The following is a 54,837-nucleotide window of genomic DNA, read 5'->3' as shown; positions in this document are numbered from 1 at the left end:
CAGGTGCGATCGATGGTGGGGTCGCTGAGGCGTATTGGCGACGGCTCCTGGAGCGCTGCCGATCTCAAGGCGGCGCTGGAAGCGCGCGACCGCGCCGCTTGCGGCCAGGTTGCTCCGCCCGACGGGCTGTTTCTTGTCGGGGTGGATTATCTCCAGACGTCCGTTGGGCGGGTCGATTAGCCGAGGTCGTCCTCGGCGATGTCATCCGACCAGCTGGCTCCGCCGTAGAATAGACGTAGAATCACCACGCGTTCGGGCTCCACGGTGAAAGCAACGGCTACTCGGCGTTCAAATCCGACAACCCGAAGGTCCGGCCGCACGTCATCGCGGACGGTGCCGCGTTCCGAGCCGTATTCGAGGCGCTCGCAGAACGCTCGGATCCGACCTTCATAGCTGCTTGCCGTGGTCGCGCTGCTGGCCTCCGCAATGAGGTGGTAGATACGATCGAGATCGTCGCTGGCAGCAGGCGTGTAGACGACCGCCCGACGCTTCACGGCTTCTTCTGCGAACGGGTCTCACGACGCTTGCGCGCACGTTCGGCCATCTCCTCCGGAGAAATGCCCTTGCCGGGGTTTGCCTTCCAGGCATCGTAAGTCGGAGCGACTTCCTCGCGCAGCCAACGCTCGACGGCGGCGTCGCGCTCCTGCAGGGCTCGGAGTCCTGCGCGGATGACCTCACTGCTGGTTGCATATGCGCCGGATTGTACAAGCTTGTCGATGAAGGCAGATTGTTCGGCCGGTAGGCTGAACGTACGTTTCTCGGCAGCAGACATGTTTGCCTCCTCGGTAGATGGTATGATAATATCATACCCAGCACGGCTGCATCAACAGACCAGGCAGCGGCGGACCTGGAGCAATTCCAGGAAAGCGTAGCGGTCTCGCAATTGCGTGGAACCAACTGGTTGGAGCGGATAGCGATTCTGTGAAAAGCTGAACCGCTCTAAGTGCCGGGATCAGGTATGTCGATGCCGAGCAGCGCCTGCAGCCCGAACAGCACCAGCAGCGAGGCAACGAACATGCCGGCAAAGACGGCGGTGCCGACGGCAGCACCCTTGCCGATCGTCGCATTGGTCATGCGCCAGGTCAGCACCATCGACAGCGCAAACAGCACCAGCGCCACCAGCCCGGTTGCGTCATCCGTGGCGGGCAGGAACAGCCTGAGCAGCGCAGACGGCAGCATCAGCCAGGCAATGATCGCCGACGCCCAGTTGGAAGCGACGACATAGTGGACGAAGCGGCCGCCGATGCCGGCGCGCGGCGCGACAAGCGCAAGCGCCACGAGCGGCAGCACCCATGAACCGATATCCACGGCCGCCAGCCGGAGCAATATGCCCAAGCGCCCGGCGAAGGCGGTTGGATCGCCGATCTCGTTGGCGATTCCGACCCAGCCGACGATCAGTGCCGGGGCCGCGACGACGATAGCGAAGAACGAGTTCCAGAAACCATCAGCCGAAAGGTCGAGCATGCGCAGGCCGTCGGCCTTGCCGAACATCAGCCGCCAGGCGCCGGCCAGCGAGGCAAAGGTTTCTTCCGCCGAAAGCATGGTTACGCCAGGCCTTGTCCGAACCAGTCTTCGATGAAGCGCTCGTAGATCCGCGTCAGCGTCTCGAGGTCGGCCAGCGCCACGCGTTCGTCGACCATGTGCATGGTCTTGCCGACCAGCCCGAACTCGACCACCGGGCAATAATCCTTGATGAAGCGGGCATCGGAGGTGCCGCCGGAGGTGGACAGCGCCGGCGTCTTGCCGACCACGGCGGCAACCGACGCGCTCAGCGTGTCGATCAGCTTCTCGTCGCGGGTGAGAAAGACATGGCTCGGCCGGTCACGCCACACGAGCTCGTAGTCGATTGGGGCCGTCTTGCCCGGCCGGTATTTTTTGCGCCCGGCCGCCTGGTCCAGCCGGTTGTGGATTTCGGCCTGGATCGTCTCGGCAGTCCAACTGTCGTTGAAGCGGATGTTGAAGGCGGCCGTCGCCCTGGCTGGAATGACGTTGGTGGCCGGGTTGCCGACGTCGATCGAAGTCACTTCCAGATTGGTCGGCTGGAAATCCTTGGTCCCTTTGTCGAACACCGGATGGAGCAGCGCGTCGACCAGGCTCATCAGTCCGCGCACCGGGTTGTCGGCCAGCTGCGGATAGGCGGCGTGCCCTTGGCGGCCGTTGATGATGACGATTCCGGAAATCGAGCCGCGCCGGCCGATTTTGACCATGTCGCCGAGGGCGTCCGGATTGGTCGGCTCGCCGACGATCGAGGCATCCCATTTCTCGCCCTTGGCGGCCGCCCACTCCAGCAGCTTGGTGGTCCCGTTGATGGCGGGTCCTTCCTCGTCGCCGGTGATCAGCAGCGAGACCGAGCCTTTCGGCCCGCCGTTCTTTTCGACATGGCGCGCCACCGCGGCGACGAAGCAGGCGATGCCGCCCTTCATGTCGACGGCGCCGCGGCCATACATCTCGCCATGGGCGATCGCGGCGGCGAAGGGCGGATACGTCCACGCCGCCTCGTCGCCGACCGGCACGACGTCGGTATGGCCCGCAAACATCAGATGCGGCCCGTTGCCGGAGCGGCGGGCATAGAGATTTTCGATATCGGGCGTATCGCTTTCCGCGAACACCGGTCGCTCGACCGAGAAGCCGAGCGGCATCAGCATCGTCTCCAACGCCTGCAGCGCGCCGCCTTCGGCGGGGGTCACGGAAGGACAGCGGATCAAGGCGGCAAGATTCTGGGCGGGGTCTGTCGGCAAGCTCATGGGCAAAGCGATAATCGAAAGCGGCAGGACTGTCACGGTCGGACACGATGGCCGACCATGCCGCCGACAATATGGTTGTCATGCCGTATAATTGCGAGCCAGGACGGGGTGATCGCATGGCCAATGACGCAAAGACGATCGCGATTGCCGGCGCCGGCAGCATCGGTTGCTATGTCGGTGGCTGCCTGGCGCTGGCGGGCCGCAAGGTGAATTTCCTCGGGCGCGGCCGCATCGTCGCGGCCATGCGCAAGAGCGGGCTTCGCGTCAGCGATCTTGACGGCCTCGATCGCCGCCTCGACCCTGGCGCGCTTGCGGTGACCGACGATCCCGCGGCTGCGCTGTCCAATGCAGACATCGTTGTCGTCACGGTCAAGAGCGGCGCGACCGAGGAGATGGCGGCGCTTGTCGGGATGCACGCCCGCCCCGATGCAATTGTCCTCAGCCTGCAGAACGGCGTCTCCAACGCGGCCAGGCTGCGCGCGGGACTGCCAGGGCTGCGTGTGCTTGCCGGGATGGTGCCGTTCAACGTCGTCCTGTCGCCGGACGGCGGGACGCCGCTGCATGTTCATCGCGCCAGCGACGGCAAGGTGATGGTCGAGGACGCGCGCCTTTCCAGGCTGCTCGACGTCGCAGGGCTTGGCGTCGAAGCCCATTCCGACATCAAGGCCGTGCAGTGGAGCAAGCTACTGATGAACCTCAACAACGCGCTGGTGGCGCTCTCCGGCCTGCCATTGGCGACGGAACTTGCCGACCGCCGCTGGCGCCTCATCCTGGCCGCCCAGATCGAGGAGGCGCTCGCCGCGATGAAGGCAGCCGGCATCGGGACGGCGCGGATCGCCGGTCTGTCCCCGTCGCTGCTGCCGAAAGTGCTGAGGCTGCCGGATTGGCTGTTCGCAGTCCTGGCCCGGCGCATGCTGGCGATCGATCCTCGGGCGCGTTCTTCCATGTGGGACGACCTCGAGCGCCGCCGTTCGACCGAAATCGACGCGTTGCAGGGTGTGGTGCTCAGCCTCGCAAGCAAGACCCGCACGCCGGCGCCGACGATCGAGCGCGTCGCGGCGCTGGTGCGTCAGGCGGAGGCGGACAAACACGGACCGCCCGGTCTCACGCCGGAAGCCGTCAGGGCAATTCCATGAAAACTGCGCAGCGGTTTTCCGTCCGGAATTGCGTGATATCAAATGCGTTGAGCGGGTCAGCGATTTTGTGAGAAGCTGAACCGCTCTACCGGCGATCCTCGATCAGCGTGATCTTCTGCCAGATTTTGCGCGACAGGTTCGAGCTCAGATTCTCGATGTCGTTGACGCCGTTGATGACCACGTCGTCATTGACCGATTGCGCGAACAGCGCCGCGACCTTGCCGGTGATCGACAGCATCTCCGAACAATAGTCGAGATAGCGGGCAAGATCGGCGGCATTGGTGATGCGCGCCGGCGAATGGGCGGTTGGCGTGAAGTCGGCCGACAGCGTTGCCGGGTCCTTGGTCAGCTGGTGCATGTCGATGACATGGATCAGCGAGCGCAGCCCGTGCAACGCGCGAAACACGCGCTTGCGTTTGATGCGCTCCTCGGTGCGGATCAGCGCCAGGAAGCCGAGCACCGCCAGGATGACCGTATTGATCGTCGCCTCGATGCCCTGCACCGACTGCACGGCATCCTCGGTCCCCGAAATGCGGTCGAGCGGCAGAATGGTGCCGACGAAGAGGAACATCGCCGCGCCGGCAATGAAGGCCGCAGCGATCACGCCGCGCAGCCACCAGATCGGCGCTCCCAGTTCCCTGGCTGCCTCGGCGAGGTCCCGCGACAGCGACACCAGTTCGCCGGCGACGCCGCGCAGGCCGGCTTCCGGGAAGCGCTCGCCCACGCGCTCCGCCAGCCTTTCCGCGGTCTCGATGATCAGCTTGGGGTCGAGCGTGCGGTAGCGCATCGGCGTCCCGGCACTCAGCGATCGGCCGGCGCGTTCGTGCGGCTGCCGTAGCGGTTGGCCCCCGGCTGGCCCGGAAACAGGCAGAGCACCAGGAAGGCGATGATCGAAATGACGGGAACGAACAGCACCAGCGCCGCGATGCCGGGCTTGTCGAGATCATGCAGCCGCTTCACCGCCAGCACGATGTTCGACCACAAGGAGGCGAGAAAGGTGATGAAGAACACGAACGACCACATGTTGCTCTCGGCCGAGCCTTCCGGCACCAGCGTGAAGCGGTAGAGCGGGAAGGCTTGGACGAGCGCGACCAGCAGGCCGCCGAGAAAATAGGCCGCGCGGCTGACGCGGCCCGAGGTCTTGAAGAAGAGCCAGATGAGGTCCGATTTTTCAGGCAAGCGGGTCCGGTCCGTATTGATTAGCGCCTCGTGTGCCTTCGAGGATGCCGAGTTCGACCAGCAGCCAGATGCTGCCGATGATGGGAATGAGGCCGATCAGCGTCCACCAGCCCGACTTGTTCCGGTCGTGCCAGCGTTTGGCGTAGAGAGCAATCGCGAAGTAGATCGACGCCAGTGCCACGAGCACGCCGATGACGCCGACCTCGGCGCCGCTGGCGGTCGTGAAACGTGTGCCCAGGATCGAATCGAGAATGAAAGCAAGGATGGCGATGGCGATGAACACGCCGATGCCAGCCCAGAACTTGGCGCGGTTGATGCGACCGTCGAAACTTGTCAGCAGGTACTTCCAGTCCATGTCGCCCCTCCGTATTCAATCAGCGCGACGGAATGTCGCGCTGGCGGAAGGTGCGTCCGTTTCCGGAAAAGATCAATCGCGCAGCAATTCGTTGATCGAGGTCTTGGAGCGGGTCCTGGCGTCGACGCGCTTGACGATGACCGCGCAGTAGAGGCTGGGACCCGGCTCGCCATTGGGCAGCGGCTTGCCCGGCAGCGAGCCGGCGACCACGACCGAATTCGCCGGCACCTCGCCGTAAAAGACCTCGCCGGTGGCGCGGTCGACGATCTTGGTCGACTGGCCGATGAACACGCCCATGCCGAGCACCGAACCTTCGCGCACGATGCAGCCTTCGACCACCTCGGAACGCGCGCCGACGAAGCAATTGTCCTCGATGATGGTCGGGCCGGCTTGCATCGGCTCCAGCACGCCGCCGATGCCGACGCCGCCCGACAGATGCACGTTCTTGCCGATCTGGGCGCAGGAGCCGACCGAGGCCCAGGTGTCGACCATGGTGCCCGAGTCGACATAGGCGCCGACATTGACGAAGGACGGCATCAGCACCGCGCCCGGCGCCACATAGGCGGAGCGCCGCACCACCGACGACGGCACGGCGCGGAAGCCGGCCTTCTCGAAATCGACGGCGCCCCAGCCGTCGAACTTCGACGGCACCTTGTCCCACCATACCGCATGGCCCGGACCGCCCTTGATGATCTCCATCGGGTTCAAGCGGAAGGAGAGCAGCACCGCCTTCTTCAGCCATTGGTTGACGTGCCACTTGCCGTCTTCCTGCCGTTCGGCGACGCGCGCCTCACCCCGGTCGAGCAGATTGAGTGCCGACTGGATGGCGTCGCGCGTTTCGCCGCGGGTCGCAGTCGAGATCGTGTCGCGTTCCTCGAAGGCCTTTTCGATGGTCTTTTCGAGGCTCGCAAGATCTGGCTTCGACATGAATTCGCTCCATTACCAAGCTGTTAAGGGGCTGCCCCTTAACCTGTTCCGAAAGTCGCGCGGACCCTATGTGAAGGTGTGATGGGGGTCAATCGCGGTTGCGTCACGGGACGGCGCAAGCAAAGGATTAGGACGGGTGGATCGAATGACTCCCATGGAAAAGGCGGGCTGGACGCCGTTGCCGCATTCAGACGAGGATCTGGAGCGGGCAAAAAGCGTGCCGGACACCCCCCAGACGCGCGCCGACACCTATCGGCTGGCCTGGAACGATCCCGATTTCATGACGCGGCGCGAACTGCGCCCCGTGCGCCTGCAGCTCGAGCTGCTGAAGCCGGAGATGATCCTGGCCGAACGGGGCATCCGCTCGACGGTGATCCTGTTCGGCGGCGCGCGTCTGCCAGAGCCGGGCGGCGCCGCCTGGGCGGCCAAGAACGAGACGCAGAAGAAGAACCTCGAGTTCAACAGCAAATACTATGAGGAGGCGCGCAAATTCGCCCGCCTCTGCTCGCAGCAGTCGGCGGCGTCCTACTACCGCGAGTTCGTCGTCGTCACCGGTGGCGGGCCCGGCGTCATGGAGGCGGGCAACCGCGGCGCCGACGATGTCGGCGCGCCGTCGATAGGCCTCAACATCGTGCTGCCGCACGAGCAGGCGCCGAACGCCTATGTCACGCCCGAGCTCTGCTTCAACTTCCACTATTTCGCCATCCGCAAGATGCATTTCGTCATGCGCGCCAAGGCCGTCGCGGTGTTTCCCGGCGGCTTCGGCACGATGGACGAATTTTTCGAGACGCTGACGCTGATTCAGACCGGCCGCATGGAGCGCGTGCCGGTGATCCTGTTCGGCAAGGCCTTCTGGGGAAGGGCCATCGACCTCGATTTCCTCGCCGAGCAGGGCACCATCTCGCCCGGCGATCAGGACATCATCGACTTCGTCGACACCGCCGACGAGGCCTGGGAGATCGTGCGCCGCTTCTACGAGCTCTGACGGGGTCGGCCGCTCGCCTAGGCGGATGCTGAGGGCGTCCCGGTAACCTGACGTTGCCTCAAGCCGTGACTTCGACGATCGCGGTGAGGAAGCTGGCGAGGTCGTCGGTGACGAAATCGACGTCGTCCTCGTTTTCCGGGTCGCGCTCCCAGATTTCGGAGAATGTCGGCTCGAAGTTGCGCGGCACGACCAGCACTGTCGTCATGCCGAGCGATTTCGGCACCGAGAGATTGCGGGCCAGATCCTCGAACATCACCGCATTGTGACCGGTCACGGCATGCAGCTCGGCAAACCGCTCATAGGTCTGCCGCGCCGGCTTCGGATTGAGCCTCGCCGCGACGATGTCGAAGATGTCGTCGAAATGCTCGAGTATGCCGAGCTGCCGCGCCGTTCGCTCGGCGTGCCTACGGTCGCCGTTGGTAAAGATGAACTTGCGGCCGGGAAGCTGGCGGATCGCGGCCCCGAGCACGGGATCCGGCACCAGCCAGGAATAGTCGATGTCGTGCACTTTCTCGAGAAAGTCGTCTGGATCGATGCCGTGGCGCGTCATCAGGCCGTTCAGCGTCGTGCCATATTCCTGATAGAGCTCCTTCTGCAGCTTGCGCGCTTCTTCGCGCGGCAGCGTCAGCAACTCGCCGATATAGGCGGTCATCTTTACATCGATCTGCGCGAACAGGTTCGAATGATGCGGATAGAGCGTGTTGTCGAGGTCAAACACCCAGTCGGTGACATGGGCGAAACGGGCGGGATCGGGCAGGGTCGTCATGCCGTCCTTATGGCATGCCGACGCCGGCTTTATCCACAACTTCTGCGCGTCTGCCACCGCGAAAACGCGTCTCCCTTCAAATTTTAACCGTCTCCGAAAGGTCGCCTTCAGCGCTTGCTGGCACACAAGCAGTCCGGTGGGAGTCGGCGAATGAGTCGCATAGTTTTGAAGTCCGCAGCCGTGGCGTTCGCCTCGGTTGCAGCATCGCTTTTGTTGACATTGATCGTGGTTCCGGGAATGGGCTTTACGATCGGCCGCACCATCTGGCTAACCTCGACGGTTTGTCCCCTGGTGCTGGCCTGGATCGCCAGCTTCGGCGCCTTTTGGCAGAGCGACCGGTTGCAAAATGCGCATCGTGAACTCGCTCGCGCCCACGCGCAGCTCGCCGCCGCGCATCGCCGCCTGTCGGAAAAGGCCAGCCGCGACGACATGACCGGCATGCTCAATCGCGAGACCTTCTTTGCGGCGCTCGACGGCTCGCGGCGCAAGTCCGACCGCGGCGCGCTGCTCATCATCGATGCCGACCACTTCAAGACCATCAACGACAATTTCGGCCATCTGACCGGAGACGAGGCGCTGCTTCTGATCGCGGCGGCCATTCAGCGCGGCGTGCGCAGCGGCGATGTGCTCGGCCGAATCGGCGGCGAGGAATTCGCCGCCTTCCTGGCCGGCGCCTCCGAACAGGAGGCCAGGCGCGTCGCCGAGCGCATCCGCCGCGAGGTCGAGCTGGTCCGATTCCGTCCGATCGACGAGCGGACCGTGCCCCTCACCGTCTCCATCGGTGGCGTCACCTGCGGCGAGGGCGCTACCGTCTCCGAGCTGATGCGCGCAGCCGACCGCCGGCTCTACGAGGCCAAGCATCGCGGCCGCAATCTCTCGATCCTCGACCGCGACATCTCGGAGGCCGCCTGAGCGCCGACTCGCTCGGCCGTCCTAACCATTTCTATATTCGACCGCGCTAAACTTCTGCGTGTGACCCGGTTTGCACGCGGTTTGGCACGGAACTGGCTTCTGGGGCGGAACGTGTGCCGTTCAGGGAACGACATGCGTGGATAGAGGCCTTATCGAAAGATCTGTCATGACTGTCTTCATCAAGAAAATATCGCGCCGCGGCATCGTCCAGGCACTGATCGCGCTGCCCGCGCTGTCGCTGTTCCGCAACCAGCCGGTCATCGCCCGGATGAGATCGTCCCCGACGACATCATAGAGGTCAATGGCTGGATCCTGAAGCGGAGCGATCTTGCATGATCTTCGACAGCTATGAGGCGTTCAAGCAGGCGAGCTTCAAGCCAAGGGTCTGCATCCTCGGTTCCGGCCCGGCCGGCACCACCATCGCCAGAAAGCTCGGTGCCGCCGGCATTCCGGTGGTTGTGCTGGAGGCCGGATCGCGCGAGTTCAGCGAGGAATCGCAGGACTTCTACCGCGGCAACACGGTCGGCGACTACTATTTCGACCTCGACATCACGCGGCTGCGCTTCATGGGCGGCTCGTCCAACCACTGGGCCGGCTGGTGCCGCGTGCTCGACCGCCAGGATTTCGAGCCCAAGGCTTGGGCGCCGGACACGGGCTGGCCGATCAGCCGCGCCGACATCGAGCCTTATCTGTCCGAAGTCCACGATATACTGGAACTTCCCGAATTCCGGCCGGATGTGCCAATTTCGGACGACATCCGCTGGGTGCAGCTGATCAAGAGCCCGGCCGTGCGTTTCGCCGAGAAGTTCGCTGGCGAACTCGACCAGAGCAGCAACATCGCCGTCGTGCTCAACACCTATGCCACCGAGCTTGCCGGCGACGGCAAGCGCGTCACCGGCGCCAGGCTATGGTCGAACGGACAGGATGCCGGGACCTTTACGGCGGACTATTTCATCACCTGCACCGGCGGGCTGGAGAATTCCAGGCTGCTGCTGTGGTCCAACCAGCGCTCGAATGGAGCGGTGGTGCCGCATGCCACGGCACTTGGCCGCTACTGGATGGAGCACCCGACCTTCGAGGGCGGCAATGCCATTCTGGCCAATTACGACGAGTTCGAAGTCGATGCCTCGAACGAGGCGTTCTTCTCGCCGACCCTGCCCGCGATGGAGCGGCTGCAGATCCTGAACTTCGGCATCCGCCTGATCGAGACGCCCTATCCCAACATCAAGCGGCTGATCGCGGACCTTGCCTGCACGGCGCCGGACATGGCGGAATGGGCGGCCTACAAGCTAAGCCAGAACCTGCGTTGCGCCGCCCAGCTCTATGTCGCCTGGGAGCAGGCCCCGCTGGCCTCGAACCGGATCGAACTTTCAAGGACCGAAGTCGACCACGCCGGCGTGCCCCGCATCGAGCTCCATTGGCAGAAGTCGCCGCTCGAGCGGCGGACCTTGCTCGAAGGGCTGAGACTCTTCGGCGCCACCATGGCGCAGAAGAATCTCGGCCGCGTCCGCATCGCCGACTGGATCGGCAATGGCGGCGACTACCCGACCGACGAGGAAACGGCCGGTCACCACCACATGGGCGGTACCCGCATGGGGACCGATGTCGCCAAGAGTGTCGTCGATGCCAATTGCAAGGTGCACGGCATGGACAATCTCTATGTCGGCGGCTCCTCGGTTTTCTGCACCTCCGGCGAGTGCAATCCCACGACGACCATCACCGCGCTGGCCTGCCGCCTCGGCGATCATCTCAGCAAGCTGATCACCGTGTGAAGCAATCGGCACAGCCTGCAGCGACTTCCGTCCGCGGAAACAAGGCAGGCAGCGCCGGTGCCAGGAATGGCAGCCGGCGCCGCCTTGGCCGCCTTTGGAGAAATCCGTGGGGCATGAGCCCACAGCGGTTCAGCCGCTCAATGGCAGCTGAACCGCTCCGAAGGTCGGCCGGGCGAAGCCAACCTCAAACCGTCGCCGGGTCGAGCGCCGCCTGATCCTTGAATCGCGTGACGATGCCGGAGAGATCGCCGCTGGCGAAGGCATCGCGCAGAACGTCGAAGGACGGCAGCACGAAATAGGCGCGCTGGAACTTGTCGATCTCGTAGCCCGTGCGCATCACCGTCTCCAGGTCGAACGGCACGTGATGCGCGTCCTTGCTCTCGACGGCGAACTGCAACTCCGTGAACGAGGACATCAGCCCGGCGCCAAAGGCCTTCACCGGCTGGCCCGGTTCCTGGATGAGGCCGTATTCGGCGCTGTACCAGTAGAGCCGCGTGATCATCTCGTCACCGCCGAGCGCGATCACGTCCTCGGCCTTCTGCCCATACATCTGCATGAAATCGGCGAAGACCGGCTGCGTCAGGATCGGCACATGGCCGAAGAAATCGTGGAACATGTCCGGCTCGACGATGTAGTCGAGCTCCTTCTGTGTCCGCAGCCAGTTGGTCACCGGGAAGCGGCGGCTGGCGAGGTGATCAAAAAAGGGCCCGGCGGGAATGAGGCCCGGCACCGCGACGATCTCCCAGCCGGTCAGCTTGCGCAGCTTATCGCTGATCTCCTCGAAATCGGGAATCTTGTCGAGCAGCCCGAGCGCGTCCACGCCGTCAAGATAGGAGCGGTGCGCCAGTCTCCGCGTCAGTTTCGTCTGCCGGTCGCAGAGCGTGCGCCAGACCGCCTGCTCCTCGGCCGAATAATCATAGCCCTGCGCCACGGTGAAATCGGCGCGGCAGACCGAATAGTCGCCGCGAAGGCCCTGTGCAGCGCAGTCCCGGGCGTAGTCGGCAACGCTGATCGTCATGGCAGTTCCTCCTCAACATCGTGATCGGTGGATTGGGGATGACAGTAGCGGCGGCCCGCGAGGCAAATCAGCTTAGTTGATGGTATAACGGCGGCTTTTGAGGTAAAGTTCGCTCCGATTTGCGGAAATGGGAGCAGAAATGCCTCAGCTTGACGAGTTCGAGATAAAGATGCTCGACATCCTGCAGCGCGACGGCCGAAAACCGGTGTCCGAACTGGCGCAGGAAATCGGCCTGTCGACGACCCCGTGCGCGCGCCGCTTCGAGGCCCTGCAAGGCGCCGGCATCATCAAGGGCTTCGCCGCTATTCTCAGCCGCCGCTCGCTCGGCCTGATGGTCGAGGTTTTCGTCCAGGTCCGCCTGGTCAGCCACAGCGACGGCTCGCCGGAAAGCTTCATCGCCGCCGTGCAGCGCATGGATGAGGTCTCGTCCTGCTGGACGATGACCGGCGACTACGACTTCCTGCTGCATGTGATGGTGCCGTCGGTGGACGACCTCAACGCCTTCGTCATGCACCGGCTGATGCGTTTTCCCGGCGTGCGCGATGTCCACACACAGCTGGTGCTGCAGAACATCAAGGGGCCCGGCCACGTGCCGCTCGCGCATCTGCGGCGCTAGCGGCCTTCCAGCAAAGGTAAACAGCGTTTTCCGTCCGGACTTGCACGAAAACAAACTTTGGAGCGGGCAAGAAGCTGAACCGCTCGAGAGGCCAACCTCGCCAATTCTCTGCAAAAGCTGCTCGGAAACTGCTGAACCGCGCCAAGCCGGCTTCGCCATCGACCGCTAGGACCGGCGGACCAACCGCAATGGAGGTCCGCCATGAACATCGTGCTGGTCAATCCGCCGCACACCGCCATCGGCAGCCGGGTGCCCGATGATCACCTGCCGCCGCTCGGGCTCCTGGCGATCGGCGGCCCGCTGCTCGACGCCGCCCATCGGGTGCGCCTGGTCGATGCCGAGTTCGGCCCGATGCCGCTTGGGATGCTCGTCGATGAGGCGTTGCGCGACGATGCCGACGTCGTCCTCATCGGCCATTCCGGCTCGACCTCGGCGCATCCGACCGCCTTGCGGATCGCTGAGATGATCAAGCTCCGCGCGCCGGGAGCGATCATCATCTATGGCGGCGTGTTCCCGACCTATCACTGGCGCGACATATTGAGCCAGACACATGCCTTCGACTTCATCGTGCGCGGCGAGGGCGAGGCGACCATCGTCGCGCTGCTCGAGGCGCTGGAAAAGCACCGGCCGTTCTCGGGCGTTGCCGGCATCGCCTATCGCGACGATCTCGGCCGCCCCTTCGCCACGCCGCCGGCGACGACGATCGCCGGCCTCGATGCCTACCGCATCGGCTGGGAACTGATCGATCATGGCCGCTACAGCTATTGGGGCGGCAAGCGGGCCGTGGTCATGCAGTTCTCGCGCGGCTGCCCGCATCTTTGCAACTATTGCGGCCAGCGTGGCTTCTGGACCCGCTGGCGGCACCGCGACCCTGTCAAGTTCGCCAAGGAGATCGCCTGGCTGCACCGGCAGCATGGCGTCGAACTGGTCAACCTCGCCGACGAGAACCCGACATCCTCGAAGAAGGCCTGGCGCGCCTTCCTCGATGCCATGATCGCTGAAAACGTGCCGGTGCTGATCGTCGGCTCGACCCGCGCCGACGACATCGTGCGCGACGCCGACATCCTGCATCTCTATCGCAAGGCCGGCGTCATCCGCTGGCTGCTCGGCATGGAGAACACCGATGAGGAGACGCTGTCACTGATCCGCAAGGGCGGCAGCACCAGATCCGATCGTGAGGCGATCCGGCTGCTGCGCCGGCACGGCATCCTGTCGATGGCGACCTGGGTGGCCGGCTTCGAGGACGAAGGTTTTCGCGATCTCTGGCGCGGCTTCCGCCAGCTCATCGCCTATGACCCGGACCAGATCCAGGCCCTTTATGTCACGCCGCATCGCTGGACTCCGTTCTTCCGCATCGCCAAGGATCGCAAGGTGATCCAAAGGGACGCGCGCCTCTGGGACTACAAGCACCAGGTGCTGGCGATGACGCGGCTGAAACCGTGGATGCTGTTCTTCACCGTCAAGCTGATCGAGCTCGCCGTGCAGTCACGGCCGAAGGCGCTGGCGCGCATCCTTTTCCACCCCGATCCCGAGCAGCGGCATTCGATGCGCTGGTACACCAAGATGGGGCGCCGGGTCTGGCTCCGCGAGGTCTGGGGCTTTCTCGCCCGCGATCGTCGCGTGAAGGACGGCCCGACGCTAGCCGAATTCTGGGGCGCGCCGCAGGATGTCGAGGAGGAATCGATGATCTTTCGGCACCCGGCGCGAAAGCCGGCCGCGCCCGTCATCGAAGCTGGGCATGTGTCGGGTGAAAGAAGATTAGTCGGCTGAAGATTTGCTACGGCACGATCAGCGTGCCGGCGCCGTGCTCGGTGAACAGTTCGAGCAGCACCGAATGCGGCGTCTTGCCGTTGAGGATGACGACGCCTTCGACGCCGCGTTCGATCGCCTCGATGCAGGTCTCGACCTTCGGGATCATGCCGCCCGACACCGTGCCGTCCTTGATCAGCGCCCTGGCCTCGGCGACCGTCAGCTCGTCGATCAGCTTCTTGTTCTTGTCGAGCACGCCGGGCACGTCGGTGAGGAACAGCAGGCGCGAAGCGCGGCAGGCCCCGGCAATCGCGCCCGCAAACGTGTCGGCGTTGATGTTGTAGGTGTGGCCGTCGCGGCCCGGCGCCACCGGCGCCAGCACCGGGATCATCTCCGAGCGCGCCAGAAGGTCGAGCAGCGTGCGGTCGACCTCGACCGGCTCGCCGACGAAGCCGAGATCGAGCACCCGCTCGATGTTGGAGTCCGGATCGATCATCGTCTTGCGCGCCTTTTCGGCGAACACCATGTTGCCGTCCTTGCCGCACAAGCCGATCGCCCATTCGCCCTCGGCGTTGATCAGCGCCACGATCTCCTTGTTGATCGAGCCGGCCAGCACCATTTCGACGATCTCGACCGTCTTCTGGTCGGTGACGCGCAACCCGCCCTCGAACTTGGATTCGATGCCCATCTTGCTGAGCATGGCGCCGATCTGCGGCCCGCCGCCATGCACGACGATCGGATTGACGCCGGATTGTTTCAGAAGCGCGATGTCGCGGGCAAAGGCCTTGCCGAGCTCGTTGTCGCCCATGGCGTGGCCGCCATATTTCACCACCACGGTCTTGTTCTCGTAGCGCTGCATGTAGGGCAGCGCTCTGGAAAGCAGCGCGGCCTGCATTTCGGCGGTGGCGGCGATGTCCGTCATCGATACGGCTCCCAAAGTGGCTAGTGCATGTCGCCCAAAAGTGCGCAGCGGTTTTGGGAGAACGACATGCATCAAAACAAAGATCTAAAGCGCGTCGCGCGAATCTGTAGGTCGCGATGCGCTTTGGGATGGCGCGCGTCTTAACGGGAATTGCCGCAGGCCGCAAACGGCTTTGCGGTCACAATGACGAAATCGTGCTTGCAGTTCTAACCAGGCGTCTTCAATGGCGCGCGCCGCCCGAGCCAGCCCGACAGCTTCTCCATTTGCGCGGCAAGCGACAGCAGCGTCTCCTCGTCGCCCGGACGTCCGGCCGCCTGGATGCCGAGCGGCAGCCCGGCGGCCGTGACATGCACCGGCAGCGCGATCGACGGCTGGCCGCTGACATTCTGGATCGCCGGCCAGTGGGTGAACCAAGGCTCTTGTCCATCAATTGCCCGAACAGCGACTTGATGTTGAGGAGCCGGGTCAAATGCAGCTTGTCGAGCAGGTTCTCGATCAGTTCGTCGGCGCCTTTCGGGTCCATCGAGCCGCAGGCAAGCGGCGGGTGGGCAATGATCGGCATCAGCACCGCGTCGTAGCGCGCGGTTTCGGTGATCAGGCGGCGCGACGCGGCGCTGAGCCGCTGCAGCACCTGGTAGATCTCACCGGCCGGGATGATCTCGCCGAAGCGGGCGAGCACGCGCGTGGCGCGCTCGAGGTCGCCGATCACACTGCGGCCGACGCGCAGGGTCTCGGCGCGCATGGTGCCGGCCACCGCCGAGACGACCGACTTGCAGAAGTCGGCCATGAAGTCGCGGTCGATATAGGGCAGGTCGATCTCCTCGACCGTGTGGCCGCCCTCGCGTGCCAGCGCGACCGCCCGATCCAGCGCTTGCAACGTCTCGGCCGATACCGGCAGGCCGACCGGTGATTTCCTGTAGACGGCGAGGCTGAGCTTGCCCGGGTCGCGCGCCGCCGCCGCGGCGAAGGAGCCTTTCGGCGCCGGCGCCGCATAGGGCGAGAGCGGATCGGCGCCATGCGTCAGGTCGAGCAAGAGTGCCGTGTCGCGGACCGAGCGGCTGACGGCGTGGTCGACGACCATGCCGTACCAGCTCTCGCTGACCAGCGGCGTCAACGGCACCCGGCCGCGCGAGGTCTTGAGCCCGACGAGGCCGCTGCAGGCGGAAGGCACCCGGATCGAGCCGCCGCCGTCCGAGGCGTGCGCGGCCGGCACCACGCCCGCCGCCACCAGCGCCGCGGAGCCGCCGGATGAGCCGCCGGTGGTGTGTCCGGTGTTCCAGGGGTTGCGGGTGACGCCGAAACGGGCGGACTCCGTCATCAGCCGCAGCCCATGCTCCGGCGACGTGCTGGTGACGATCGGGATCAGGCCGGCAGTCAGATAGCGCTCCACCATCACGGAGTTGAAATCCGCCGTGAAAGCCGGGACGCGGCTGCCGCCATGGACCGGCACGCCCTTGATGCCGATGCCGAGATCCTTCAGCGCGAAGGGCACGCCGGCGAGCGGCAGCTTGCGGTCGACTGTTCGTGCGCGCGTCCGCGCGGCGTCGTAGAGCGGCTCGGCGATGGCGTTGATGTCGGGCCGTGTCGCCTCGGCCCGCGCAATCGCCGCATCGACTAGCTCCGGCGGCGAGATTTCCCCCTTGTGCACGAGCTCCGCGAGCCCGGTCGCATCCTGTTCCCAAAGCACGCGCTCGATCGACATCGCTGTTTTCCCGCCCCGGAAGGCCAAACCACTTTGCAATCATCACCGTAGGAAACGATCGCCGGCAAGGCTAGGTAGAAATCGCTCGCTCAGGCGCAGCGGAAATGTTCGATGAAGGCGCGAAGCGGCCCGAGATGCTGGAGCGACTTGGGGAAATAGACAAAGAATCCCGGCCGCGATGGTGTGAAACGAGACAGAACCTGGAGGAGCGCTCCATTGTCCAGATCCTGCTGGACCCCGCGCCTCAGCGACCAGCCGATGCCCAGGCCCAAGCGCGCGGCGTCGACCACGGCTCGCATGTCGTCCATGATGAGCGGGCCATCCACCTCGACCGATAGATCACCTTCGGGACCGTTGAACCGCCATTCCGACAGGCGGCCCGACGTGACCTGCCGATGGCGGATGCAGACGTGATCGAGTAGGTCCTGCGGGCGAGATGGAACGCCGTAGCGCTTCAGGTAGTCCGGCGCAGCAACGTATGCCGCCTCTTCGAAAGGCGACAGGCGAACGGCAATCATCTCGTCCTGCAGGTAATCGCCAAGACGGATGCCGGCATGAAAGCCGCGAGCGACGACGTCCGTCAAGGCCTCGTCGATCGTCAAGTCGAGCACGATCTCGGGATAAGCCTGCTGGAACGCGGCGATCCTCGGCGCCAGGATCACCTGCCAGGCTCGAAAGGGCAGCGTTATCCGCAGCCGGCCCGACCGCGCTCTCGCAGCGTTGCGGACCGAGCCCAGAGCCTCATCGAGGGCTGCCAGCAAATGGCTGCTGCTTTCATACAGGGCTCTCCCCGCGTCGGTCAGGGTGACCGACCTCGTGCTTCTCAGGAAAAGCGCCGTTCCAAGGCGCTCCTCGAAGGTCTTCAACTGATGCGAGATCGCTGGCGGATTTACGCCTAGAACCCGTGCCGCCGCACGCAACGAGCCTTGCCTGGCAATGACCACGAAGGCCTGAAGGGCGGGCAGGTCAGAGCGGTCCATTGTTCGATTTTCTCGATTAGTGAAGTTCAATTGAGGCGCCTACCCGCCATTATGCCATCCTGCGAAAACAGGGTCCATTGCATTGGAGGCCCGGATGCCAGGATCGAAAAGTCCCTCTCTAAGGATCGGGTCAGGTGTCATCACCATCCTGGTCACCGTCTTCGCCATGGCGCTTGCCGACGCATTCATCAAGTTCGTCAGCGCCGACATGACGCTATGGCAAATCTACGTGCTGAGGTCGCTCTTCGTTGTTCCAGTCCTGGCTTTGCTGGCCGGACGCCGCTCCTGGCCGTCGGGGCTGAGATGGATCCTGCTGCGCAGCCTCGCCCTCACGCTGATGTATCTGGCCATATACGGGGTGATCCCCTTCTTGAGCCTGCCGGTGCTGGCGGCATCGCTTTATACCGGACCGCTTTTCATCGTTGGGTTGTCGGCGGTCTTTCTGCATGAGCCGATTTCGGCGCGGCATTGGCTTGCCATTTCGACAGGCTTTGCCGGCGTGCTTCTCATCGTTCGGCCGGCGGCATCCGGGTTCACCCCTCTGGCTCTTGTCCCGATAGTCGCGGCTTTTCTCTACGCGCTTGCCGCGGTGCTCACGCGCGCAAAATGCAGCCACGTTCCGGCGCTGACGCTGACCCTTTGGCTGAACCTGGTGCTGCTTGCCTTTGGAAGCGTCGCGAGCTTGTCGATCGCATATGCGGGCATTGGCTCCGCGATGCATTATCCATTCCTGTCCGCAAGCTGGGCCACAATGGACGGCCACAACTGGCAAGTGATCTTCATTCTTGCCGGGCTCATGGTCGGGATCAGTGTCGGGTTGGCGAAGGCCTACCAGTCGCCGCGGCCGCAGGTCATCGCGACATTCGACTATGCCTACCTGCCGTTCGCCGCATTATGGGGCTTTGTCTTCTTCGGCGAGATCCCGGATCTCTGGACCGTACTTGGCATGGCGTTGATCGCGGCTGCAGGGTTGATCGTCCTGCGCGCAACGAGCCGAAGAACGCCATCCACCGTTGCGGTTTGACAGGTGCTTCGAATTCCCCGGCGAGCGCCACGGAGGCATCGAAAGTTCGGCAACCTCTGGTGGATAGCCCTGGGCGCCCGTTGCAAATAGATCGCAATCTTCTAATTTGCCCGCCATGGGGCCTCAGGATATCAGCAAGCTGATTGTCCGGACTTCGATGAAGGACCGGGCCGCGTTCGATCTGCTCTACCGGCAGACCAGCGCGAAACTCTTCGGCGTCTGCCTTCGTGTATTGAGGGACAGGGCAGATGCGGAAGAAGCGCTGCAGGAGGTCTTCGTCAAGATCTGGACGAAGGCGGACCGTTTCGCCGTTTCCGAGCTGAGCCCGATTTCCTGGCTGGTGGCCATTGCGCGCAACCATTCGATCGATCGCATCAGGGCGCGGCGCAGTCCTTCCGCCAGCATCGATAACGCACTTGACGTCGCCGATCCGACGCCGGGACCCGAGGCCGCAGCCGTGGCGGGCGGCGAGACCGAACGCATCCACCATTGCCTCGACGAACTGGAGAAAGACCGGGCGGCGGCCGTCCGGGGCGCCTATCTGAACGGCGAAAGCTATGCCGAGCTGGCGGAACGCCACAAGGTTCCGCTGAACACGATGCGGACTTGGCTGCGGCGAAGCCTGCTCAAACTGAGAGAATGTCTGGAAAGATGACCCTGGCGGAAGACAACGGACCGGAACGCGGAGGCGACGACCTGCTCGCCGCCGAATACGTTCTCGGCGTTCTGCCGGCCGACGAACGCCAGATCGTTTTGCGCCGCATCGACACCGATACGGCTTTCGCTCGCCTCGTCGAGGCCTGGGAGGCCCATTTTGCGCCGATGGCGGCGGCCTATGCCGCGGTCGAGCCACCGCCGGCAGTGAAGGCGGCGATCGACCGGCGGCTGTTTGCCTCGCCGGCCGCTTCCGCCGAACCGCGCGCCGGCCTGTGGTCGAGCCTCGCCTTCTGGCGCAGCCTGACCGCAGTAGCGATTGCTGCGCTCGCGCTTTATATCGCGCTGCCTTATCTCAGCCCCCCGGCGCCGCAGCCCGGGACCAGGCTGGTCGCCTCGCTCGCCGCCGACAACAGCCCAGTCAAATACCTCGCCGTCTACGATGCCGCCCGCCGTGAGGTCGGCCTGTCGCTGGTTTCCGGCGACCGGGGCACCGGCAAGGATTTCGAGTTGTGGATGATCGAGGGCAAGAACGCGCCTGTCTCGATGGGCGTCATCCCCGCCGGGCAGACCGCACGCATGGCCGTCTCGCCGATCGTTCAGCAGAAGCTCGCGCAAGGCGCCGTGCTCGCCGTCAGCCTCGAGCCGGCGGGCGGTTCGCCGACCGGTCAGCCGACCGGGCCCGTCGTCGCCGCAGGCGACCTCAAGGGCATCTGATCGATATCCTGCCAAGGGGAATTTCCGAGACTAGAGTAAGTCTATTCGGGGGCTCCTCGCGCAGAACCGCCAGTTTCAGGCGCCAACCGGCGATGGCCATTCAGCTTTCCTGGCTGAAAAAATCTTCATCACCACGTGAAACTAAGTTTTTCTTGCAGCGTATCTCCTCGCGTTCCCAAAGGACGGGAAAAACAACCCGAGGAGACTGACACCATGCGTAAACTCGCCACCCTTTTGCTTGCCTCCATCATCGGTTTTTCCACGCTCGGCGTGGCTGCCTATGCCGCCAATCCGATGGTCGGCGGCGCACCGATGTATGCCAAGAAGAACATCATCGAGAATGCCGTCAATTCGAAGGATCACACCACGCTGGTCGCCGCCGTCAAGGCCGCCGGGTTGGTCGACACGCTGGAGGGCGCCGGTCCGTTCACCGTCTTCGCGCCGACCAACGAAGCCTTCGCGGCGCTTCCCGCCGGTACGGTCGAGACGCTGCTCAAGCCCGAGAACAAGGACAAGCTGACCAAGATACTCACCTGCCATGTCATTGCCGCCAAGGCGATGGCCGCCGACGTCGCCAAGATGGCCAAGGCCGATGGCGGTGCGCATGAGGTCAAGACCGTCGGCGGCTGCGAGCTGACGCTCAAGTCGCAGAAGGGCAAGGTCACGGTGACCGACGAGAACGGCAATGTCGCCCATGTCACCATCGCCGATGTGCGCCAGTCGAATGGCGTCATCCACGTCATCGACAAGGTTCTTCTGCCGAAGATGTAACAAAGCGCGCGCGGCCGTCGAAGATAGATTGTCTCCGCCGGCCGCACGATCGTCCTCCCATGATCCGTGCTGTCGTCTAGCGCCGCTCCGCACCGCCAAGGGCTTGGGTCGATGCGGAGTGGCGCGCGGGCCGTCACCGGCTTTTGATTTTCCGGCGGCGCCATAGTTGCTAAGATGACGTCAGGAGGAAAGGCCATGAACCGTCGCGATTTTCTCTGGAGCGGTGCCGCCGCCATCGCCATCGGAACCGGAGCGACGCTGCGCATCGGCGGCGCAAAGCCGGCTCTGGCCACCGAGACTTTCGAGATCACCAAGACTGATGCCGAATGGCACGCCATCCTTTCCGATGCAGCCTTCGACGTGCTGCGCCGGGAAGGCACCGAATATCCAGGGACGAGTCCGCTGCTTAACGAGCACCGCAAGGGCATCTTCGCCTGTGCCGGCTGCGACCTGCCGGTCTACCCGTCGGAGACGAAATTCGATTCCGGCACCGGCTGGCCGAGCTTCTGGCAGGAGATCGCCAACGCGATCGGCAAGACCGAGGACCGCTCGCTGGGCATGACCCGCACCGAAGTCCATTGCCGCCGCTGCGGCGGCCATCTCGGCCATGTCTTCGATGACGGCCCACCGCCCACCGGCCTGCGCCACTGCATCAATGGCGTGGCGCTCAGCTTCAAGCCGGCCGCGGCCTGAGCGGCGCCTGAGCTGCAGGAATTTGAAGCTTTCAAAAACATAACCCCGGAAATCGTTGCCGATCTCCGGGGTCATGCACGAGGGCGCCGGGCGGGGGATCCGGCGCGCCTCAATGGCCTCCGCCGCCGCCGGCTTGTTCGGCGGGCTTGTTGATGAACAGCACGAAAAGCCCGAGCGTCGCGAACAGCACTGTCAGCATGAAGAACACATCCATGAAGGACAGCAGCGAGGCCTGCTGCTGCACCATGCCTGACAGTTTCGAGATCGCAGCGCTGGGGGCATCGAGCCCGGCGGTCTGTTGGAAATTCAGCGTCATGTTCTGCAGCTTGGCCTGAGCCTCGGCGCTTCCCCACTGCACATGCTCGGAAAGCCTGGCGTAGTGGAACGCGTTGCGGTCGATCAGCACCGTGTTGATGATGGCCAGGCCGACGGCGCCGCCGAGATTGCGGGTCAGGTTGAACAGGCCGGACGCGTTCTTCAGCCGCTCCGGCGGCAAGGTGCCGAGCGCGATGTTGTTGATCGGCACCATGCACAGCATCATCGAGCAGCCGCGCAGGATCTGCGGGATCAGCAGCTCGTAGAAATCCCAGTCTGCTGTCAGGTGGGTCATCCACCAGGTGCCGGTGGCGAAGCCGAAGAAGCCGATCATCATCATCAGCCGCAGATCCATCTTGCGCGACAGGATGCCGGAGATGGGCGCGGTGAAGAACATCGCCAGGCCGCTGACGAACAGCGCCTCGCCGATCATCATCGAATCATAACCGCGGATGCGGCCGAGATAGACCGGATAGAGGTAGGTAAGTCCGTAGAGCCCGATGCCGATGACGAAGGAGAATATCGAGCCGAAGGCGAAGTTGATGTTCCTGAACGCCTTGAGGTCGACGATCGGCTCCTCGGCGGTGAAGACGCGCCAGAAGAAGACGATCCCGCCGATGGTCATGACGATGGCGCTGATGAACACTGCCTGGTCCTGCAGCCAGTCATTGTTCGGCCCCTCCTCCAGCACATATTCCATGCAGCCGAGCAAGGCGGCCATGCCGGCCAGCCCCCACCAGTCGAACTTGCTGAACAGCTTGAGGTTCGGCTTGTCGAAATCGATCAGCGACCAGGCCGCCGTCGTCACCAGTATGCCCGGCACGACATTGACCAGGAACAGCCAGTGCCAGGACATGGCGTGGCTGATATAGCCGCCGACCGTCGGCCCGATGGTCGGCGCCAGCGTCGCCACCAGGCCGATCATCGGCGAGACGACGGCGCGACGCGACGGCGGGAAGATGGTGAACGCTGCCGCGAAGACGCTCGGGATCATGCCGCCGCCGATGAACCCCTGGATGGCGCGGTAAACGATCATCTGGTCGATGTTGGTCGCGGTCGCGGCGAGCGCGCTGGCCGCCGTGAAGCCGGCAGCGGCGATCGTGAACAGCACGCGCGTCGACAGCATCCGGCTGAGAAAGCCCGACAGCGGGATCATCACCACCTCGGCGATCAGATAGGCCGTCTGCACCCACGGGATCTCGTCGGAGCTGGCGCTCAAGCCGGCCTGGATTTCGGCCAGCGATGCCGAGACGATCTGGATGTCCAGGATCGCCATGAACATGCCGAACACCATCGCCAGGAAGGCGACGACGCGGCGAACCGGCATGTGGTCTGCGGGTGCGGCGGCGGCCGGCCGTGCTGGTAGTGATCCTGCGGTTATGGTTGCGGTTGCCATATCCTGGCCTCCTACAGCAATTCCAGGAAAGGAATTGCGTCCGAACAGATCGTTGGCAGGCTGGGCGGCTCAGCGCTCAATCGGCCGCTGAGCCGCCGCCAAAGCAGCTAGTTGGTCGTCGCGGCGGGCGCGGTGCGGCTGTCGGCGGCGACGACGACGCTCAGGCCGGCGCGCAGCTTGCCGGTCTTGAGCACGGCGGCCGGCACGTCGATGCGCACGGGCACGCGCTGCACGACCTTGGTGAAGTTGCCGGTGGCGTTTTCCGGCGGCAGCAGCGAGAAGACGGCACCGGAGGCCGGCGCCAGCGACGAGACCTTGCCCTCGAAGCTCTGGCCGTCGATCGCGTCGACCGTGATGCGGACCTTCTCGCCGGGCACCAGCCGGCCAAGCTGCGTCTCCTTGAAGTTGCCGACGATGTAGAGCTTGTCCATCGGCACCACCACGGCGAGCTTCTGGCCGGGGCTGACGAGATCGCCCTGCTCGACCGAGCGGTTGCCGACGACGCCGTCATAAGGCGCCTTCAGCACCGTGAAGGACAGGTCGCGCTGGGCCTTGTCGCGGGTGAGCTGCAGCGAAGCGAGCGTGCTCGCCGATTCGGCGCGCTGCGCCTCCAGCACGCCGATATTGGCCTGCGCGGCGGTGATCTGCGCATCGGCGCCGGCAAGTGCCGCCTTGGCCTGGTCGAGTGCCGTCTGCGCGTCGTCGAGCTGCGCCTGCGTGCCGACATGGGTCTTGAGCAGCTGCGCGGCGCGATCCTGCGCGCGCGCGGCGTTGTCGGCGGCGGCCTGATCGGCGCTCTTTTGCGCTTCTGCCTGCGCCAGCGAGGCCTGTGCGGCCTTGGTCTGGGCGTCGATGCGGTCGAGCGTCTTTGCCAGCGTGGCGATCTGCGCCTCGGCTTGGGCGACGGCTATCCGGTAGTCGCCGTCCTCGATGATGAACAGCGGATCGCCGGCCTTGACCTGCTGGTTCTCGCCCACCAGCACCTTGTCGACATAGCCGGAAATCTTCGGCGACACGAACGACATGTCGGCCTGGACATAGGCGTCGTCGGTGGAGATCATGAACCGGCCGTCGGTCCAGAAGTTGTAGCCATACCAGGAACCGGCGCCGAGCAGGCCGAGCCCGATGATCGGCAGGAGCAGCGAACGGAGCGAACGCTTCTTCTTCGGGGGAGCTTCGGCCGGCGCGACGGGAGCGGGCTGGATAGGGATTTCCGGCGCTTCGGTCGAGGGCTGGACCTTGGCGTTCGGGAACGTGCGGACTTCGGCTGTAGCGGGCGCATTCGAGGACATGATAATCTCTCTGGGCAAGTCAGTCATACTGAACCGTTCGGTTCGAATTGGAGATTGACATAGCGCGTAAAGAGGATCATATCAAGTGCAAATCGAACCGCTTGGTTCGAAATATTTCGTGAGGTGTGACTTTAATGGTCGAAACGACAGCCGATCGCGATCTGCTGGACACGCGCAAAGGCCGCCCGGCCGCCGGGCAGGATCCGATAAAGCGCGCCCAGATCATCGAAGGCGCACGCCGTGTCTTCATCGACAAGGGTTTCGAGGCCGCGTCGATGAACGACATCACGCGCGAGGCCGGCGTGTCGAAGGGCACGATCTATGTCTATTTCGCCAACAAGGAAGAGCTGTTCGAGGCGCTCATCGAGGAAGAGCGCGGCACCATCTTCAAGAACATGTACGAGGTGCTCGACCATTTCGACGACCTGCGCAAGACGCTGGTCAAGTTCGGCACGATTTTGTCGGTCAAGATCACTTCTGCCAAGGTCATCCAGGCGCAGCGCACCGTCGTTGGCGCCGCCGACCGGATTCCCGAGCTCGGCGCGCGCTTCTACGAGCGTGGCCCCAAGCGCGGCCATGACAAGGTCATGCTGTTCCTCAACGCGGCCATCGAACGCGGCCTGCTCAAGATCGACGACGTCGATCTTGCCGCCTATCAATTTACCGAACTCTGCCTTGCCGGCCTGTTCCGCCAGTGCATCTTTTCCTATCGCAGCAAGGCGCCGAGCCAGGCCGAGATCGAGCATGTGGTGAAGTCGGGAGTCGATGTCTTCCTGAAGGCCTACGGCACCGAGAAGCTTGCCGCCGAGGAGCAGGCACGGACCGCATGATCCAGGCGCCTTATGCCTGTCAGTTCTTCATCCTATGGTCTGCCCACGTCGCTTCGCTCCTTGCTTCGCCTAGGACGACGTCGACAGATCAAGCACGGTGTCCGGGCAATGGCACGCGCTCTCCTCGTTCGAAAATTGGCTCGTGGATCAGCCTGTTGGCCGAGCCGATCGGAAGAGCTTGTTAACCATCGCTTCCTATGTCTCGGGACCTGTTCCTTTGAAGAGTCCCGAGTATGACTTCCATGCGCTTTTCCCGTGCCAATCCTCCCGGTGTTTCCACGGACGGCAATGACGATTTCCGCCGTCCGCAAGAGGCGCGGCGCCACAGCGCGGCTTCGCCGCAGGGAGAGGTCGTCCCGCTGCGCACGGCGGTCGGAAGCGAATCGCATACCGCCTCGTCCGATTCGCCTGGCGGCGAGTTCGGCGGTGCCGCCTGGCAGCAATATTTCTTCCTCGCCCCCAATGTGCGGTTCACCCGCACGCCGGATTGCGACAAGCGGCCTGCGCCACAGCCGGACGATGAGGCGCCAGCCAAGGCGGCCGCCACCGCCGCTGATTCCCTCCGCCCCGCGACGCCGGCTCAGGCTACCAATCCAGTCAGTGCAACTCCCGCCGCGGCTTCCGCCGCTGCAGCCGGGCCGCCGTGCGCGGTCGCCGCGCCCGCGCAGAAGCCGCAGCCGAAAATGCGTTGGTCCTATCTTTCCGATCATGCGTTTTTCGAGTTCAGCATGCCTTTCCTCGCCGAGCGCCTGGCGCGGGCCCGCCTGAACGAACCGGCGCGGCCTGTCGCTGCCGCAACGGCGCATCCTTCGGCGCAGCCGGGCCCCGCGCGCTCCGTCTCCAGCGGAGAGGCAACCTCGCTCTACCGCGTCATCGAATGGCGTTCGAACGGGTCGGCCGCAAGCCCTGCTTCGGTGACGCCCCCGGCCGGCGCGCCCGCCGTTCTCCCGGCCGACCATGAGGAGGTTGCATCGCGCGCCCCCGCAGCGGCAGCCGTTGTGCCGGTTTCCGAGACAAAGCGCGCCCGGCCCGCGAAGCCGGCGCCCTCCCTGCCTGTCGCCGGCAAGGCGGTGCCGGCGGCCGTTTCGGAGGGCTATGCGCTTCCTTCCGAGGAATTGCTGCAGATGCCGCCGGAAGGCCAGGGCTTCTACATGTCGCAGGAGCGGATGGAACAGAATGCCGATCTGCTTGAAAGCGTGCTGGAGGATTTCGGCGTCAAGGGCGAGATCATCCACGTCCGGCCGGGTCCGGTCGTCACCCTCTACGAGTTCGAGCCGGCGCCAGGCGTGAAATCCAGCCGCGTCATCGGATTGGCCGACGACATCGCCCGTTCGATGTCGGCCGTCTCGGCCCGCGTTGCCGTGGTGCCGGGCCGCAACGTCATCGGCATCGAACTGCCCAATGAAACGCGTGAAACGGTGTATTTCCGCGAGCTGATCGAATCGCCCGGCTTCCGCAACACGTCCTGCAAGCTGGCGCTGGGCCTCGGCAAAACGATCGGCGGCGAGCCGGTGATCGCCGAACTGGCCAAGATGCCGCATCTGCTGGTCGCGGGCACCACCGGTTCGGGCAAGTCGGTCGCCATCAACACCATGATCCTGTCGCTGCTCTACCGGATGAAACCGGAGGAATGCCGCCTCATCATGGTCGATCCCAAGATGCTGGAACTGTCCGTCTATGACGGCATTCCGCATCTGCTCACGCCCGTCGTCACCGATTCCAAGAAGGCGGTCACCGCGCTCAAATGGGCGGTGCGCGAGATGGAGGACCGCTATCGCAAGATGGCGCGCCTCGGCGTGCGCAACATAGACGGATACAACCAGCGCGCCGCGACCGCCCGCGACAAGGGCGAGACCGTCGTCATGCAGGTGCAGGTCGGTTTCGAGAAGGGCACCGGCGAACCGCTGTTCGAGGATCAGGAGATCGACCTCGCGCCTATGCCCTACATCGTCATCATCGTCGATGAGATGGCCGACCTGATGATGGTGGCCGGCAAGGAGATCGAGGGCGCCATCCAGCGGCTGGCGCAGATGGCCCGTGCCGCCGGCATTCATCTGATCATGGCAACGCAGCGCCCCTCGGTCGATGTCATCACCGGCACGATCAAGGCCAATTTCCCCACCCGCATCTCTTTCCAGGTGACCTCCAAGATCGACAGCCGCACCATCCTGGGCGAGCAAGGGGCCGAGCAACTGCTCGGCCAGGGCGACATGCTGCACATGGCCGGCGGCGGGCGCATCGCGCGCGTGCATGGCCCCTTCGTCTCCGACCTCGAGGTCGAGCACGTCGTTGCGCATCTGAAGGCGCAAGGCCGTCCCGAATACCTTGATACGGTCACTGCCGAGGAGGAAACGGAGGAAGAGACGGCCGATACTGGCCCGGTCTTCGACAAGGGCTCGATCGACGCCGAGGATGGCGACGGCCTTTTCGAGGAGGCGGTCAAAGTGGTCAAGCGCGACAAGAAATGCTCGACCTCCTACATCCAGCGCCGCCTCGGCATCGGCTACAACCGCGCCGCCTCGCTGGTCGAGCGTATGGAGAAGGAAGGCTTGGTCGGCGCCCCCAACCATGTCGGCAAGCGTGAGATCCTGACCGGCCGGCGCGAGCCTGCGCCGGAACGCGACGAGACGGATTGAGCAGGGCGTGGATCGGGCGAGTGGAGTCCGATCCAAAGATGGCCGCAGGAAGGGTCTTCAGCCGCCGTTCGCCACCAGCGCGATCGCCGCGCGCAGCTCCTCGAGCCCTGCGGCTTTTTCCGAAGAGGTCGCCAGAACCGCCGGAAACGCCGCCGGCCGCTTCCTGATCTTGGCCAATGTCTCCTCGATCAGCTTCGGCACGCCCGCCGCCTTGATCTTGTCGGTCTTGGTCAGCACGATCTGGTAGGACACCGCTGCCTTGTCGAGCAGCGACAGCACTTCCTCGTCCTTGGCCTTGATGCCGTGGCGGGCGTCGATCAGCACATAGACGCGCTTCAGCGTCACGCGCCCCTGCAGATATTCGAAGATCAGCTTCGTCCAGGCGTCGACCTTGTCTTTCGGCGCGCTGGCATAGCCGTAGCCCGGCATGTCGACCAGCGCCATCGGCGGCAGGTCGGCGCCTTCGCCGGAGAATCCGTCCGGCACGAAATAGTTTAGCTCCTGCGTGCGACCCGGCGTGTTGGAGGTCCGGGCCAAGCCTTTGTGGCCGACCAGCGCATTGATCAGCGACGACTTGCCGACGTTGGAACGGCCGGCAAAGGCGATCTCCGGCGGCCCTTCCGGCGGCAGGAACTTCATCGAAGGCACGCCGCGGATGAAGATCCACGCGCGGCTGAACAGCTCCGGACTTATCGCAGTTTCGGTCGTGGTTTTATCCTGCGCGTTCAAACCGCGGCCTCCAGCATTGAAATGTCGGCGCCACGGATGGCGTCGAGGTTGCGGCCGATCTTGTCGACCGGCCAATCCCACCAGGCCGCCTTCAAAAGCCGTCGCACCGTAAAATCGTCGAAGCGCATCTTTACCACCTTGGCCGCGTTGCCGGCGACGATCGCATAGGGCGGCACGTCGTGCGTGACAACCGATTTCGCGGCGACGATGACGCCGTGGCCCACCTTTACGCCGGGCATGATCACCGCATCCATGCCGATCCATACGTCGTTGCCCACGATCGTGTCGCCGCGGATCTCCTTCGACCATGTCTGCGGGTCGAAACCTTGCTCCCAGCCATGGCCGAAGATGTTGAACGGATAGGTCGAGAAGCCTGACATCGCGTGGTTGGCGCCGTTCATGATGAAGCGTGCGCCCTCGGCGATGGCGCAGAATTTGCCGATGATCAGCCTGTCGCCGATGAAGGGGTAGTGATGCAGCACGCATTTTTCGGCGAATTTGTCGGGACCGTCGGGGTCGTCATAATAGGTGAAGTCGCCGACCTCGATGTTGGGCGCGCTCACCAGTCCTTTCAAAAAGCCGACGCGCGGATGCATCGGGATCGGATGCTTGATATTGGGATTGGGTCCGGTCATCGGCTGGCTCCGTCCACCCTTGCAGGGGATGGAGCTTATAGCGATGCGCGACCGGTGGTCTACCTGGCGCAGACAGGCGCGATGAGTCGGGATCCCGCGAAGCAGCGCGGGACCCCTGCCGCACGGCCTCCCAAACACCGGCGACGCTGCGCCGGAAGCCGTCGCGGCCTTAGTGGGGAGGACTGGAAAGCTACGAGAGATGGCGGGCCGGAGTTTCAGCCAAGGCTATTCCAGCATGAGTAATGTCGTCCGTGCGGGAATTGCCTCGAGGAAGCGACGACAGCAAAAACCCCGGTCGAGCCGGGGTTCTTGCAATCGAGGTTCTCGGGGGCCGGCTACTCCGCCGGCGATGGTTTCTTGCGAAAGATCGCCGCCAGATTGTCCCACAACTCGATCTTGGCGCCCTGGCGCTTCATGATCACGCCCTGCTGTAGGATCGAGAGCAGGTTGTTCCAGGCCCAGTAGATGACCAGGCCGGCCGGGAAGCTGCCCATCATGAAGGTGAAGACCACCGGCATCCAGGTGAAGATCATGGCCTGGGTCGGGTCCGGCGGCGCTGGGTTCATGCGCATCTGCAGGAACATGGTGATGCCCATCACCACCGCCCAGGCGCCCATATGCGGCAGGAAAGCCGGAGCCGCGAAGGGTAGCAAGCCGAACAGGTTGAAGACCGACGTCGGATCGGGCGCCGCAAGGTCATGGATCCAGCCGAAGAACGGCGCGTGCCGCATCTCTATGGTGATGTAGAGCACCTTGTAGAGCGAGAAGAAGACCGGGATCTGCAGCGCCACCGGCCAGCAGCCGGCCAGCGGATTGATCTTCTCCGTCTTGTAGAGCTCCATCATCGCCTGCTGCTGCTTCATCTTGTCGTCCGCGTATTTCTCGCGGATCTCGAGCATCTTCGGCTGCACCTTCTTCATGTTCGCCATCGACGCGTAGGACTTGTTGGCGAGCGGGAAGAAGATGGCCTTGACGATGACGGTGGTGGCCAGGATGGCCAGGCCGAAATTGCCGAAGAATTTGTACAGCGTGTCGATCAGCCAGAACATCGGCTTGGTGATGAAATAGAACCAGCCCCAGTCGATCAGCAGGTTGAACTGGCGAATGTGCCGGTCAGCCTCATAAGCGTTGATCTTGGCGACTTCCTTGGCGCCGGCGAAAATCTCCGTCTCGACAGTCGCGGACTGGCCGGCGTCGACATTGATCGCGTCGGTGAGGAAGTCGGACTGATAGCGGTGGCGCCCGTCCTCGAAAAACCCGTAGCGCGGCTGGAAGGGCTGCTTCTCGGTCGGCACCAGGGTGACGGCCCAGTATTTGTCGGTGATGCCCAGCCAGCCGTCGGTCGACTTGCCTGGCTTGACTTCCTTGTCCTTTTCGATCGCCGCGTATTTGTATTCCGTCAGCCCCTCCGTCCCCGTGACGCCGATCAGGCCTTCATGCAGCACATAGGTGCTGGCGACGGCAGGCTTGTCGTAGCGTGTGACGCGCCCATAGTTGAACAGGCTGACGGCAGCGGTTCCCGAGTTCTGCACCGTGTCGGACACGGTGAACATGTAATCATTGTCGACCGAGATGGTGCGCTTGAAGGTCAGGCCCTTGTCGTTGGTGAAGGTCAGCGTCACCGGCGACGATGCCGTCAGCGTCGGATTGCCGTCGACGCTCCACACCGTGTCGGCGCCCGGCACCGTGCCGGTCTTGTCGCTGCCGACGAAGCCGATCTCGGCGAAATAGCCGGTGGGCAGCGCCTGCGGGTTGAGCAACTGGATCTCGGGCGAGTTCTTGTCGACCGTCTCGGTGTAGTGCTTGAGCTTGATGTCGTCGAGGCGCGCGCCGGTCAGGTTGATCGAGCCCTCGAGGCTCGGCGTGTCGATCCTGATGCGCTTCGTCGCCGCAATAGCCTGGTCGCGGCTGGCCGCCGTGACGGCTTCGCCGCCCGGCGCGTTGGGGATGGCGCCCGGCGCCGGAGCCTGCGTCGAGGCGGCGCCGGAATTGGCGGTGCCCGCGTCCTTCTTCTGCGCCTCCACGCGCTGCTGCTCGATACGGGCCGCCTCGCGCTGCTGCTCCATTTTCGGGTTCATGTAGAACACCTGCCACAGCGTCAGGATCAGCACCGACAGCGCAATGGTGATGAAGAAATTGCGGTTGTTTTCCATCGAAAGCCTTGGCCTATCGTGTGCCGCGCAGCCGGCGGGAAAGTTCGGCCTTCAACTGGCCGAACGGAATGGCGAGCACGTCTTCGCGCCCGACGATGACATAGTCATTACCGGGCGCCATGTCATCGGCGGCATGGACGCGCACGGCTTCCCTGAGCCGCCGCCGGACGCGGTTGCGCACCACGGCGTTGCCGACCTTCTTGGTGACGGTGTAGCCGACGCGTGGCGCAAGCTGGTCGCCGCGGTCGAGAACCTCGACGAGAAAAAGCCGTCCGCGGCGCTTTTCGCCGCCGCGCACAGCTAGGAAATCCGCGCGTTTCAGAAGCCGCCCGGGAGTTTGTCCCTTTGGCTTGCCGGTTGCGGGCAACGATCTCGTCTTTCGTTCAGGCGCTGAGCCGCTTGCGGCCGCGGTTGCGGCGGGCAGCAACGACGCCGCGGCCACCCTTGGTAGCCATACGGGCACGGAAACCGTGCCGGCGCTTGCGGACGAGTTTGGACGGTTGGTAGGTACGCTTCATTTGTTTTAATACCGCGGCGTGCGGCCCTTCTTGATTCTGTCACTGTGTAACAGGAGCTTCGCCGGACCTTGGGCGCGATCGAAACCGCGCCGGACGAACGGCCCGAGCGTGAGCGGGCTTATAGAAAGAAGGTTTTTGGAAGTCAATCCGGCCCCGCGGCGGGGAATTTTTCATAACGCCAGGGACAAAATTGGAAAAAAGCCGCAAATCGCATAATCTTGGCGATCAAGCCTTCGTGAAGACCGCGTCATGACCAGCGAAGCTCTGCCCACGGATGAAAAGCAACGGCTGCCGGCGGCAAACGCGGCGCGCCGGGTGCCGCTGTCGCGCGGCCTGTCGACCAAGCTTCTGCTGCTCACCATCGTCTTCGTGCTGCTGGCCGAAATCCTGATCTTCCTGCCCTGGATCGCCAGCTACCGTGTGAGCTGGCTGAAGGAGCGGCTGAACACCGCCGCCGCGGTGTCGATCGTTTTGCTGCAGGGCGAGCCCAACTCGCTGTCGCATGCCGCCCAGAACGACGTGCTGATGGCCATCGGCGCCAGGGCGATCGCGGTGCGCGACGGCGGCGTCTCGCGGCTGTTGGTCGTGGCCGACATGCCCCCGCAGGTCGACGAGCATATCGACATCGCCAATGTCGGGCTGGTCAACGGCATGACCGGGGCGCTCGACACGCTGTTCTTCGGCGGCAATCGCATGCTGCGCGTCTTCGGTCCGGTCGGCGACAGCGACAAGGAATTCGAGCTGATCATGCCGGATTACAGCCTCCGCAATGCGATGCTGCGCTATTCGCGCAACGTCGCCGTCGTCTCGCTGCTGATATCGCTGTTCACCGCCATGCTGGTCTATGCCTCGATCGACCTCATCATGATCGGGCCGATCCGCACCATGACGCGCTCGATCCTGTCCTTTTCCGAAGCGCCCGACGATCCCGGGCGCATCATTCGTCCCGCTGCCCGCGCCGACGAGATCGGCGTCGCCGAGCGCGAGCTGTCGCAGATGCAGGAGCGGCTGCAGAAGATGCTGTCCGAGCAGAAGCATCTCGCCGACCTTGGGCTGGCGGTCTCGAAGATCAACCACGACATGCGCAACATTCTGGCCTCCGCCCAGCTGATGTCGGACCGCCTGCGCCAGGTGAAGGATCCGACCGTGCAGTCCTTCGCGCCGAAGCTCTTGCGCGCGCTCGATCGCGCCGTCGCCTATTCGGAGGGCGTGCTCGCCTATGGCCGCACCCAGGAGCCGGCGCCGTCGCGCCGCCGCCTGCGGCTGCGCCAGCTGGTCGATGATGTGCATGGCCTGCTCGACATCGAGGAAGGCATCGAGTTCATCAACGCCGTCGAGCTCGCCTTCGAGGTCGACGCCGATTCCGACCAGCTGTTCCGCGTGCTCACCAATCTTTGCCGCAACTCGGTGCAGGCGATGGCCGCCGACACCGAGAGCGCGGTGGTGCGCCGCTTGGCGGTCTCGGCCGAGCGCGTCGGCAGCGTCAGCCGCATCACTGTCACCGATACCGGCCCCGGCCTGCCGCCCAAGGCGCGCGAGAACCTGTTCGCGGCCTTCCGCGGCTCGGCGCGCAGCGGCGGCACCGGTCTCGGCCTGGCGATCGCCCATGAGCTGATCCGCGCCCATGGCGGCACGGTCGAGCTCGTCGAATCGATCGGCGGCCGCACCACCTTCGCCGTCACCATTCCGGATCAGCCGGTGCGGCTCGACCAAGCGCGAGGCAGTCTGCGCCGCCCGGCCTGAGGTGTGTCGACCTGATCCGCGCCGCCAAAACGCCTGCTACAAAACTTTTGCCGGATCGGCTTGCTTTTCCGGAATTCAGTCGTTAGGGAACACGTCTCGTCGCGTCCGGTCGTCACGATCGGATCGCGGGGCTTGTGTCATCCACGGCCTGTTGCGCGCCCGTAGCTCAGCTGGATAGAGCACCAGACTACGAATCTGGGGGTCAGGAGTTCGAATCTCTTCGGGCGCGCCATTTCGTTTCCAACTCGTCGAGTTTGTTGGCGGACGACCTTCTAGATTTGCTCTCATTGCGAACGCTGAACGCCGCCGATTGCGGCGCTAATTCCAGGTGAGGCGCCTCATCATTTGGCGATCTCCCTTATGAAGAGGTGAAGCGTGTGCCTCATTGCCTCCGAGGGAGGCTCGGCGACATGCCACTCCGGAAAATGGCCGTCGATCGCCATTCGTGCCAGACCATAGACCAGAGCCCGCGCGCCAAGCAGGAGGTGATCGAAATTCAGGCCGCTCGAAATCTGCCCCTGCACGCGCGCCTCGGTCAGCAGTTCGACCATCAGATGACGAATGGCATTGTTCTGCTCACGCAGGCTGTCGGATGAATCGAAATCGATCAGTGTTCGGGAGCTGAGGATCTCAAAATGCGTGGGATTGGCGAGCGCCCACCGCAAATAGCCGTGACCGATAGCCTCGAAAGCCGTCAGGGGGTCGCAGCCGCCGGCATTTGACTGAGCTTCTGTGACCGCTTCGGTCAGTCTGCCCATGGCCTGCTCCGCTACCGCAGTCATCAGAGCCGTCTTTGAACGGAAATGGCGAAACGGAGCTCCGGGCGAAACACCTGCCCGCTTGGCCGCTTCGCGAACGGAAACATGCTCGACGCCCCGTTCTTCGATGATCTCTACCGTCGCCGCGACGAGAGCCTCGACCAAGTTCCCGTGATGATAGCGTCTGGTGCTTTCCTTGCTCATCTGATGGTTCGCATCCATGCGGGGACGGCTATCACAGAATAGCGATGTAAGCACCGATTATTTTCCTTGCGCCCGGATGCGCACGAATGTAATCGATGATTACAACATAGGAGGTTCCCAATGCTTCGTTCCATCTCGATGGTCGGCTTTGCATTCACGGCGCTTTGCCTGGTGACCGCGCAAGCGCAGGAAGTTCCGACGCTGGAAATCGTCTGGCCTCAAGCCGAGACTGTGGTCCGGTTGAGCAGCGATCCGGAAGGCGTGATCGGTGTCGTCGTGAAAAGCAACTTCGCGCTTCTTCCTGCCGGGCAATGTGGAGCGAACCGTCAATGCGGCCACATACACATGAAGATCGATCCCGAGGGCAACACATGCAACATTCCTGGCCGTCCCTACAACAGCATGAACAGCGACTTCGGCGGTGATCTGATCAAGGCGCGCTTCGGCCATTGCCCCAGCCCGACCGGTAGGCACGTCATCGGCATTCTGCTTGCAGACGATCGTCACCAACCAATCCTTGCGGATGGCAAGCCGGTCACCGCTCTGGTCGAGGTGACAACCGAATAGATGCAGCGGCTTGAAGTCAGAGGCAGGGGTCTTCCTGTAAGCTGACGATCGCAGGCGACTGCGCTTGAGGCCGGGTTGAGCCGATCGGCCATCCCGCCGGTGGCCGTTCGGAACGGAGGCTGGCAGGGCCGTCGACAGCCAAAGCAACGAAAGGGCAGTCTGGGCGTTCTGATCAGCCGCTTAGCGGAGCATCCGAAGAATGACCACGCCGCAAATTCTGTCGTTCGCCGTCACCTTCGTGATGATGGCAGCGTTCGTGTGGGGTCGCTATCGATATGATCTCGTCGCGGCGGCGGCACTCCTGCTTGCTCTCGCCGTTGGCATTGTGCCCTTCGACGAAGCCTTCAGCGGCTTCAGCGACGATATCGTGATCATCGTCGGCAGCGCTCTGCTGGTGAGCGCAGGCATAGCGCGCTCGGGCATCATGGAAGTTGCCATCGAGCGCTTTGCTCCGAAATTGTCGGGTGTTCGGTCGCAACTGGCGCTGCTGGTGATCGTGGTGACCTTACTGTCTGCCTTCGTCAAGAATATCGGTGCGCTGGCCATCATGATCCCGATCGCCTTTCAGTTCGCGCGCCGATCCAGCATTTCACCGTCGATATTCCTGATGCCGATGGCGTTCGGATCACTGCTCGGCGGTCTCATGACGCAGGTGGGAACTTCCCCCAACATCGTTGTGTCCCGAGTGCGAGAGGAGTTGACCGGAACCGCGTTCACCATGTTCGACTTCGCACCCGTCGGAGCTGCTGTAGCCGTCGCAGGAATGATCTTCCTGCTGTTCTTCTATTGGCTGGTACCGGCGCGCGAAAAGCTCGGCGCGGCGCTGAATGAAGCCCTCGACATCAGGAATTACCTCACAGAGGCTCGCATTGTCAGCGATTCCACCGTGCTTGGGAAAACCGTCGCCGACCTCATAAAACTCGCCGGCGGCGATGCCGTCGTGACATCGATCTTGCGCAATCGAACTATGCGGATGACGCCGCTGCCCGATGCCGTCCTGAAGGAGAATGACATCCTGTTGCTCGAAGGCGACCCGGCGGCGCTCGATCGCCTTGTCTCGCAGGGTAAGCTAAGCGTCACCGGGGATCGGGTGGATGAGGACGCCACCACCGGCGAAAGGGTAGCTATCGAGGCCGTAATCGGCGAAAGCTCCTCGTTGATCGGCTGGACCGCGCAGCGCCTTGCCCTTTACGATCGCTTCAATGTCAATCTGCTGGCCGTCAGCCGCCGCGGCCAGCGCCTCGACCGCAGGCTCGCCAAAGTCGAACTCAGGCTCGGCGACGTCGTCGTGTTGCAGGGCAACGCAGCGACAATGCCCGAGATCCTGCGCGAATTCGGCTGCCTGCCACTGGCGGAAAGGCCGATCCTTCTTGGCAGCGTCCGCAAAGGCGTCGTGCCGGTAGCAATCCTTGCTCTGGCGATGGTGGCGACGGCCTTTGGTCTGCTGCCTGTTTCCGTCGCCTTCTTTGCGGCGGCGGTGGGGATCGTGCTTTTCCAGGTCATCCCGCTGCGGGACGTCTACCAATCGCTGGATGGTCCCATTCTCATCATGCTCGCCGTGCTCATTCCGGTGAGCGACTCGCTGCGCAGCACAGGGGCGACCGGACTGGTTGCCGGAGAACTAGCCCAGCTCGCGAGCATTCTTCCAGCGCCCGGCGCACTGATGCTCATCCTTGTCGCCGCCATGGCCGTCACGCCATTCCTCAACAATGCCGCCACCGTTCTTGTCATGGCGCCTGTCGCCTCAGAATTTGCCGGCGATCTGGGCTACAGGCCGGAAGCATTTCTGATGGCGGTCGCCATCGGCGCCGGCTGCGACTTCCTCACTCCGATCGGACACCAGTGCAACACCCTCGTCATGGGGCCGGGAGGTTACCGTTTCAGTGACTATCCGCGCCTGGGACTGCCGCTGTCGTTCCTGGTCATCATTGTCGCCGTGCCGATGCTGACGATCGTGTGGCCGATGAACTGATCAGCGAAAAAGCAGACGGCGAATCCCAGGGTCAGCGCCGCGGCGGCCATCAAATCCGCGACAAGATAGGGGATCGCATCCGCGGCGCGGCAATGGCTGTGAAAGCGGCCCGACTGTTCCGTTTCGAATACGCGCCGACCATCACGGCAAGTCTTGGGAGCAGATTCTCGTCGGGCTCGATGAGCGGCTTGCCAACGGTCGATAAGCGACTGAGAGATCGCAACGAGGGGCCTGTGCTTGTGGTTGGGAGATCGACGAGATCAAACGTCCGGACAGTTCAAGGTGGAGCTGGGATCTCCTGCTCTATCGAACCTGGTTGTTCCGCCGCGGCAGCGAATGGGTCGCCCGTCGCCAGCCCGTTATTGGTCACCGCTCGGCAACGTCATGGCTCCTCGGCTGCTCCGCCAAGCAGCTTGACGTTGAGCCGGCCGCCCGTGAACAGCATGTCGTCCAGGGCCTCGGCGAGGTCCTTGGAGGTGACGGCCTCGCCGTCGCCACGCATGATGCTCGTTTGCGCGGTACGGCGCATCAGCTCCTTGATGAACGCGGCGCTGACGCCCTTCGTGCGCATAACGGCTTCGTTCACGATCTTGTCGGACAGTTTCAGGCCGCCGCCGTAAAGGCGGACCAGCTTCTCCCGGCTGCCGTCGTCCGGCAGCGGCACCTCGATGGCCTGATCGATACGCCCCGGCCGCGCTGTAAGCGCAGCTTCCAGTTGTTCGGGCCGGTTGGTGGTCAGGATGAACAGGATGTCGGCGTTGTCCTTCAATCCGTCCATCTCGTTGAGCAGCGCGTTGAGGAGAGACTCTTCGCACGGGCTCCCCATAGTCTCGCGGTCGCGGGCAACGAGGTCCACGTCCTCGATCACCACCGTAGCCGGCTGCAGCAGCCGCGCAAGCGTCATATAGTGCGACAGCAAGCCCATCTGGCCGGCCGTTATGATGAGCGTCGTATGGCCGGGCAGGTTGGCGGCGAGATAGCGAATGGTGTGCGTTTTGCCGGTGCCCGGCGGCCCGTAAAGCAGGATGCCCTTGCGTGTCGATTGCCCAAGTCGCCTCAGGGCTTCCCGGCTCTCGATGAACCGGATCACGTTGCGGTCGAGAAGCTTCAGGGTGCGTTCCGGCAGGATGACCGCCTCGCGCGGAACTTGCGGCAAGCGATGCACCATCACGCCCTTGGAGCGGCCGCTATAGTCGCTTTCGGTCTCGAGCGAGAGAACCTTGCCGCGATAGGAGCGCGCGGCATTGATCGCGGCCTCCAGCTCCGAAAAGCAGCGGTTCACCAGCGCCACGCCGCCCTCGCCGGCCGGGATGGCGATCTCGACGCAGGTTCCGGCCTCGCGGCCGTACTCACGGTGAAAGGACAGCACCACCGCGTAGGGCAGGTCCTGGTCGCGATTGAGCCACAAGCCGTTGGTGAGACACCTTATCGGTTCGTCCTCGCCGATATCGACATCCTGGTATTGCGCCGCCGAGATGGTGACCGCGTACTGTCCGTCTTTTGTCAGCGCGGCATAGGTCAGCGTCTCGTAGCGGTGTTGCTCGTAGAGGCCGAAGAAGCGAATGGGCGAGGTCGAGAACAGTTTGTCGAGCGCGACCTGCACGTCGGCGCGCATATGGCCGGGAAACTGGCGGGACGTCGCGACGATCTCGTCCTGCGCCAGTCCCGCGAAATGCCAGGCGATGGCCTCATAGGCATATTTGAACTTTCTGTCGCGCAAAGTCTGTGCCGGAGGACCGTCCTTGGACGTGGTTTCGCTTCCGCCGGCAGCGGTCGTGATGCGAAGCGGGTGGCCGGCTGCCTTGATGCGCTGCTGCGCCGTATCCAGCATCGCCTTTGCGACGGCGACAGGATAGCTGCCGCACACCGCCTTTCCCTGCTGCGTCACTATTGCGGCAAAGGCTTCAGCCTCCGCCTCCGATCGGTCGAAGATCGAGCGGACGAGGTCGACGACGAACGGCCACGGAGTCTCATCGTCGTTGTGGATGACAAGCTGCAAATTGGTCGCTTCGGCAGGGCTGTCGCGCAAGGGAAGAGCTCATCTGTCAGACTTCTTCAGGCCGACAATACTGCGCCACGCTGCATGAATTGTTAATGACTTGGTGGCTGAACAGCCGGGTGCTTCGGCCTCGCTGGGAGGCAGCGGCTCCAAGCAAACTAGACAGGCAGAAGCATCACTTATGTCTTGAATTCAAACAGCTCGATCAGATTGCCCGAGGGATCTTCCAGGAGCCTGGCGCGCCCGGCTCCCGCCTCGCTGATTTCTCCTCTGAAGTCTGCCCCGCCGGTGTTCAGCCGGCCGACGAGGCCATCCAGGTCTTTCGTGACGATCATGAACCGGTTCCACCCGCCAGGCTCCGGATCGCCGCCCGCAGTTCCGCCACTGCCCGCACCCCGGGGCGCTCAAATAGAGCGTCAGATCGTCACGAACAAGCGCTGCGAACTTGCCGGGATTGTGCATGTTCACCGAGAAATCGAGCTTGTCGCGATAGAATGCGACGGATTTATCGACGTCCGTCGCAATGTATCGGATGGAGGCCATTGTGCGCGCACTCCGTCTTCACCGCCGCGGCTGATGTCCAAACGCACAGACCTGCGTCGCGTTCCAGGGGGAAAGAGCCGCGAAAATTCGATCGACTGCATGGCGTCAAGAGTGCCGCGCCTTGTCGTCGATCGGTAGCCTCCAGACGCGCCGAAGAAGTCTCGGTGCTACTAAAGCGCGCCGGCTGAAGCCGCTTCAGCGCGACGCGCTTTTGGACACAGTCTGGACGGTCTTTCATCCGGCTCTCCGCCGTGAGGTTTTGGGGGTCAGCAATTCCGACGCTATGAAGATCAGGTTCTCGCCGCTCACAAGGCTGTCGATGCTCCTTTCGGTCAGCGATGCGTAGACGAACGAGAGGCAGCCGCGGCCGGGAAACAGGAAGTCGTGCGGCTCCACAATGATGCACGGCGCATCCCTGAGCAGCTTGCCGCAGTCACGCGTGACCTCCCGCTCCGCACCTTCGATGTCCATTTTCAGGATCAGCAGTTTGGCCTTGGGCACCTTGGCAAGCAGGCTCTTCAGGGTGATCGAAGGCACACCTTGGCCTTCAGATACGGCGCGTGCCCATGAGGGGCGATCGGTGTTGACCAGTGCAACCTGGCCGTCGTGGCGCCACAGTGCGCCGTAGACCGACACGATCTGCTCCGATTCGGCGCAGTTCGAAATCAACGCTTCGAAGGCCCGGCGGTCCGGCTCGACAGCCATCACCAGGGCATCAGGATACTTGTCGCTGAAGAAGATTGACGAGTAGCCGACATTGGCGCCGGCGTCGACAATCACAGGGACGAAGCCTTTTCTTCGCCACTCCTTCGCGAGGCGGTTGAGCGCGTTCTGGCCCGCTTCGCCGATCTGGTATTCGCAGTGCCCGAAGACCTGCGAGATCACGAACAGGTCGCTGTCGGTGGGCCTGACCAGCAGGTCATGTCCACCGCAACGGACTTTCATGGGCGCTCCGATGCCCAACACACGGCGGAGCAGTACCGAGATCGATTTCTTCCACCCGATGGCCCGCGCGAGGCCCTCAATATGATAGAGCTTCGAGTAGTAGCTCACCTGAATTTTCAATCCTCCACCATGCCAAGGGCGGTCGGGCGCCCGATTGACCCAGCAGACGGCGCGTTAGATCGGCGGCACCGAACTCACGTTCGCAAACACTTATGCGCTTTTGCTAATGTTAGGAACACAGCCATATGGTGGAGCTTGGCGGCATCCATTCGGAATCTTCGCGGGTTCACGCCGCAGCGCGTGCCGCCGCCCGCCCGGCGCTGCGGCCGGAAAAGATGCAGCCGCCGAGGAAGGTGCCTTCCAGCGCCGCATAGCCATGCACCCCGCCGCCACCGAAGCCGGCGGCTTCGCCGACAGCATAGAGTCCCGGCACCGGCTCGCCCTCGGCATCGAGCACGCGGCTGTCGAGATCGGTCTGCAGGCCGCCAAGCGTCTTGCGGGTGAGGATATTGAGGCGCACCGCGATCAGCGGGCCGTTTGCCGGATCGAGCATCTTGTGCGGTTTGGCGGTGCGGATCAGTCTGTCGCCGAGATAGGCGCGCGCGCCGCGCAGCGCCGTCACCTGCATGTCCTTCGAGAACGGATTGTCGAGCTGTCGGTCGCGGGCGCGGATCTCACGCTCCACCTGCGTAACCTCGAGCAGCGGCTCGCCGCCGGCCAGCGCGTTCATCCGCGCCACCAGTTTCGGCAGCTCGGCCTCGACGATGAAATCCTCGCCTTTTTCCATGAACGCCCTGACCGGGCCGGGAATGCCCGACGTCGCGCGGCCGAGCACCTGTCGCCAGCTTTTTCCCGTAAGATCCGGGTTCTGCTCCGAGCCCGACAGCGCGAACTCTTTCTGGATGATCTTTTTCGTCAGGATGAACCAGGAATAGTCATGGCCGGTTCTCATGATGTGGCTGAGCGTGCCCAGCGTGTCGAAGCCCGGATAGAGCGGCACCGGCAAGCGCCTGCCGTGTGCGTCGAGCCAGAGCGACGACGGGCCTGGCAGAATGCGAATCGCGTGATCGGTCCAGATCGGCGCCCAGTTTTTGATGCCCTCGACGTAATGCCACATGCGGTCGCGATTGATGATCGAACCTCCGGCGGCTTCGGTGATCGCCAGCATGCGGCCGTCGACATGGTCGGGCACGCCGGTGATCATGCGCTTGGGCGCTGGGCCCAGCCGCTGCGGCCAGTTCTTGCGCACCAGCTCATGGTTGCCGCCTATGCCGCCGGAAGCGACGATCACCGCCTGGGCGCCGAGCTCGAAGTCGCCGGTCACTTCCCGCGAGCTCTTGCAGCCGCGCCCGACGCTGCTTGGTTCGAGCATGTCGCCGCGCACGCCGGTGACGACTTTGCCTGTCCGCGTGATCTCGCTGACCCGGTGGCGGAACCTGAACTGCACGAGCCCGCGCTTTTGTGTCTCGCGCACGCGCTGCACGAAGGGCTCCAACACACCGGGCCCGGTGCCCCAGGTGACGTGGAAGCGCGGCACCGAATTGCCATGCCCGACGGCATTGCCGCCGCCGCGCTCGGCCCAGCCGACGACGGGGAAGAATTTCAATCCCCTCTCGACCAGCCACGAGCGCTTCTCACCGGCGGCGAAGCCGACATAGGCCGCCGCCCATTGGCGCGGCCAGAAATCCTCAGGCCGGTCGAAGGCGGCGGTGCCCATCCAGTCCTCGAGCGCCAGATCGTGCGAATCGCGGATGCGCATGCGCCGCTGTTCCGGCGAATCGACGAGAAAGAGCCCGCCGAACGACCAGAACGCCTGGCCGCCCAGCGACTGCTCCGGCTCCTGGTCGACAATGATGATCTTCCTGCCGGCTTCGGCGAGCTCAACCGCGGCGACGAGCCCGGCCAGGCCTGCGCCGACAATGATGACGTCAGCGTCGTCAGCCATCTTCTCCTCCCCTCAAAGATGCCGGCAGATCGATTCCGAGTCAGACCGGCTCCCAGCCGTCCCTTTCGCCGGCGCGGAAGATGGCGTCGATGACCTTCTGGTTGAGCACCGATTCCTCCAGCGTGAAAACGCGGTCCTTGCCGCCCTGGGCTGCGCGCACGAAGGCCTCGCATTCCAGCCGGTATTGCTGCGTGCCGGGGAAGCGGAAGACCTGCGCCTCGGTGTGGTTCTGGTTGTGCAGTTCGATGCGGTGGTGGTCGTAGAGCCCGGCATTGAAGGGCGAGAGCACCTCGATGAACCCCTTCTCGCCGTGGAACACCATCACCTGCCGCGCTGCCAACTGCGTCGACAGATAGAAGGACAGCTCGAAGTCGCCGAAATCCGCGCGCACCGAGGAATAGATATCGGTGCCGAAGGTCTTGTCACGCTCGATGTTGGCCTGGATGCGCACCGGCTCCTTGCCGGTCGAAAAGCGTGTCGACACCGTCGGATAGACTCCGATGTCGGGCAGGGCGCCGCCGCCGAGGTCGAGCTTGTTGCGCATGTTGTTGGGGTCGACATTGTAGTAGGAGAACGCGCCCTGCACATGACGCAGCCGGCCGATGGCGCCGCTGGCGATGAGATCGCGAACCTTGATCCATTGCGGGTGGTAGACGACCATGAAGGCCTCGCAGACCAGCACCTTGTGTTGGTCACGCAGCTTGATCAGCGGCGCGATGTCCTTGGCATCGAGCGCCAGCGGCTTCTCGACCAGCACGTGTTTGCCGGCCTCGATGGCCTTCGCCGTCCATTCGACATGCTGCGAGGTCGGCAGCGGAATGTAGACCCCATCGACGACCTTGGATGCGAGCAGCTCTTCATAGGAGCCGAAGGCATGCGGCGCGCCGAAGCGGTCGGCCAATGCCCGCGCCTTCGCCAGGTCGCGGCTGGCGATCGCCGACAGCACGCCGTTTTCCGAGTCGACGATCGCCGGCAAAAGCTGCTCACGGCCGATCTTGGCCGTCGACAGAACACCCCATCGGAACATTGTGCTTCTCCATGTCGATTAACAGGCGACGAGGTTTGCCCGAAATCGCTGGAAAAGCCAATGCGGGACGCCGGTCACAAAGCACCTTCGTCATCCTCGGGCTTGACCCGAGGATCCATTCCGTGACTTCGGTAGCAGGGTGGAGCGGTGCAGAATTCTGTAATTGTTGCAACGCCTTAGCGTCACAGCATGGATCCTAGGGTCTACGCGCGTCGCTTCGCTCCTTGCTTCGCCCTAGGATGACGAACCCGAGGACGCGCGACCGGAACTAGCCCCTCTTCCCCATCAGCGTCATGTCGAAGTCGACGACATTTGAATAGATCGGCGTGCCGACATCCATGCCGTAACGTGACCGCAGCACCTTGCCGGTGACGTGGAACCTGATCGTGCCGCCCTTCAATCCATTGAGTTCAGCGGTGAATTTTTCCGAAAACGTCTTGCCGCGCGCCGTCAGCCGGCCGCTGACCACGGCCGTCGTCTCCCCGGTGCGGGTCACGCCTGTCGAGCGGAACTCGATCTCCGGATTGTTGGCGCTGTCGAACACCGCGTCGGAGCGCAGGAAGGCGTCGATGCGCGCCTGGCCGGTGCCGACGCTTTCCGGATAGATGGTGAGGTCGACCTTCGAGCGGCCGACATCGGCATTGTCGATGCGGATCGTGCCCTTGAAGCGGCCGAAGGCGCCGTCGAAGCCGCCACCGCCCGCCTTGCCGATGGTGAAGCGGATGCTGGAGCCCGCCGGGCTGATCGCGTAGCTGCCGGCCGCGTCGCTGAGCGCCGCCGCCGCGTAAACGGGCACGGCAAGGCAAGCGGCCAAAGCCGCCAATCCGAGGCTGCGCGCATGCATGGGATGGTCCTTTCCTGAGGCAGCTCATTGCTGTCGTCTCGCCACCAACGAACCATGGGGCCCTTCTATTCCCCGCCCGATGAAGGCGTGATCATGCGCGTCAGCACCGTATCGCGGAGCAGGAAATGATGGCGCAGTGCCGCCATTGCATGCAGCGCCACCAGCGCGATGCCGGCATAGGCGAGATACCAATGCGCGGCCGACCAGAAGCTTTCGGCGGCGTCGGATTCGGTGAGCGGCAGGTTTGGCATTACAAACAGGTTGAACGGCATGCTCGGGATCTCCAGCGTCGACACCGATACCAAGGCCCAGCCGGAAAGGGGGAGCGCGATCTGGAAGGCGTAGAGTGCGAAATGCGCCAGCGGCGCCGTGCGCCGCTCCAGGGTGCCGACCGAGGCCGGCAGCGCCGGCGCCGCATTGCCGAGCCGCCAGGCGATGCGCAGGATGATCAGCCCAAGCAGCAGGAAGCCGAAGGACTTGTGCAGCTGGATCAGCTCGAAGGCGGTGCGCTGGCTAGGCGTCCGCATCATGACGAAACCGAGCCCGAACTGGCCGATGAAGATCACCCCGATCAGCCAGTGCAGCACGATGCTTGGCCATCCGTAGCGGGTCGTGGTGTTGGTGATGGTTGGTCGCATGGCCCAAAAACGCTAACGGCTTCGGCTTTCTTCCAAGGCATCCCAGGCCTGGTTCTCAAAAAGACTCCAGACGCCAGCGCCGCGCCTCATCGCCCTGCCGGGCATTTCTCCCCGTGTAGTGACTGTATAGTGACGGGGAGAAAATAGCCTGCGCCCTGTCGCTGGTGTCTGAAGTCGCAACAAGGGCGCCGGCGTTGCGGTCAGCCCCTTCTCCCCGTTCAACGGGGAGAAGATGCCGGCAGGCAGATGAGGGGCAGCGCCGACGTGCGACAGGATTGCGAGCGACGCCGAAACGATTTGCCTGCTACCGGCCCGCCGCGCGCCTACCCGCTCACCCTGAAGAAATCCACGAAAGCCCTCAGCGCCGGCCGCATCTGGCGGCGGCTCGGATAGTAGACGAAGAAGCCTTCGAAGGACGGGCACCAGTCCTCAAGCACCCGGATCAGCCGGCCATCGGCGAGCGGGGCGCGGACATAAGGCTCGAAGACGAAGGCCAGTCCTGCGCCATCGATGGCGGCCTGGGCAATCAAATGGTCCTCGTCGAGGATCAGCGGCCCTTGCGCGGCGAACTCGATTTCCTCGCCGTCCTTCTCGAATTCCCAGCGATAGAGAATGCCGCTGGAGAAGCGGAACCGGATGCAGCGATGCTCGGCGAGCTCACGCGGGTGGCGAGGTCTGGGCATGGTCGCGAAATAGGACGGCGCGCCGACCACTGCTCCGCGCATATCCGGCCCGATGCGCACCGCGATCATGTCGCGCTGCAGGCTTTCGCCGAGCCGCACGCCGGCATCGAAACCGCCTTCGACCACGTCGGTGAAGCGGTCCTCGATGACGATCTCCAGCGCGATGTCGGGATAGGCGGCGGCGAAAGCGCCGAGACGCGGCGTCAGCACCAGATGTGCTGCCGTGCGTGGCACGCTGAGCCTGAGATTGCCGGCCGGCTGGTCGCGCGCCTCGACCGCCGTCTCCAGAGCGAGGTCGATCTCGGAAAGCGCCGGCCGCAGCCGCTCCAGCAACTGCGTGCCTGCCTCGGTCGGGGCGACGCTGCGTGTGCTGCGTGACAAAAGCCGCACGCCGAGCCGCGCCTCCAGGCTCGACACCGCGTGGCTCACGGCTGACGGCGCGATGCCGAGCTCGCGCGCTGCGCCGCGGAAGCTGGCGCATTGAGCCACGGTGGCGAGCACGGCAAGCTGCGAGAGGTTGGCGCGATTCATTGATCTATTCTTTAGAACAAGTCGTGCAACAGAACCATGGTTATCGAACGATACCCAAGCCGCTATTTCCTTCTCGTCGAAACAAGGAGATGCGCCATGCAAGCCCGCAAATTAGGAACTGAACTCGAAGTCTTTCCCGTCGGCCTCGGCTGCATGGGCATGAGCTTCGCTTATGGCGGCCAGCCGGAAGCCGAGGCGATCGCCACGCTGCGCCGCGCCGTCGAGATCGGCGTCACCTTCTTCGACACGGCCGAGGTCTACGGGCCCTACGAGAACGAAATCCTGGTCGGCAAGGCGCTGAAGCCGGTACGCGATCGTGTGACGATCGCCACCAAATTCGGCTTCAAGATCCTCGACGAAGGCACGGGCACCGAGCGCATGGCCGGGGTGGACAGCCGACCCGAGCATGTCAAGGCGGTGGCCGAAGCCTCGCTGAAGCGGCTGGATACCGATGTCATCGACCTCTACTACCAGCACCGCGTCGACCCGGACGTGCCGATCGAGGACACGGTCGGCGCCATGGCCGAGCTGGTGCGCGAGGGCAAGGTGCGCGCGCTCGGCCTCTCGGAGGCGAGCGCGGCGACCATTCGCCGGGCGCATGCCGTGCATCCGATCGCCGCCGTGCAGAGCGAATACTCGCTGTGGACCCGCGATGCCGAGGACGAGGTCTTCGCCGTCTGCCGTGAGCTCGGCATCGGCTTCGTGCCTTACAGCCCGCTCGGCCGCGGCCTGCTCACCGGCACGATCGCCAAGCCCGACACTCTCGGCGCGGGCGACTGGCGCCTCGGCCAGCCGCGTTTCCAGGCCGAGGCTATGGAAGCCAACAACGCCGTTATCGCGGTGCTGGAGAAGATGGCTGCCGCAAAGGGCGTGACATCCGCCCAGCTGGCGCTCGCCTGGGTGCTGCACCGGGGCGATTTCATCGTGCCGATCCCCGGCGCGAGGAAGATACGGCACCTGGAGCAGAACACCGCGGCTGCCGGGATCGAGCTGAGCGCCGCCGAGGTCGCGGCCATCGGTGATGCGCTGTCGCCCGACAAAGTGGTCGGCAAGCGCTATACCGAGGAACTGCTGGCGCTGGTGAATGGGTGAGCGACGGCAAGGGAAAGGGGCGCTTCGGCGTCCCCTTTCTAGCGCCGCGAGTGCAGCGATGTGAGACGTGGCGCGAGGCCTCGCACCGACATTTCCTATTTCGATGGTACTACCACGGCACCACGCGAATCTCCGGCCAGGTCTCCCTCGCCCTCTTCCCCTTCGCTTCGTGCGTCCGCTGGTTGTCCAGCACCCGGTTCGGGGTGATGCGGAACGAAAAAATATCGTCGAGCCCGAACGGCGCCACCAAATCCAACTCTCCGGCGTCGTTGAACCGCACCCCGACCGCATGCGTCTTAGAGGCAAAATAGCTGACGGATTCGCTGGCGCTCGTGTAGCGCGGACACTCCCGTCCGAACTTCGCCGGATACCACAGATGCACCCGCGCCTGGTTGCGCACCTCGACCGGCAGCGCCAATCCCTGGAGCTGCTTGGCCGCCCGGCGGATCACCGCATCCTCGGCTTCGTAAGAGAGGTCGGCATCGTCGAAATAGAACAGATCGACATCCTTGATGCCGTAGCCCGGCGGCTTTCCGGTCAGATGGTTCCACACGCTGTTGTAGAGCGCGCCGGAAACCACCAGCCAGTCGGGCAAGGCCAGCGCGCGTACCCGCGCCAGCGTCTCGCTAAGCAGGGGATCGGACGCGACGATGGCGAGGAACGCCGCGCGTTGCTCCTCGAAAGGCAGGCCGGAATAGCGCAGATGGTGCATCGCCCAATGGAGGGCGATTCGCCACCGCTCGGCAATGCCTTACGCGCGCAGAACGCCGCCCGTCTGCTTGTTGACGTTCTCGACGATGCGTTTTGCCAGCGCCTCGAAATCCTCGTCGGTCAGCGTCTTCTCGACCGGCTGGATCGAGACTTCGATAGCGATCGACTTCTTGGCGGCGCCGAGCGCGGCACCCTCGAAGACGTCGAACACCGACACGCCGGTGACCAGTTTCTTGTCGGCGGCTAACGCTGCCCGCACCAGCGTGCCGGCCTCGACCGCCTTGTCGACGACGAAGGCGAAGTCGCGCTTCACCGCCTGGAAGGGCGACAGCTCGAGCTTCGGCTTGGTGCGCGTCGGCTTGGCTTTCGGCTCCGGCACGGCGTCGACATAGATCTCGAAGCCGCAGATGGGGCCGGAGACATCGAGCGCCTCAAGCGTCTTCGGGTGGAATTCGCCAAAAGTGCCGAGCACCGTCTTCGGCCCGAGCTTGATCGTGCCCGAGCGGCCGGGATGATACCAGGCCGGGCCGCCGGGCTCGATCTGCAGCCGGTCGATCGGCGCGCCGCAGGCTTCGAGCGCCGCGATCGCGTCGGCCTTGGCGTCGAACACGCCGACCGCGCCGGCATTGCCGGCCCAGCTGCGGCCCGAGCCGTCGAGCTTGGCCGTGCCGCGCCGCACGCCGGCGGCGACACGCCGCTGCTGGTCGGCAGCGTCGCCCTCATAGGTGCCGGAGACCTCGAACAGGGCCACATCGCCGATGCCCTTGTCGGCATTGCGTTGCGCGGCACTGATCAGCCCGGACAGCAGCGACGGCCGCATGTCCGACATGTCGGCGGCGATAGGGTTGGCGAGCTTGAGCGCGGTCTGGCCGCCGCCGAACAGCTCGGCGTGCCTGGCCGGGATGAATGACCAGGTGACGGCCTCCATCATGCCGCGCACGGCCAGCGCGCGCTTGGCCGCTCGGGTGCGCACCTGCAGCGTGGTCAGGATCTTGCCGTTGACTGCGCCATGAGAGGTGAGCGGTTGCGGCGCGATGTTGTCGACGCCGTGAATACGCATCACTTCCTCGACCAGGTCGGCCTTGCCGTCGACATCCGGCCGCCAGGACGGCACCTTCACCTGGACGAGGTCGCCCGCGCCCTGCGGCTGGAAGCCGAGGCGGGTCAGGATGTCCAGCGCCTCTTCACGTGGCACTTCAATGCCGGTCAGCCGCTTCACTTCCGAGAGCGGGAAGGAGACGATCTTCGGCTTATGCCCGGCATAGCCGGCCACTTCCATTTCGCTCGGCGTGCCGCCGCAGAAATCGAGCACCAGCTTGGTTGCCAGCTCGACGCCGGGAACCATGAATTCGGGGTCGACGCCGCGCTCGAACCGGTAGCGCGCGTCGGTGATGATGCCGAGCGTGCGGCCGGTGCGGGCCGTGGTGATCGGGTCCCAGAGCGCCGATTCGATCAGCACATCGGTGGTGTTCTCGTCGCAGCCGGAATGCTCGCCGCCCATGATGCCAGCGATCGATTCGACGCCGTCCTCGTCGGCGATGACGCACATTTCCGGCGTTAGCGTGTATTCGCGGCCGTCGAGCGCCAGCACCTTTTCGCCGTCCTTGGCGCGGCGCACGGTAAGATTGCCGGCGACCTTCGCGGCATCGAAGACATGCAGCGGCCGGCCGCGGTCGAAGGTGACGTAGTTGGTGATGTCGACCAGCGCGCTGATCGGCCGAAGCCCGATGGCCATCAGCCGCTGCTGCAGCCATTTCGGCGACGGGCCGTTCTTGACGCCCTTGACCAGCCTGAGCGCGAAGCCCGGGCAGAGTTCAGGCGCCTCGATCTTCACCTTGACCGGGCATAAGCCCTCGCCGGCATGCGGCATGATCCCGCCGCCGGTCAGGCGGCCGAGCCCGCTCGCCGCGAGATCGCGGGCGATGCCGTAGACGCTGGTCGCGTCCGGCCGGTTCGGCGTCAAGTTGATCTCGATCACCGGATCGTCGAGATGGGCATAAGCGGCGAAGCTGGTGCCGACCGGCGCATCCGCGGGCAGATCGATGATGCCGTTGTGCTCGTCCGAGATTTCCAGCTCGCGCTCGGAGCACATCATGCCGTGGCTTTCGACGCCGCGGATCTTGCCGACCGACAGCGTCACGTCGATGCCGGGAACATAGCTGCCGGGTGCAGCGAAGGCCCCGATGAGGCCGGCGCGGGCGTTGGGTGCGCCGCACACGACCTGCACCGGCGGCTTGCCGTCGCCGGTGTCGACGGTGAGCACGCGCAGCCGGTCGGCATCGGGATGCTGCACCGCCGTCAGCACCTTGGCGATGACGAAGGGTTTCAGCCCCGCCTTGTCGTCGACACGTTCGACTTCGAGGCCGATCGCGGTCAGCCGCTCGACGATCTCGGCAAGCGAGGCGTCGGTCTCGAGATGGTCCTTGAGCCAGGAGAGGGTGAATTTCATGACTGTGTTTCCGAAGGTCTGGGCACGCTCGTCTTCAAATGACGCGGCAGTGAATCGGGCATATGCAGGAAGGGCAGCTGCTCGCGCACATGCGCATGCAGCGTCGGCCTGAAATAGGCTGGCATGTCCATGGCGCCGAGCGTGAAGTAGATGTGGCCGGCAAGCCGCTCGTCGGTATAGGCGATCGGCGAGCCGCAGATGCCGCAGAAGCTGCGCTCCACCGGGCCGTTCTGATAGCCCTTCAGCGACTTGCCTTCGAGCGCGATCTGGTCGGTCATGAAGCCGACGAAGGCTGACACCGGCGCCCCGCTGGCGCGCCGGCAGTCGCTGCAATGGCAATAGCTGATGTGGTGCGGCTCGGCCGAGGCCTCGAAGCGAACCGCCCCGCAGCGGCATCCGCCGGTGTGTGGGGCCGTCATGCGGAGAGCCCTCCGAACAGCGTCGGCAGGTCGAGCGGCCTGAAACCGTAATGCGACAGCCAGCGCACGTCGGCGTCGAAGAAGGCGCGCAGGTCCGGCATGCCGTATTTCAGCATGGCGATGCGGTCGATGCCCAGGCCCCAGGCAAATCCCTGGTATTCATCGGGGTCGAGGCCGCCGTGGCGCAGCACGTTGGGATGCACCATGCCGCAGCCCAGGATTTCCATCCAGTCGGAGCCTTCGCCGAAGCGCACTTCGCCGGGCCGCGAGCGGTCGCACTGGATGTCGACCTCGAGGCTGGGCTCGGTGAACGGAAAGAAGGACGGCCGGAAGCGCATTTTCACGCTCGGCACCTCGAAGAAGGCCTTGCAGAATTCCTCCAGCACCCACTTCATGTTGGCGATGTTGGCGGTTTTGTCGATCACCAGGCCCTCGACCTGATGGAACATCGGCGAGTGCGTGGCGTCGGAATCCTGCCGGTAGGTCTTGCCGGGGATGACGATGCGGATCGGCGGCTTCTGCCGCTCCATGGTGCGGATCTGCACCGGCGAGGTGTGCGTGCGCAACAGCTTGCGCTCGCCCTTCTCGTCCGGCTGGAAGAAGAAGGTGTCGTGCATCTCGCGCGCCGGATGTCCTTCCGGGAAGTTCAGCGCGGTGAAATTGTAATAGTCGGTCTCGATGTCCGGACCTTCGGCGATGGCGAAGCCGAGATCGCCGAAGATCGCGGCGATCTCGTCGATCACCTGGCTGATCGGATGGATGCGGCCGCGCTCGGCCGGCGATTGGCGCACCGGCAGCGTCACGTCGACCCTCTCGGCCGCGAGCCGGGCCGTGATCGCCACGTCCCTCAACTCCGCCTTGCGCGCCGCCAGCGCATCGCTGACGCGGTTCTTCAGGCCGTTGATGGCAGGGCCCTTCACTTGCCGTTCCTCTGCGCTCATCGCGCCGAGCGTCTTCAGCATCTCGGAGACCGATCCCTTCTTGCCCAGTGCCGAGACCCGCACCGCCTCGATCGCCGGCTCGTCGGCCGCCGCCGCGATCTCGGCAAGCAGGGAGGCTTCAAGGGTTTCAAGATTTCCAGCGGTGGCGTTCACGGCGAAACTCTCTTCGGTCGGGCAACCACCAGGAGCCGGTGCGTCGCCATTTTGGTTACATCGGGCATAAGAAAAACCCGCGCCAGCCGTGCCAGCGCGGGTTCCCCAAAGTCAGAATTGCGAATGCTTGGGAAGCGCTGGCTTAGGCGACAGCGCTCTCAAAGGCATTCGGCGTGGAGTTCTTCAGATATTCGAGCGCGACCTTGGCCTTGGCCACAAGCGCGGCGAAAGCCTGCGGCTCGTGGATGGCCATGTCGGAAAGGATTTTGCGGTCGATCTCGATGCCGGCCTTGTTGAGGCCGTCGATGAAGCGGCCATAGGTCAGGCCGTGCTCATGCACCGCCGCATTGATGCGCTGGATCCACAGCGCGCGGAACGAGCGCTTGCGGTTCTTGCGGTCGCGGTAGGCGTACTGCAGCGACTTCTCCACCGCCTGCTTGGCGATGCGGATGGTGTTCTTGCGGCGGCCGTAGAAACCCTTGGCGGCTTTCAGGACCTTCTTGTGCTTGGCGTGGGCGGTAACGCCTCTCTTTACGCGTGCCATGTCATGATCTCCTTAAAAGCAATTCCAGGAAAAGTGCTTAGCGGTTTTCCGTTCGGAATTGCGTAAAAACAAAAAGCTGTCCAGGCCGAGGGTTTAGAGGCCGTTCGGCAGAAAATTCTTGATGACCTTCTTGCCGTCCGGTTCAGCCAGAACCATCGTGCCGCGGGCATCGCGAATGAACTTGTTGGAACGCTTGATCATGCCATGGCGCTTGCCGGCGGCGGCCGACAGCACCTTGCCGGTGGCAGTAATCTTGAACCGCTTCTTGGCGGCCGATTTGGTCTTCATCTTGGGCATTTTGCTACTCCGTAATGTGGCGCACCATCGCGCTTCTTTCTCGCTTCGGGCCGACCAAAGCCCGAAAAGCAAATGAAACCGCCACGGCATGCCCTGCCGGGCGGTTTTCTTGGAACGGCGGTCCTATAGATCAAACAGGGCCGCTGCGCAACACCTCAAGCCATGCGACGCGGTGTCCTCGCGATGCACCGACAGGATCGTTTGGGATTCAGGTGAGGCCGCCATTTGCAGGCCGACGCCACCTGAAGATCATCCGTTCCTAAGGCAGCGTGAACCACACCGGCAGCATCCCCGACTGCTGCATGCCGTCGATCAGCTCGAAGGCCGGCAGCGCCACCAGGAACACCAGCCCGTCGAGCAGCGTGTTCAGAAGCAGGCGCGGCTTGAAGCTGCCGGTGTCGCCCTCGTCGTAGAGCGAGAGGTTCGGAAAAAAGCGCGGCACGCGCGCCAGATAGGCCTCGTAAGGGGCGCCGAGCACCTGCTTGAGAAATTTCTCCTCGCGCAGGATGACGATGTGGAAGGCGCCTGCGCACAGCAGCGCGAACAGGATGATCCCGGTGAACGAGCCGATCTGCGCGCCGACGCCGGCGGCGGCGACGGTCGAAAAGACATAGAGCGGGTTGCGGGTAACGGAGTAGGGCCCGCCGGTGACCACTTCGGAGGATTTGCGTCCGCCGATATAGAGCGTCGCCCACAGGCGTCCGACGACGCCGAGGAAGATCAGCAGCACGCCGAACATCTCGATCGACTCATGCACCCATGTATCGGGCGGGAAGGTCGACTGGCCGAACAGCAGCGCGGCGAACAGCACCGCGACCAGCACCGCCAGCACCAGCCTGCGCATCTGCTGGTAGCCGCCCAACCCATCCACCTGGCTGGCGGCGGAGACCTTCACCTCATCGACCATGATCCAATTCCGATCGTCCAGATTGCCGGCGATCGGATTGAAAACAGGCGCCCCGCCGATCGTCGGGACGCCGTGCCCGGCGATTCGGGCGGATATTAGAGCGCAAGCGCGGCGGTTACGGTCAATTCTGTTCCCGAAGCCGTGATCGGCGCAAGGATTGTGACGGTCACGCCGGCACGACTCCTGCCGCAGGCGCAGGCGCGGCGCGGTCAGCGCGGCGCCAGCACCATCATCATCTGCCGGCCTTCGAGCTTGGGCTCGGCTTCGACCTTGGCGATCTGCGCCACTTCCTCGCGGACCTTGTTCAGAAGCTGCATGCCCAGCTCCATATGCGCCATCTCGCGGCCGCGGAAACGCAGCGTCAGCTTGACCTTGTCGCCGTCCTCGAAGAAGCGCCGCACGGCCTTCATCTTGGTCTCGTAGTCATGGCTGTCGATGTTCGGGCGCATCTTGATCTCCTTGATCTCGATGACCTTCTGGTTCTTGCGCGCCTCGGCCGCCTTCTTCTGGTTGGCGTATTTCAGCTTGCCGAGATCGAGGATCTTGGCGACTGGCGGCTGCGCGTTGGGAGAAATCTCGACCAGATCGAGCCCGGCCTCCTCGGCCAGCAGCAATGCGTCGTTGATGGAAACTTCGCCACGGTTGTGGCCTTCTGCGTCGATGAGCTGGACCCGGGGCACCCGGATGTCTCGGTTGGAGCGCGGGCCGTCCTTGGTGGGCGCCGCTGCTTTGAAAGGTCTGCGAATGGTCGTGGTCTCCTCGGCCGTTTCGTTCTGGGTTGTCTAGATTCAAACAGGTG

56 protein-coding genes, 1 tRNA gene and 1 pseudogene (1 of these 58 running past the window's edge) are annotated in these 54,837 nt (G+C 64.0%); 20 read left to right on the top strand and 38 right to left on the bottom strand.

The features are described 5' to 3' along the window. Positions 1-180, top strand: the end of a protein-coding gene (gene truA / locus EJ074_RS15610) for a tRNA pseudouridine(38-40) synthase TruA (protein ID WP_129553563.1). It extends 591 nt beyond the left edge of the window; the window shows 180 of its 771 coding nt (coding positions 592-771); its start codon lies off the left edge, out of view; its stop codon occupies positions 178-180. Here truA and EJ074_RS15605 read toward each other — a convergent pair. From EJ074_RS15605 to dapE, 4 genes are all read right to left on the bottom strand, one after another. Beyond that, positions 177-494 carry a type II toxin-antitoxin system RelE/ParE family toxin gene (locus EJ074_RS15605; protein WP_095805206.1) on the bottom strand — a complete coding sequence of 106 codons (318 nt, stop codon included), beginning with the start codon at positions 492-494 and terminating at the stop codon, positions 177-179. The two genes, truA and EJ074_RS15605, sit on opposite strands and share 4 nt — an antisense overlap. Beyond that, positions 491-772, bottom strand: coding sequence for a type II toxin-antitoxin system ParD family antitoxin (locus tag EJ074_RS15600; protein WP_095805205.1), 282 nt, complete (start codon positions 770-772; stop codon positions 491-493). The genes EJ074_RS15605 and EJ074_RS15600 overlap by 4 nt, the downstream gene beginning before the upstream one ends. 167 nt (positions 773-939) lie before the next feature. Further along, positions 940-1,542 (bottom strand): transporter, encoded by a 603-nt coding sequence (locus EJ074_RS15595; protein WP_095805204.1) that lies wholly within the window; start codon positions 1,540-1,542, stop codon positions 940-942. Between the two features lie 2 nt (positions 1,543-1,544). Next, complete coding sequence (gene dapE, locus EJ074_RS15590) at positions 1,545-2,744, bottom strand: succinyl-diaminopimelate desuccinylase (RefSeq protein WP_095805203.1); 1,200 nt, start codon at positions 2,742-2,744, stop codon at positions 1,545-1,547. Between the two features lie 116 nt (positions 2,745-2,860). Here dapE and EJ074_RS15585 point away from each other — a divergent pair, with 116 nt between their 5' ends. Then, positions 2,861-3,880 carry a 2-dehydropantoate 2-reductase gene (locus EJ074_RS15585; protein WP_095805202.1) on the top strand — a complete coding sequence of 340 codons (1,020 nt, stop codon included), beginning with the start codon at positions 2,861-2,863 and terminating at the stop codon, positions 3,878-3,880. A gap of 85 nt (positions 3,881-3,965) precedes the next feature. Here the strand turns inward: EJ074_RS15585 and EJ074_RS15580 are convergent, their stop codons facing one another. The 4 genes from EJ074_RS15580 to dapD all read right to left on the bottom strand — a co-directional run bounded on the left by EJ074_RS15580 (position 3,966) and on the right by dapD (position 6,341). Then, a complete protein-coding gene (locus EJ074_RS15580) occupies positions 3,966-4,667 on the bottom strand; it encodes a hypothetical protein (protein ID WP_095805201.1) in 702 nt (233 codons plus the stop codon). 14 nt (positions 4,668-4,681) lie between these two features. Beyond that, on the bottom strand, positions 4,682-5,059 hold the full coding sequence (locus tag EJ074_RS15575) for a DUF805 domain-containing protein (RefSeq protein WP_165349944.1): 378 nt from the start codon (positions 5,057-5,059) through the stop codon (positions 4,682-4,684). Continuing rightward, on the bottom strand, positions 5,052-5,414 hold the full coding sequence (locus tag EJ074_RS15570; protein ID WP_095805199.1) for a DUF805 domain-containing protein: 363 nt from the start codon (positions 5,412-5,414) through the stop codon (positions 5,052-5,054). Before EJ074_RS15570 ends, EJ074_RS15575 begins: the two co-directional genes overlap by 8 nt. A gap of 72 nt (positions 5,415-5,486) precedes the next feature. Next, a complete protein-coding gene (gene dapD, locus EJ074_RS15565) occupies positions 5,487-6,341 on the bottom strand; it encodes a 2,3,4,5-tetrahydropyridine-2,6-dicarboxylate N-succinyltransferase (RefSeq protein ID WP_095805198.1) in 855 nt (284 codons plus the stop codon). 145 nt (positions 6,342-6,486) lie between these two features. On the opposite strand from dapD, the gene EJ074_RS15560 reads away from it, so the two are divergent. Further along, positions 6,487-7,326, top strand: a complete 840-nt coding sequence (locus EJ074_RS15560; RefSeq protein WP_095805197.1) for an LOG family protein — start codon at positions 6,487-6,489, stop codon at positions 7,324-7,326. A 58-nt stretch (positions 7,327-7,384) separates the two neighbouring features. Here the strand turns inward: EJ074_RS15560 and EJ074_RS15555 are convergent, their stop codons facing one another. Then, positions 7,385-8,092 carry a pyrimidine 5'-nucleotidase gene (locus EJ074_RS15555; RefSeq protein WP_095805443.1) on the bottom strand — a complete coding sequence of 236 codons (708 nt, stop codon included), beginning with the start codon at positions 8,090-8,092 and terminating at the stop codon, positions 7,385-7,387. Between the two features lie 150 nt (positions 8,093-8,242). On the opposite strand from EJ074_RS15555, the gene EJ074_RS15550 reads away from it, so the two are divergent. The 3 genes from EJ074_RS15550 to EJ074_RS15545 all read left to right on the top strand — a co-directional run bounded on the left by EJ074_RS15550 (position 8,243) and on the right by EJ074_RS15545 (position 10,776). Beyond that, on the top strand, positions 8,243-9,004 hold the full coding sequence (locus tag EJ074_RS15550; protein ID WP_095805196.1) for a GGDEF domain-containing protein: 762 nt from the start codon (positions 8,243-8,245) through the stop codon (positions 9,002-9,004). A gap of 166 nt (positions 9,005-9,170) precedes the next feature. After that, positions 9,171-9,299 carry a hypothetical protein gene (locus EJ074_RS30615; RefSeq protein ID WP_280952436.1) on the top strand — a complete coding sequence of 43 codons (129 nt, stop codon included), beginning with the start codon at positions 9,171-9,173 and terminating at the stop codon, positions 9,297-9,299. Positions 9,300-9,336: 37 nt separating this feature from the next. Continuing rightward, positions 9,337-10,776 carry a GMC family oxidoreductase gene (locus EJ074_RS15545; RefSeq protein ID WP_095805195.1) on the top strand — a complete coding sequence of 480 codons (1,440 nt, stop codon included), beginning with the start codon at positions 9,337-9,339 and terminating at the stop codon, positions 10,774-10,776. Positions 10,777-10,960: 184 nt separating this feature from the next. On the opposite strand, the gene phhA is transcribed toward EJ074_RS15545, so the two are convergent. Beyond that, positions 10,961-11,794: a phenylalanine 4-monooxygenase gene (gene phhA / locus EJ074_RS15540; protein WP_095805194.1), complete on the bottom strand. Its 834-nt coding sequence runs from the start codon at positions 11,792-11,794 to the stop codon at positions 10,961-10,963. 139 nt (positions 11,795-11,933) lie between these two features. On the opposite strand from phhA, the gene EJ074_RS15535 reads away from it, so the two are divergent. Further along, a complete protein-coding gene (locus tag EJ074_RS15535; protein ID WP_095805193.1) occupies positions 11,934-12,410 on the top strand; it encodes an Lrp/AsnC family transcriptional regulator in 477 nt (158 codons plus the stop codon). 201 nt (positions 12,411-12,611) lie between these two features. Beyond that, on the top strand, positions 12,612-14,180 hold the full coding sequence (gene bchE, locus EJ074_RS15530; RefSeq protein WP_095805192.1) for a magnesium-protoporphyrin IX monomethyl ester anaerobic oxidative cyclase: 1,569 nt from the start codon (positions 12,612-12,614) through the stop codon (positions 14,178-14,180). A gap of 7 nt (positions 14,181-14,187) precedes the next feature. On the opposite strand, the gene argB is transcribed toward bchE, so the two are convergent. From argB to EJ074_RS15515, 4 genes and pseudogenes are all read right to left on the bottom strand, one after another. Next, a complete protein-coding gene (gene argB, locus EJ074_RS15525; RefSeq protein WP_095805191.1) occupies positions 14,188-15,081 on the bottom strand; it encodes an acetylglutamate kinase in 894 nt (297 codons plus the stop codon). Between the two features lie 206 nt (positions 15,082-15,287). Further along, on the bottom strand, positions 15,288-15,434 hold the full coding sequence (locus tag EJ074_RS30610; protein ID WP_245518821.1) for a hypothetical protein: 147 nt from the start codon (positions 15,432-15,434) through the stop codon (positions 15,288-15,290). Between the two features lie 182 nt (positions 15,435-15,616). Next, positions 15,617-16,783: pseudogene (locus tag EJ074_RS15520) on the bottom strand (amidase); the annotation flags it as partial. Positions 16,784-16,872: 89 nt separating this feature from the next. Then, on the bottom strand, positions 16,873-17,763 hold the full coding sequence (locus tag EJ074_RS15515; protein WP_095805190.1) for a LysR family transcriptional regulator: 891 nt from the start codon (positions 17,761-17,763) through the stop codon (positions 16,873-16,875). Between the two features lie 94 nt (positions 17,764-17,857). Here EJ074_RS15515 and EJ074_RS15510 point away from each other — a divergent pair, with 94 nt between their 5' ends. The 5 genes from EJ074_RS15510 (at position 17,858) to msrB (ending at position 21,622) form a co-directional block, all read left to right on the top strand. Next, positions 17,858-18,787: a DMT family transporter gene (locus EJ074_RS15510; RefSeq protein ID WP_095805189.1), complete on the top strand. Its 930-nt coding sequence runs from the start codon at positions 17,858-17,860 to the stop codon at positions 18,785-18,787. Positions 18,788-18,902: 115 nt separating this feature from the next. Next, entirely contained in the window at positions 18,903-19,442 is a 540-nt protein-coding gene (locus tag EJ074_RS15505) for a sigma-70 family RNA polymerase sigma factor (protein ID WP_095805188.1), read from the top strand. Further along, a complete protein-coding gene (locus EJ074_RS15500) occupies positions 19,439-20,158 on the top strand; it encodes an anti-sigma factor (protein WP_095805187.1) in 720 nt (239 codons plus the stop codon). Before EJ074_RS15505 ends, EJ074_RS15500 begins: the two co-directional genes overlap by 4 nt. 213 nt (positions 20,159-20,371) lie before the next feature. Beyond that, positions 20,372-20,929 carry a fasciclin domain-containing protein gene (locus tag EJ074_RS15495; protein ID WP_095805186.1) on the top strand — a complete coding sequence of 186 codons (558 nt, stop codon included), beginning with the start codon at positions 20,372-20,374 and terminating at the stop codon, positions 20,927-20,929. Positions 20,930-21,124: 195 nt separating this feature from the next. Continuing rightward, entirely contained in the window at positions 21,125-21,622 is a 498-nt protein-coding gene (gene msrB, locus EJ074_RS15490) for a peptide-methionine (R)-S-oxide reductase MsrB (protein ID WP_095805442.1), read from the top strand. Positions 21,623-21,731: 109 nt separating this feature from the next. Here msrB and EJ074_RS15485 read toward each other — a convergent pair whose 3' ends face one another. Together EJ074_RS15485 and EJ074_RS15480 are read right to left on the bottom strand one after the other, a co-directional pair. Next, a complete protein-coding gene (locus EJ074_RS15485; RefSeq protein WP_095805185.1) occupies positions 21,732-23,333 on the bottom strand; it encodes a DHA2 family efflux MFS transporter permease subunit in 1,602 nt (533 codons plus the stop codon). Positions 23,334-23,440: 107 nt separating this feature from the next. Then, a complete protein-coding gene (locus EJ074_RS15480; protein WP_095805184.1) occupies positions 23,441-24,625 on the bottom strand; it encodes an HlyD family secretion protein in 1,185 nt (394 codons plus the stop codon). Positions 24,626-24,759: 134 nt separating this feature from the next. On the opposite strand from EJ074_RS15480, the gene EJ074_RS15475 reads away from it, so the two are divergent. Both EJ074_RS15475 and EJ074_RS15470 read left to right on the top strand, forming a co-directional pair. After that, positions 24,760-25,455, top strand: coding sequence for a TetR/AcrR family transcriptional regulator (locus tag EJ074_RS15475; protein WP_129553562.1), 696 nt, complete (start codon positions 24,760-24,762; stop codon positions 25,453-25,455). 233 nt (positions 25,456-25,688) lie between these two features. Further along, on the top strand, positions 25,689-28,091 hold the full coding sequence (locus tag EJ074_RS15470; protein ID WP_245454703.1) for a DNA translocase FtsK: 2,403 nt from the start codon (positions 25,689-25,691) through the stop codon (positions 28,089-28,091). Between the two features lie 57 nt (positions 28,092-28,148). Here EJ074_RS15470 and yihA read toward each other — a convergent pair whose 3' ends face one another. From yihA to rpmH, 5 genes are all read right to left on the bottom strand, one after another. Continuing rightward, positions 28,149-28,784, bottom strand: coding sequence for a ribosome biogenesis GTP-binding protein YihA/YsxC (gene yihA / locus EJ074_RS15465; RefSeq protein ID WP_280952434.1), 636 nt, complete (start codon positions 28,782-28,784; stop codon positions 28,149-28,151). Positions 28,785-28,816: 32 nt separating this feature from the next. Continuing rightward, positions 28,817-29,455: a CatB-related O-acetyltransferase gene (locus tag EJ074_RS15460; protein WP_095805181.1), complete on the bottom strand. Its 639-nt coding sequence runs from the start codon at positions 29,453-29,455 to the stop codon at positions 28,817-28,819. 335 nt (positions 29,456-29,790) lie between these two features. Next, positions 29,791-31,608 (bottom strand): membrane protein insertase YidC, encoded by a 1,818-nt coding sequence (gene yidC, locus EJ074_RS15455; RefSeq protein WP_095805180.1) that lies wholly within the window; start codon positions 31,606-31,608, stop codon positions 29,791-29,793. A gap of 13 nt (positions 31,609-31,621) precedes the next feature. Beyond that, positions 31,622-31,975: a ribonuclease P protein component gene (gene rnpA / locus EJ074_RS15450; protein WP_095805179.1), complete on the bottom strand. Its 354-nt coding sequence runs from the start codon at positions 31,973-31,975 to the stop codon at positions 31,622-31,624. Positions 31,976-31,991: 16 nt separating this feature from the next. Further along, the gene (gene rpmH / locus EJ074_RS15445; protein ID WP_008833937.1) at positions 31,992-32,126 is read right to left on the bottom strand and encodes a 50S ribosomal protein L34; all 135 of its coding nucleotides are present in this window, start codon (positions 32,124-32,126) and stop codon (positions 31,992-31,994) included. A 249-nt stretch (positions 32,127-32,375) separates the two neighbouring features. On the opposite strand from rpmH, the gene EJ074_RS15440 reads away from it, so the two are divergent. Then, the gene (locus EJ074_RS15440; RefSeq protein WP_095805178.1) at positions 32,376-33,869 is read left to right on the top strand and encodes a HAMP domain-containing sensor histidine kinase; all 1,494 of its coding nucleotides are present in this window, start codon (positions 32,376-32,378) and stop codon (positions 33,867-33,869) included. Between the two features lie 155 nt (positions 33,870-34,024). After that, a tRNA-Arg gene (locus EJ074_RS15435) sits at positions 34,025-34,101 on the top strand. A 109-nt stretch (positions 34,102-34,210) separates the two neighbouring features. Here the strand turns inward: EJ074_RS15435 and EJ074_RS15430 are convergent. Then, positions 34,211-34,831 carry a TetR/AcrR family transcriptional regulator gene (locus tag EJ074_RS15430; protein WP_245454702.1) on the bottom strand — a complete coding sequence of 207 codons (621 nt, stop codon included), beginning with the start codon at positions 34,829-34,831 and terminating at the stop codon, positions 34,211-34,213. 120 nt (positions 34,832-34,951) lie between these two features. On the opposite strand from EJ074_RS15430, the gene EJ074_RS15425 reads away from it, so the two are divergent. Then, positions 34,952-35,398, top strand: coding sequence for a hypothetical protein (locus EJ074_RS15425; protein WP_095805176.1), 447 nt, complete (start codon positions 34,952-34,954; stop codon positions 35,396-35,398). Positions 35,399-35,597: 199 nt separating this feature from the next. Continuing rightward, entirely contained in the window at positions 35,598-37,370 is a 1,773-nt protein-coding gene (locus EJ074_RS15420; RefSeq protein WP_095805175.1) for an SLC13 family permease, read from the top strand. A 382-nt stretch (positions 37,371-37,752) separates the two neighbouring features. On the opposite strand, the gene EJ074_RS15415 is transcribed toward EJ074_RS15420, so the two are convergent. The 8 genes from EJ074_RS15415 to EJ074_RS15380 all read right to left on the bottom strand — a co-directional run bounded on the left by EJ074_RS15415 (position 37,753) and on the right by EJ074_RS15380 (position 46,525). Next, positions 37,753-39,399, bottom strand: a complete 1,647-nt coding sequence (locus EJ074_RS15415; protein ID WP_129553560.1) for an ATP-dependent Clp protease adaptor ClpS — start codon at positions 39,397-39,399, stop codon at positions 37,753-37,755. A gap of 149 nt (positions 39,400-39,548) precedes the next feature. Further along, complete coding sequence (locus EJ074_RS30225) at positions 39,549-39,704, bottom strand: hypothetical protein (protein ID WP_245454701.1); 156 nt, start codon at positions 39,702-39,704, stop codon at positions 39,549-39,551. A gap of 442 nt (positions 39,705-40,146) precedes the next feature. Further along, positions 40,147-40,965, bottom strand: a complete 819-nt coding sequence (locus EJ074_RS15405; protein ID WP_095805172.1) for an FkbM family methyltransferase — start codon at positions 40,963-40,965, stop codon at positions 40,147-40,149. Positions 40,966-41,143: 178 nt separating this feature from the next. Next, on the bottom strand, positions 41,144-42,802 hold the full coding sequence (locus EJ074_RS15400) for an FAD-binding dehydrogenase (RefSeq protein WP_095805171.1): 1,659 nt from the start codon (positions 42,800-42,802) through the stop codon (positions 41,144-41,146). Positions 42,803-42,842: 40 nt separating this feature from the next. Next, positions 42,843-43,829 (bottom strand): Gfo/Idh/MocA family oxidoreductase, encoded by a 987-nt coding sequence (locus EJ074_RS15395; RefSeq protein ID WP_095805170.1) that lies wholly within the window; start codon positions 43,827-43,829, stop codon positions 42,843-42,845. Between the two features lie 268 nt (positions 43,830-44,097). Further along, positions 44,098-44,673, bottom strand: a complete 576-nt coding sequence (locus EJ074_RS15390; RefSeq protein ID WP_095805169.1) for a YceI family protein — start codon at positions 44,671-44,673, stop codon at positions 44,098-44,100. A gap of 65 nt (positions 44,674-44,738) precedes the next feature. Then, on the bottom strand, positions 44,739-45,311 hold the full coding sequence (locus EJ074_RS15385) for a cytochrome b (RefSeq protein WP_095805168.1): 573 nt from the start codon (positions 45,309-45,311) through the stop codon (positions 44,739-44,741). A 323-nt stretch (positions 45,312-45,634) separates the two neighbouring features. Then, the gene (locus EJ074_RS15380; protein WP_095805166.1) at positions 45,635-46,525 is read right to left on the bottom strand and encodes a LysR family transcriptional regulator; all 891 of its coding nucleotides are present in this window, start codon (positions 46,523-46,525) and stop codon (positions 45,635-45,637) included. A 96-nt stretch (positions 46,526-46,621) separates the two neighbouring features. Here EJ074_RS15380 and EJ074_RS15375 point away from each other — a divergent pair, with 96 nt between their 5' ends. Further along, the gene (locus tag EJ074_RS15375) at positions 46,622-47,617 is read left to right on the top strand and encodes an aldo/keto reductase (protein ID WP_095805165.1); all 996 of its coding nucleotides are present in this window, start codon (positions 46,622-46,624) and stop codon (positions 47,615-47,617) included. Between the two features lie 109 nt (positions 47,618-47,726). Here the strand turns inward: EJ074_RS15375 and EJ074_RS15370 are convergent, their stop codons facing one another. From EJ074_RS15370 to infC, 8 genes are all read right to left on the bottom strand, one after another. After that, a complete protein-coding gene (locus EJ074_RS15370) occupies positions 47,727-48,329 on the bottom strand; it encodes a nucleotidyltransferase family protein (RefSeq protein ID WP_095805164.1) in 603 nt (200 codons plus the stop codon). A 39-nt stretch (positions 48,330-48,368) separates the two neighbouring features. Continuing rightward, on the bottom strand, positions 48,369-50,777 hold the full coding sequence (gene pheT, locus EJ074_RS15365) for a phenylalanine--tRNA ligase subunit beta (RefSeq protein WP_095805163.1): 2,409 nt from the start codon (positions 50,775-50,777) through the stop codon (positions 48,369-48,371). Further along, the gene (locus tag EJ074_RS15360) at positions 50,774-51,196 is read right to left on the bottom strand and encodes a GFA family protein (protein ID WP_095805162.1); all 423 of its coding nucleotides are present in this window, start codon (positions 51,194-51,196) and stop codon (positions 50,774-50,776) included. The genes pheT and EJ074_RS15360 overlap by 4 nt, the downstream gene beginning before the upstream one ends. Beyond that, the gene (gene pheS / locus EJ074_RS15355; protein ID WP_129553558.1) at positions 51,193-52,290 is read right to left on the bottom strand and encodes a phenylalanine--tRNA ligase subunit alpha; all 1,098 of its coding nucleotides are present in this window, start codon (positions 52,288-52,290) and stop codon (positions 51,193-51,195) included. Before pheS ends, EJ074_RS15360 begins: the two co-directional genes overlap by 4 nt. A gap of 142 nt (positions 52,291-52,432) precedes the next feature. Next, the gene (rplT, locus tag EJ074_RS15350; protein WP_129553557.1) at positions 52,433-52,834 is read right to left on the bottom strand and encodes a 50S ribosomal protein L20; all 402 of its coding nucleotides are present in this window, start codon (positions 52,832-52,834) and stop codon (positions 52,433-52,435) included. A gap of 93 nt (positions 52,835-52,927) precedes the next feature. Then, a complete protein-coding gene (rpmI, locus tag EJ074_RS15345) occupies positions 52,928-53,131 on the bottom strand; it encodes a 50S ribosomal protein L35 (protein ID WP_027166935.1) in 204 nt (67 codons plus the stop codon). A 259-nt stretch (positions 53,132-53,390) separates the two neighbouring features. Beyond that, on the bottom strand, positions 53,391-54,038 hold the full coding sequence (locus EJ074_RS15340; protein ID WP_095805160.1) for an isoprenylcysteine carboxylmethyltransferase family protein: 648 nt from the start codon (positions 54,036-54,038) through the stop codon (positions 53,391-53,393). 209 nt (positions 54,039-54,247) lie between these two features. Beyond that, positions 54,248-54,784: a translation initiation factor IF-3 gene (gene infC / locus EJ074_RS15335; protein WP_095805159.1), complete on the bottom strand. Its 537-nt coding sequence runs from the start codon at positions 54,782-54,784 to the stop codon at positions 54,248-54,250. Between the last annotated feature and the right edge of the window lie 53 nt (positions 54,785-54,837).

Origin of the sequence: Mesorhizobium sp. M3A.F.Ca.ET.080.04.2.1 (assembly GCF_003952525.1) — a bacterium.
Lineage (GTDB): Bacteria > Pseudomonadota > Alphaproteobacteria > Rhizobiales > Rhizobiaceae > Mesorhizobium.
The sequence above is the reverse complement of the archived record's forward strand: the minus strand, read 5'-3'. Positions and strand labels throughout refer to the sequence as shown.

Bases quoted from the DNA above. Each gene is read 5' to 3' on its own strand.
- EJ074_RS15600 (WP_095805205.1), bottom strand. From the start codon at position 772: ATGTCTGCTGCCGAGAAACGTACGTTCAGCCTACCGGCCGAACAATCT.
- EJ074_RS15595 (WP_095805204.1), bottom strand. From the start codon at position 1,542: ATGCTTTCGGCGGAAGAAACCTTTGCCTCGCTGGCCGGCGCCTGGCGG.
- dapE (WP_095805203.1), bottom strand. From the start codon at position 2,744: ATGAGCTTGCCGACAGACCCCGCCCAGAATCTTGCCGCCTTGATCCGC.
- EJ074_RS15585 (WP_095805202.1), top strand. From the start codon at position 2,861: ATGGCCAATGACGCAAAGACGATCGCGATTGCCGGCGCCGGCAGCATC.
- EJ074_RS15580 (WP_095805201.1), bottom strand. From the start codon at position 4,667: ATGCGCTACCGCACGCTCGACCCCAAGCTGATCATCGAGACCGCGGAA.
- EJ074_RS15570 (WP_095805199.1), bottom strand. From the start codon at position 5,414: ATGGACTGGAAGTACCTGCTGACAAGTTTCGACGGTCGCATCAACCGC.
- dapD (WP_095805198.1), bottom strand. From the start codon at position 6,341: ATGTCGAAGCCAGATCTTGCGAGCCTCGAAAAGACCATCGAAAAGGCC.
- EJ074_RS15560 (WP_095805197.1), top strand. From the start codon at position 6,487: ATGACTCCCATGGAAAAGGCGGGCTGGACGCCGTTGCCGCATTCAGAC.
- EJ074_RS15555 (WP_095805443.1), bottom strand. From the start codon at position 8,092: ATGACGACCCTGCCCGATCCCGCCCGTTTCGCCCATGTCACCGACTGG.
- EJ074_RS15550 (WP_095805196.1), top strand. From the start codon at position 8,243: ATGAGTCGCATAGTTTTGAAGTCCGCAGCCGTGGCGTTCGCCTCGGTT.
- EJ074_RS30615 (WP_280952436.1), top strand. From the start codon at position 9,171: ATGACTGTCTTCATCAAGAAAATATCGCGCCGCGGCATCGTCCAGGCA.
- EJ074_RS15545 (WP_095805195.1), top strand. From the start codon at position 9,337: ATGATCTTCGACAGCTATGAGGCGTTCAAGCAGGCGAGCTTCAAGCCA.
- phhA (WP_095805194.1), bottom strand. From the start codon at position 11,794: ATGACGATCAGCGTTGCCGACTACGCCCGGGACTGCGCTGCACAGGGC.
- EJ074_RS15535 (WP_095805193.1), top strand. From the start codon at position 11,934: ATGCCTCAGCTTGACGAGTTCGAGATAAAGATGCTCGACATCCTGCAG.
- bchE (WP_095805192.1), top strand. From the start codon at position 12,612: ATGAACATCGTGCTGGTCAATCCGCCGCACACCGCCATCGGCAGCCGG.
- argB (WP_095805191.1), bottom strand. From the start codon at position 15,081: ATGACGGACATCGCCGCCACCGCCGAAATGCAGGCCGCGCTGCTTTCC.
- EJ074_RS15515 (WP_095805190.1), bottom strand. From the start codon at position 17,763: ATGGACCGCTCTGACCTGCCCGCCCTTCAGGCCTTCGTGGTCATTGCC.
- EJ074_RS15510 (WP_095805189.1), top strand. From the start codon at position 17,858: ATGCCAGGATCGAAAAGTCCCTCTCTAAGGATCGGGTCAGGTGTCATC.
- EJ074_RS15505 (WP_095805188.1), top strand. From the start codon at position 18,903: ATGGGGCCTCAGGATATCAGCAAGCTGATTGTCCGGACTTCGATGAAG.
- EJ074_RS15500 (WP_095805187.1), top strand. From the start codon at position 19,439: ATGACCCTGGCGGAAGACAACGGACCGGAACGCGGAGGCGACGACCTG.
- EJ074_RS15495 (WP_095805186.1), top strand. From the start codon at position 20,372: ATGCGTAAACTCGCCACCCTTTTGCTTGCCTCCATCATCGGTTTTTCC.
- msrB (WP_095805442.1), top strand. From the start codon at position 21,125: ATGAACCGTCGCGATTTTCTCTGGAGCGGTGCCGCCGCCATCGCCATC.
- EJ074_RS15485 (WP_095805185.1), bottom strand. From the start codon at position 23,333: ATGGCAACCGCAACCATAACCGCAGGATCACTACCAGCACGGCCGGCC.
- EJ074_RS15480 (WP_095805184.1), bottom strand. From the start codon at position 24,625: ATGTCCTCGAATGCGCCCGCTACAGCCGAAGTCCGCACGTTCCCGAAC.
- EJ074_RS15475 (WP_129553562.1), top strand. From the start codon at position 24,760: ATGGTCGAAACGACAGCCGATCGCGATCTGCTGGACACGCGCAAAGGC.
- EJ074_RS15470 (WP_245454703.1), top strand. From the start codon at position 25,689: ATGACTTCCATGCGCTTTTCCCGTGCCAATCCTCCCGGTGTTTCCACG.
- EJ074_RS15460 (WP_095805181.1), bottom strand. From the start codon at position 29,455: ATGACCGGACCCAATCCCAATATCAAGCATCCGATCCCGATGCATCCG.
- yidC (WP_095805180.1), bottom strand. From the start codon at position 31,608: ATGGAAAACAACCGCAATTTCTTCATCACCATTGCGCTGTCGGTGCTG.
- rpmH (WP_008833937.1), bottom strand. From the start codon at position 32,126: ATGAAGCGTACCTACCAACCGTCCAAACTCGTCCGCAAGCGCCGGCAC.
- EJ074_RS15440 (WP_095805178.1), top strand. From the start codon at position 32,376: ATGACCAGCGAAGCTCTGCCCACGGATGAAAAGCAACGGCTGCCGGCG.
- EJ074_RS15430 (WP_245454702.1), bottom strand. From the start codon at position 34,831: ATGAGCAAGGAAAGCACCAGACGCTATCATCACGGGAACTTGGTCGAG.
- EJ074_RS15425 (WP_095805176.1), top strand. From the start codon at position 34,952: ATGCTTCGTTCCATCTCGATGGTCGGCTTTGCATTCACGGCGCTTTGC.
- EJ074_RS15420 (WP_095805175.1), top strand. From the start codon at position 35,598: ATGACCACGCCGCAAATTCTGTCGTTCGCCGTCACCTTCGTGATGATG.
- EJ074_RS30225 (WP_245454701.1), bottom strand. From the start codon at position 39,704: ATGATCGTCACGAAAGACCTGGATGGCCTCGTCGGCCGGCTGAACACC.
- EJ074_RS15400 (WP_095805171.1), bottom strand. From the start codon at position 42,802: ATGGCTGACGACGCTGACGTCATCATTGTCGGCGCAGGCCTGGCCGGG.
- EJ074_RS15395 (WP_095805170.1), bottom strand. From the start codon at position 43,829: ATGTTCCGATGGGGTGTTCTGTCGACGGCCAAGATCGGCCGTGAGCAG.
- EJ074_RS15390 (WP_095805169.1), bottom strand. From the start codon at position 44,673: ATGCATGCGCGCAGCCTCGGATTGGCGGCTTTGGCCGCTTGCCTTGCC.
- EJ074_RS15385 (WP_095805168.1), bottom strand. From the start codon at position 45,311: ATGCGACCAACCATCACCAACACCACGACCCGCTACGGATGGCCAAGC.
- EJ074_RS15380 (WP_095805166.1), bottom strand. From the start codon at position 46,525: ATGAATCGCGCCAACCTCTCGCAGCTTGCCGTGCTCGCCACCGTGGCT.
- EJ074_RS15375 (WP_095805165.1), top strand. From the start codon at position 46,622: ATGCAAGCCCGCAAATTAGGAACTGAACTCGAAGTCTTTCCCGTCGGC.
- EJ074_RS15370 (WP_095805164.1), bottom strand. From the start codon at position 48,329: ATGCACCATCTGCGCTATTCCGGCCTGCCTTTCGAGGAGCAACGCGCG.
- pheT (WP_095805163.1), bottom strand. From the start codon at position 50,777: ATGAAATTCACCCTCTCCTGGCTCAAGGACCATCTCGAGACCGACGCC.
- EJ074_RS15360 (WP_095805162.1), bottom strand. From the start codon at position 51,196: ATGACGGCCCCACACACCGGCGGATGCCGCTGCGGGGCGGTTCGCTTC.
- rplT (WP_129553557.1), bottom strand. From the start codon at position 52,834: ATGGCACGCGTAAAGAGAGGCGTTACCGCCCACGCCAAGCACAAGAAG.
- rpmI (WP_027166935.1), bottom strand. From the start codon at position 53,131: ATGCCCAAGATGAAGACCAAATCGGCCGCCAAGAAGCGGTTCAAGATT.
- EJ074_RS15340 (WP_095805160.1), bottom strand. From the start codon at position 54,038: ATGGTCGATGAGGTGAAGGTCTCCGCCGCCAGCCAGGTGGATGGGTTG.